Source organism: Micromonospora jinlongensis (genome assembly GCF_013410645.1).
GTDB classification, from domain to species: domain Bacteria; phylum Actinomycetota; class Actinomycetes; order Mycobacteriales; family Micromonosporaceae; genus Micromonospora; species Micromonospora zamorensis.
The window spans coordinates 803,931-859,755 of the sequence record NZ_JACCHK010000001.1 but is presented as its reverse complement, the minus strand read 5'-3'; the positions used below and the strand labels follow the sequence as shown (position 1 = coordinate 859,755).

Sequence of the window (55,825 nt, the reverse complement as noted above, 5' to 3'; positions counted from 1 at the left end):
GAGGTGTGACGGCACGACCCGCTGCCGGGTAGTGGTGACGGTGATGCCCCACACCATGGCATGGATGCTGAACAGGACCAGGACGATGGCGGCCGTCCAGGGTGTCGTCGTGATCGCCAGGGACACGTGCGTGACGATCTCGACGACCAGGCCGACACGCAGCACGGCGACGCTGCCGAACGCCCGCGTGAGTTTCGCCGCGACCACACTGCCGAACAGGCCGCCGACCGCGAAGGCGGTCAGCAGGAAGCCGAAACCGACACCGGAGACACCCAGACGTTCCCGGCAGTAGAGCACGAACACCGCGAACGCGGCCCCGAACGCGATGTTGCTCAGGCCCATGCTGACGGCGAGGACCCGTAGCAGCCGGTGGTTCCACAACCACCGCACACCAGCGGCGACCTCGGCGCGCAGCGAGGCCCGCCGACGCGGTTCATCGGAGACCGGAACCCGTCGGATGCCCGCTGTCAGCGCCGCCGAGATCGCGAACGTGAGCGCGTCGAACCCGAACGGTACGGCGGCGGAGATGACGAACAGCCACGCGCCGAGCGGTTTGGCGACGAACTGGTTGCCGATGGTGAAACTCGCGTAGAGCCGGGCGTTGGCGCTCGCCAGTCGGTCAGGGGCGACCACCGCCGGGAGCAGGGCCCCCATGGCGGTGTCCGCGAGGGTTTCTCCAGCGCCCAGGAGGAAGAGCGCCACGTAGATGACGGTGACGGTGACGGTGTCGGTTGCGACGGTGGCCGCCAACCCCGCCAGGGCCGCAGCGCGCACCAGGTTGACGACCACGACCACGCGGCGCCGGTCGAGTCGGTCGACATAGGCGCCGCTGATCAGGGCGAACAGCAGCCAGGGGAGTTGCTGCGCGAAGACGGCTCCGGCGACGAGGGCCGGGTTGTCGGTGACGGAGGCGACCAGTAGCGGGCCGGCGGCCATCGTGACGCCGTCTCCGACGTTCGACACCGCCGCCGCGGTCCACAGTCTGGTGAAGTCCGCGCCCAGACGCGCGGATGCAGGGGCACGCAAAATAGCTCCTCGAGCCAGGGAAGGAAACGGTCGTGGGACCGCTCCGCGGCGAGGAGCACCGGACCACCGGTGGGATCTCCGGTGGCGCCCGATCAGTGCCGGACGGGCCCTCGCGGCGAAGCGGAGACCGGGACCAGGTCGAGGCGCATTCCAGCTCCCAACTGTGGATCAATACGTTCCGAGCAGAGTACCCGCCCATCGACGCTTGCGTATGCCCAGCCGCCCGACGGGCAACCGAACGACGAGGCTCGCGTTTCGGCAGGTCGACACCGCCGCCGGCCGGCCGGAGCCGACCGCCTAGCGTCATGGCCGTGACCGACACCCTGCTGCCCGCGCCGAAGCCGGCCGACGCGCCACCGGAGCGCCGCGGTGGCGTCGCCGCCGTGGGCTTGGTGCTCGGTGGGGCCCTGTCGGTGCAGTTCGGCTCCGCCGTGGCCGCACTGCTCTTCCCGCGCACCGGGGTGGCCGGCGCGGTGACCCTCCGGTTGACGATCTCGGCGGTGCTGCTGCTCGTCGTGTGCCGGCCCCGGCTGCGCGGACACGACCGTTCGGCCTGGCTCGCGGCGGGCGCGTTCGGGTTGGCGCTGGCCGGCATGAACTCGCTCTTCTACCAGGCCATCGAACGCATCCCGCTGGGTCCGGCGGTGACGCTGGAGGTGCTCGGCCCGTTGGCGCTGTCGGTGTTCAGCGCCCGACGACTGGCCAGCTGGGGCTGGGCGGGGCTGGCGCTGGCCGGGGTGGCGCTGCTCGGCCAGGGCGGCTTCGACCGACTGGACCCGGTCGGCGTGGCCTTCGCGTTCGGCGCCGGGGCCATGTGGGCCGCGTACATCGTGCTGAGTGCGCGCGTCGGCAGCCGGTTCCCGGGCGCGGACGGGCTGGCCCTGGCACTGACCCTCGCCGCGCTGGTCACCCTGCCGCTGGGCATCGTCGACGGCGGCGCCGTACTGCTCGACCCGACGATCCTGGCGCTGGGCACCGCCCTCGCGGTGCTCGCCTCCGGCCTGCCCTACACGCTGGAGCTGCTGGCCCTGCGGCGGATGCCCACCGCCACCTTCGCGGTGATGATGAGCCTCGGCCCGGCCATCGCCACCCTCGCCGGATGGCTGGTGCTGCGACAGGCCCTGACCCTGCTGGAGTGCGCCGCCATCGTGCTGGTCATCGCCGCCAGCATCGGGGCGGTACGGGTCAACGCAACAGCCGCAGGGCGCCCGGCACGGCGCTGATCGTCACCGGCAGGGTCAGCGAGCGCTCCCCGTCGGCGTACGTGGTGATGCCCTCGGCGCTCAACTCCACGGTGCGGGCGCGGAAGCTGCGCACCAGCGGGTGACTGACGTGGCTGCCCTGGTAGATGCGCGGCTTCACCCGGACCAGGGTCCGCCGGTTGACCCGGCCCGCCACCACCACGTCGAGCAGCCCGTCGGTCGGGTCGGCGTCGGGGCAGATCCGCATCCCGCCGCCGTACGTCGGGCAGTTGCCCACCGCCACCAGCACCGCGTCCAGCTCGTGCGGCACCCCGTCGAGGCGCAACGTGTAGCGGCGGGGCCGCAGCCGGGCCAGCTCGACCAGGATCGCCAGGTCGTAGCGGCGGGGGCCGCGCGGCCAGCGCATCCGGTTGGCCCGCTCGTTGACGATCGCGTCGAACCCGGCCGCGAGGACCGCCCCGTACCAGCGTTCGACACCGTCGCTGTCGGTCATCCGGGCCAGGTCGACGGCGCGGCTGCGGCCGTCGCGCAGTGCTGACGCGATCACGTCCGCCGCAGCGAGCGGGTCGGCCGGGAAACCGGTGTCCAGGGCGAAATCGTTGCCGGTGCCGGCCGGGATCGGGCCGAACGGCACATCCGTGCCGGCGACCGCCTGCAACGCCCGGTGCACGGTTCCGTCCCCGCCGATCGCCACCAGCGCGCCCGCACCGTCGGCGACCGCAGCACGGCACGCCGCCTCCGCCTCGGCCGGACTGGACGCTTGCAGCAACCGGACCGGTCGGCCCGCGGCGGCCAGACCGTCCAGCAGCCGAGGCAGCAGGGCCCGGTAGCGTCCCCGCCCGGCGGTCGGGTTCGTGAGTACAGCCACCGGGCCGCCGGCGAGCGGGGCGCGGCCGACCGGTCCACCGGCGACCGGGCCGGGCAGGTGATCGTCTGCGGTCACGGGCAGCACCGTACCGGTCCGACACCCGCCGTTCACCAGGGGCGGGCGACGTCACGGTCAGTCCCGCCGTGGGCGCTGCCGGTGAAGCAGCGACGCCGTCCCCGGAAGACGGGGACGGCGTCGGTGGACCGGGCGGCGCGGAGCCGTCAGGTCATGTCGTCGTAGCGGCGTTCGATCGGCGCCGGCCTGGCGATCGGCTCGGGTACGCCGATCGGCGCGGCCGAGTCGACCCGCTGCCCGGCCACGACCGGGTCCGCGTCGAACTCCAACGGCGACACCTCGTCGTCGTCGATGCCGGCGTAGACCTCCTTGCCACGCCCCCGCCGCTTGTCGTTGAGGAACGCGATCCCCACCGCGCCGAAGTAGAGCGCGGACAGACAGATCGCCAGGGCCGTCATCCCGAACGGGTCCGGGGTGGGGGTGACCACGGCGGAGAAGGCGAAGAACACGAAGATCGCCACCCGCCACCAGCTGAGCAGCCGCTTCGCGCTGGTGATGCCCACGAAGTTCAGCATGAGCACCAGCAGCGGGAACTCGAACGCCACACCGAACAGCAAGATCAGGTTGGTGACGAAGGAGATGTACTTGGTGATCTCCAGCGTTGTGCTGATCTCGCTGTCCGAGATGCTGAGCAGGAACTCAAGGCCCTTGGCCGTGACGAAGTACGCCAGCACCGCGCCGGCCGCGAACAGCGGCGCGGCCAGGGCGGTGAAGAAGTACGCGTAGCGCCGCTCGTGCCGGTGCAGGCCGGGCGCGATGAACGCCCAGAGCTGGTAGAGCCAGACCGGCGCGGCCACGATCAACCCGACCCAGAGCGCGACCTTCAGGTTGAGCAGGAACAGGTCGGCCGGGCCGAGCTGCACGAACTCGCACTTGCCGTCGACGAACCGGGCCTGCGGCAGGTCACAGTAGGGCTGTTGGAGCAGGTGCAGCACCGGCTTGGCCAGCCAGATACCCAGGCCGAAGCCGATCAGGATCGCCAGCGAGGCGCGGAACAGACGGTTGCGCAGTTCGCGGACGTGCTCGATGAGCGTCATCGACCCGTCGGCGGCCCGCTCAAAGGTGCTCGGGCCGCGCTTGCGCAGTGCGAAGGCCACGGTGGTGGGGCCTTTCGGTCAGTTGTCGCGGACGCGGTGCACCGGGTCGACGACCGGCTGCTGCGTCGGCCCCTGCTGGTAGGGCGCCTGCTGCGGCTGCCCGGTGTACGGCGCCTGCTGCCCGGCGTGCGGCGGCAGCGGCTGGTAGCCGGACTGCGCGTCGGCCTTCTCGGCGAGGTCGCGGTCGTCGTCCTGCAGGCTCTTGGTCTCGGCCTTGATGATCCGCAGCGACCGACCCAGCGAACGGGCAGCGTCGGGGAGCCGCTTCGCACCGAAGAGCAGGATCAGCACAACCACGAGAACAGCGATGTGCCACGGCTTGAGGGCACCCATGAGAAGCTCCAGTCGGTCTGTGTCCGAGGGGTGGTACGCAGCCCATCGTACGTGCGGATCGGCCGCCCGCCACCCGCCGGGTGGTGATGGTCTGGCCCGGAGGGTGAAGTCTTGACCAACCCGGGATGATCCGTCAACAACCCGAACGACCGGTTGGTCAGCCGCGCTTGGCCTTGATCAGCGCGATCCGCTGAGACGTGGTGTCGAGTTGGCGTTGCACACCCTCGGCGCGCTGCTGCAACGACTCGGCCGTCTCCCGCAACGCCTCGGCCTCGGCGGCCCGCCGCTGCAACGCCACGGCGGCGCGGCGCAGCCCAGGCAGCCGGGTCAGCACCGGGCGCACGGCCAACGCGAGCGCCACGAGGGGAAGCAGCACCACCGCAAGCACGATCCAGATCAGCACGGCGGTCAGCCTACTGGGTGCGCCCGGCCACCGCCGGGTCGCCCGACGGCGCGGTCTCCGGGTCGACCTCGGGCTGCCGGGGCGCGGCGGTCGGGGTGGGCACGGCGTACGCGTCCAGGGCGGCGGCCGCCGTCGCCCGCACCTGCTCGGCCAACTCGACCGGGGCGACCACCGTGGCGTCCGGGCCGAGGCCCAGCACGAACCGGCGGGCCCACCCCAGATCGGTGACCCGTAGCGACACGAGCCACTGGTCGCCGTCGCCGGCCTCGACGCGCTCACACGGGTAGTACTCGGTGATCCACCGCTCGCTGCGGCCGATACGCAGCGTGATCAGCGGCAGGTCGGGCGAGGGGCGGAAGACACCCTCGGTGAGGTCGTGCGGGACGGCCTGCGGCGGCACGGTGGCCGGCTCGGCCAGCTCGGTGATCGCGTCGATCCGGTCGGCCCGGAACAGGCGGACCGCCTCCGCGCGCCGACACCACGCCTCCACGTACGCGCGGCCGCCGACCATCAGCATCCGCAGCGGGTCGATGACGCGGTCGGTGGTCTCGTCCCGGGCAGCGGTGTAGTAGGTGATCCGCAGCGCCTTCCCGCCCTCCACGGCGGCGCGCAGCGCCTCGACCCGCCGGGTGTCGCCCGGCAGTCGGACCGCCACCGGCGCGCCCACCAGGTCCCCCGCGTCCTCGATCTTCGCCAGGGCCCGTTCGACGGCCTCCCGGTTGGCCACCCCGGGCGTCTCGGCGAGCATTCGCAACGCCACGACCAACGCGAGGGCCTCGTCCGGGGTGAGCCGCAGCGGCCGGTCGATGCCGGCGTCATAGGTGATGGTCACCCGATCACCGTCGAACGCCATGTCGATCAGGTCACCCGGGCCGTAACCGGGCAGCCCGCACACCCAGAGCAGCTCCAGGTCCTCCCGGAGCTGCCGCTCGGTGACGCCGAGGTCACCTGCCGCCTCGGCGATCTCGATGCCCGGACGGGCCAGCAGGTAGGGCACCAGGTTGAGCAGCCGGGCCAGCCGGTCGGCGGACGCGCGGGAGCCGCCCCGGGCGGCCGGGCGGGTCACCGGGCACCCCCGCTGACGGCCAGCTCGTCGTGTCGGACGGCGATCTCCTTGAGTCGTTGGATGACGGCCTCGCGGACCTCAGGCGGGTCGAGCACCCGCACGTCCGGGCCGTAGCCGACGAGGTGGCCGGCCAGCCCGTCCGGGTCCGCGTACGGCAGGACCAGCCGGTCACCGTCCGGCCCGGCGGTCACCTCCACCGCCCAACGGCGCAGCCCGGCGGCACGGCCCGGGGCGGCCAGGACGGTGGCCCGGCCGGTGCGCTCCACCGGACCCGACCAACGGGCCACATGGCTGATCAGGTCGACGTTGGCCGGGGGCTCATACGCGCCGGGCGCGCCGGTCACCCGGACCGTGCCGACGACGCGGGACAGCCGGAAGCAGCGGGTCGCCGCCCGGTCCAGGTCGTGGCCGACCACATACCACCGGCCGCGCCAGCAGACCACGCCCCACGGTTGCAGCCGACGCCGGCTCGGCGCGTCCCGGTCGGGCACCCGGTAGTCGAACCCGACCTCGCGGCGGTCCCGGGCGGCGGCGGTCAGCGGCGCGAACGCCGGGTCGACAGTGACCATCGGCTCCAGGCCGAGAGTGGCCTGCGGGTCGACGTCCACGCCGGCGGCACGCAGCTTGGCCAGCCCGGACGACGCGGCGGCGGCCAACCCGGCGTGCTGCCACAGCCGTGCGGCGATGCCGACAGCGGCGGCCTCGTCCGGCTCCAGGAGGATGTCGGGCAGCGCGTATTCGCGGTGGGCGATCCGGTAGCCGGGCTCGGCGTCGAAGGCGCTCGCCGTGCCGGTCTCCAGTGGCACACCCAGCTCACGCAGCTCAGCCTTGTCGCGCTCGAACTTGCGCTGGAACGCTTCGTGGTCGCGCGCGTCATCGGGATCATGCTCGTAACCGGGCACGGTCGCGGCGATCTGCGCGGCGGTCAGGAACCGTCGCGTGGACAGCAGGCAGATCACCAGGTTGACCAGGCGTTCGGTGCGGGTCCGCGACACGCGGTAGACGCTAGCAGTCGACACGCCCACGACGTGCACCCGCGCGGGCGTGCCGCACATCTGTTCGGATCGGGCGCACTTCCGGCGCGCTCCCCAGCGCGGCGACGGCCGCGGTCTTAGGGTTGCCCTCATGTCGCAGGGGGAGGCCAGGCCGGCGAGCGAGAGCGTCGGCACGGTGATCGTCGCGGGTGCCGCCAACCTCGCCATCGCGATCGCCAAGCTGATCGCCGGGGTGATCTCCGGCTCGGCCGCCATGCTGTCCGAGGCGGCGCACTCGGTCGCCGACACCACCACCGAGGTGCTGCTCTACCAGGCGCTGCGCCGCGGTGCCCGGCCGGCGGACCAGCGGCGCCCCTTCGGGTACGGCAAGGAGAACTACGTCTGGGCGTTCTTCGCGGCGATGTTCACCTTCGTCGCCGGCGCCGGCTTCGCCGTCACCCACGGCGTCACCACGATCCTGGTGCACGAGCACAGCGGCGACTACCTGGTCTCGTACATCGTTCTGGCGGTGTCGTTCGTCATCGAGTCGATCTCCCTGGCCCGGGCCCTGCGGCAGGTCCGCAGCGAGTCCCGGCGCTGGCGGACCACTCCCCGACGCTTCCTGCGACTGACCGCCGACACCACCGTCAAGGCGGTCTTCCTGGAGGACAGCGCGGCCCTGATCGGTCTGCTGCTGGCCGGTGCCGGCGTCGGCCTGTCCCACGCCACCGGCGACGAGGTGTGGGACGGCGTCGCGTCGATCCTGATCGGGCTCCTGCTGCTGACGGTCGCCGGGATCCTCGCCGCCAACAACCTGTCGCTGCTGGTCGGTCGGGCCGTCCCGGAGCGGGTGCGTCACGAGATCGAGCAGGAGTTGACCGGGCTACCCGAGGTGGAGCGGATCGACACCCTGATGACCATGCAGCTCGGCCCGGACGACATCCTGGTCGCTGCCAAGGTCGACTTCAGCGACGAGGCCACCGGCGCGGCCATCGAGGCCACCGCCGACGAGGCCGAGCGACGGCTCACCGAGCGGTACCCGGAAATCCGTTACGTGTTCCTCGACCCCACCCGCTCGTTGCCCGGAGCCACCGGCCGGGCCCGGCACACCCAGGCCGCGCCGGACCCGCGGTCCGACGACAGGCCCGACCGCCCCTGAACGAGCCGCACGGCAGCACCCGGGCGCGGGCCGCCGGGCCCGCGCGGCTAGCGTGCCCGTCATGGTGCGATGGCGTACGGGGACGGTGGCGACGCTGCGACGGCAGTGGACCGGGGCGGTGGAACTGGACGTCGACCTGACCGACGGCACGCGCATGCGGGCGCTGGCCTACCCCGAACTGGTCGGCACGCCGGAGCCCGGCGACCGGGTGCTGCTCAACGCCGGCGCGCTGCTGATGGGGTTGGGCACCGGCGGGTACGCCCTGGTGGTGGCCCTGCCGGACCGGCTGCCGCCGGACCCGCCGGAGGTCGGCGACACCCGCGACGCCGGTCACCTGGTCAAGGCCCGCTACACGCCGTTGCAGCCGATCCTGCTCGGCGTGGACGAGGAGGCGTCCCCGCACCGCGACGTGCTGGCCGACGCGGACGACCTGGGCGGTCTGCCGGTGGTCACCGCCGACCTGCACTCGGCGCTGCCGGCGATCCTGGCCGGCATCCGGGCCGACGCACCGCGGGCGCGGGTGGCGTACCTGCTCACCGACGGTGGGGCGCTGCCCGCCTGGTTCTCCCGTACCCTCGCCGGGCTGCGGACCGAACTGGCCGGCACGATCACCGTCGGGCAGGCCTTCGGCGGTGACCTGGAGGCCACCACCCTGCACGGCGGCCTGCTCGCCGCCCGGTACGTGCTGGGCGCCGACGTGGCCATCGTGGCCCAGGGGCCTGGCAATCTGGGCACCGGCACCCGATGGGGGTTCTCCGGCGTCGCCGTCGGTGAGGCGGTCAACGCGATCGCCACGCTCGGCGGACGGCCGGTCGGCTCGTTGCGCATCTCCGACGCCGACCCCCGCCCCCGACACCGGGGCGTGTCGCATCACAGCCTCACCGCGTACGGCCGGGTGGCTCTCGCCCCGGCGGAGCTGGTGGTGCCCGACGACCTGGACCCGGACCTCGCCGCCGAGGTGGACGCGTCGCTGGCGCCTCTGACGGCCCGGCACCGGATCGTCCGGGTGCCCACCACCGGTCTCGACGCCGCGCTGCGCGCCAGCGCCGTGCCCCTGTCCACCATGGGCCGTGGCCTCGACGCCGACCACGCGTACTTCCTGGCCGCAGCCGCCGCCGGCCGCCACGCGGTAACCCTGCTGCCCTGACGGGTCTCGGGCGACGGGAGGACGTCGCTCAGGCGAGGAAGATCAGCGCGAGCCAGCCGCCCACGATGAGCACCAGCGCCAGGGCCAGCACCCACGTCGGGACGGTGTATTCACCGCGCCGGTTTCGGTCGACCTCGGCGCGGATCTTCTCGCGTCGGCGTTCGACCCAGTTCTGCCGCTCGGTGCCGCGCTCGGAGCGGTCGGAAGGTCCAGAAGTCGTCATGGCGCGCTCAGCTTAACCGCTCAGCGCGGCGGGCTGACCGGCCCCGTCGGCGCAGCGCACCGCCGGGGCCGGCAATCGGTCACATGCTGGCGATCAGCCGCTCCACCCGCTCGTCGTACGCCCGGAACGGGTCCTTGCAGAGGACGGTGCGCTGCGCCTGGTCGTTGAGCTTCAGGTGCACCCAGTCGACGGTGAAGTCCCGCCGCTTCTCCTGGGCGTGCCGGATGAACTCGCCGCGCAGCCGGGCCCGCGTGGTCTGCGGCGGGGTTTCCTTCGCCTCGAAGATCTCCGGGTCGGTGGTCACCCGGTCGACCTCGCCGCGGCGCTCCAGCAGCCCGTAGAGGCCCCGACCGCGACGCACGTCGTGGTAGGCCAGGTCCATCTGCGCCACCCGGGGGTGCGACAGCGGCAGGTCGTGCTTGCGCTGGTAGCGCTCGATCAGCCGCAGTTTGCTGACCCAGTCGATCTCCCGGGAGACCGGCTCCAGGTCGCCGGTCTCCACCGCGTTGAGCACCCGGCCCCACAGTTCGACGACCCGCTTGGCGGCCTGGTCGCCGCCGCGCCGCTCGACGAACTCGGTGGCCTTGGCCAGGTATTCCTGCTGGATGTCCAGGGCGCTGACCTCCTTGCCGTTGGCCAGCCGCACCTTGCGCCGGCCGGTGATGTCGTGCGACACCTCCCGGATCGCCCGGATCGGGTTCTCCAGGGACAGGTCGCGCATCACCACCCCGGCCTCGATCATCCGCAGCACGATGTCGGCGGTGCCGACCTTGAGCAGCGTGGTGACCTCGTTCATGTTGGAATCACCGACGATCACGTGCAGCCGCCGGTAGCGCTCGGCGTCGGCGTGCGGCTCGTCGCGGGTGTTGATGATCGGACGGCTGCGGGTGGTCGCCGAGGAGACGCCCTCCCAGATGTGCTCGGCCCGCTGCGACAGGCAGTAGACCGCGCCGCGCGGGGTCTGCAGAACCTTGCCGGCCCCGCAGATCAACTGCCGGGTGACCAGGAACGGGATGAGTACGTCGGCGAGCCGGCCGAACTCGCCGTGCCGGGACACCAGGTAGTTCTCGTGGCAGCCGTACGAGTTGCCGGCCGAGTCGGTGTTGTTCTTGAACAGGTAGATCTCACCCGCGATGCCCTCGTCGTGCAGTCGCTTCTCCGCGTCGACCAGCAGGCCCTCCAGGATCCGCTCGCCAGCCCGGTCGTGGGCGACAAGATCGGTCACCGAGTCGCACTCCGGAGTCGCGTACTCCGGATGCGACCCGACGTCCAGGTAGAGCCGGGCCCCATTGCGCAGGAAGACGTTGCTCGACCGACCCCAGGACACCACGCGGCGGAACAGATACCGCGCGACCTCGTCCGGGGACAGCCGCCGCTGCCCGCGATAGGTGCAGGTGACGCCGTACTCGGTCTCGAGGCCGAAGATTCGCCGCTCCATGGTGTGACATTAGCCGCCCGGAGGCCCCGTTCGTCACTGTCACACCACAGGTCGCACTCCGGGCGTGGTCACATACCGGTTGAGTGCGACATTCCGTCCGGCCCGAGGCTCGCCACGAAGCGCTGGCAGGTGTCGTACGCCGGCAGCAGGCCCCGCTCGCGGGCCTCGGCGAGGGTCGGCGCCGCGTCGTCGCGGGCGGACAGCAGTGGGACGTCGGCGGGCCACTCGATGCCCAGCTCCTCGTCCAGCGGGTGCACCGCGTGCTCACCGGTCGGGTTGTAGGTGGCTGAGCAGAGGTAGCTCAGCGTCGCGTCGTCGGTCAGGGCGCAGAAACCGTGCCCCAGCCCCTCGCTGAGGTAGACCGCCCGACGGTCGGTGTCGTCCAGCCGGACGCCCTCCCAGCGGCCGAAGGTCGGCGAACCCACCCGCAGGTCCACGATCACGTCGAGGACCGCGCCGCGCACACAGGTGACGTACTTGGCCTGCCCGGGCGGGACGTCGGCGAAGTGGATGCCGCGGACCACGCCACGCGCGGAGACCGACAGGTTGGCCTGGGCCAGCCGCATCGGGTGGCCCACCGCCTCGGCGAGCTTGTCGAAGCGGTACCACTCCATGAACATGCCGCGCGGGTCGCCGTGCTGCTGGGGGGTGATCTCCCAGGCGCCCTCGATGCTCAACTCGCGGATCTTCACCACGCCGCCCCGTGCTGGCCGTTCGGCTCGGCCAGCAGGCCGAGCAGGTAGTCGCCGTAACCACTCTTGGTCAACGGTGCGGCGAGCGCGCGCAGCTGGTCGTCGTCGATGAGGCCGGCCCGCCAGGCCACCTCCTCGATGCAACCGATCTTCAGGCCCTGCCGCTCCTCGACCACCCGCACGAACTCGGCTGCCTGCATCATCGAGGTGAACGTGCCCGTGTCCAGCCAGGCGGTGCCCCGATCCAGCACGGTCACCGACAGCTCGCCGGTCTCCCGGTACACCTCGTTGACCGCCGTGATCTCCAGCTCGCCGCGGGCGCTCGGGGTGAGCTTACGGGCGATGTCCACCACCCGGTTGTCGTAGAAGTACAGGCCGGGCACCGCGTACCGGGACTTCGGCCGGGCTGGCTTCTCCTCGATGGAGAGGACCCGGCCCGCGTCGTCGAAGTCGACCACGCCGTACTCCTGCGGGTTGGCCACCTGGTAGGCGAAGACCCGCCCGCCGACCAGGTCACCGTGCTCGGCGAGCTGCCGGCCCAGACCGACGCCGTGGAAGATGTTGTCGCCGAGGACCAGCGCCACCGACTCGTCGCCGATGAAGTCCGCACCGAGGATGAACGCCTGCGCGATGCCCTCCGGGCGTTCCTGGCTGACGTACTCCAGTCGCAGCCCGAACTGGCTGCCGTCGCCGAGCAGCCGACGGAACTGGTCCTGGTCGTCCGGCGTGGTGATCACCAGGATCTCCCGGACCCCGGACATCACCAGGGTGGAGAGCGGGTAATAGACCATCGGCTTGTCGAAGACCGGCATAAGCTGCTTCGAGACCGCCCGGGTGATCGGCCAGAGCCGGGATCCGGTGCCGCCAGCAAGTAGGATTCCACGCACCCGGAGAGCCTAGCCGCACAGATGCCGGGCGCGCCGGGGGGTCAGGCCTCACCCTCTGCGACGAACTTCGCGTACACTTCCCGACCCGTGAGGATCCTCGTCACCGGCGGAGCCGGATTCATCGGGTCGGAGTACGTTCGCCTGCTGCTGGGCAAGCCCCTCGGCAGTGCCGACGGCGTGCCGCCGCTCGAGCCGGCGGTCGTGACCGTGCTCGACAAGCTGACCTACTCGGGCAACATGGCCAACCTCGACCCCGTCCGCGACGACCCGCGGCTGCGGTTCGTCCAAGGCGACATCTGCGACCCCGTCGTGGTCGACAAGGTCGTCGCCGACCACGACGTCATCGTGCACTTCGCCGCCGAGTCACACGTCGACCGTTCCATCGAAGGCGCCGCCCCGTTCGTCACCACCAACGTGCTGGGCACCCAGACCCTGCTCGACGCCGCGCTGCGCCACCGCACCGGCCGCTTCGTGCACGTCTCCACCGACGAGGTCTACGGCTCCATCGACGAAGGCTCCTGGACCGAGACCTGGCCCCTCGCGCCGAACTCCCCCTACTCGGCGTCCAAGGCCGGCTCCGACCTGCTCGCCCTGGCCTACCACCGCACCCACGGCATGGACGTCGTCGTCACCCGCTGCTCCAACAACTACGGCCCCTACCAGTTCCCCGAGAAGGTCATCCCGCTGTTCGTCAGCAACCTGCTCGACGGCGGCACCGTCCCCCTCTACGGCGACGGCGGCAACATCCGCGACTGGCTGCACGTACACGACCACTGCCGCGGCATCGCCATGGTCCAGCAGAAGGGCCGCGCCGGCGAGGTCTACAACATCGGCGGCGGCACCGAACTGACCAACAAGGAACTCACCGGCCTGCTCCTGGACGCCTGCGGCGCCGGCTGGGACCGCGTCGTCCCGGTCACCGACCGCAAGGGCCACGACCGCCGCTACTCCCTCGACATCACCAAGATCAACCAGGAGCTCGGCTACACCCCCAGCATCACCCTCGACCAGGGCCTCGCCGACACCGTCGCCTGGTACCGCGACAACCGGGCCTGGTGGGAGCCGCTGAAGTCGGCACCGACCGCATGAGCCGCGTTCTCGTCACGGGCGCCGGCGGCATGCTCGGGCACGACCTGGTCGCCGTCCTCGCGGCCCGGCCCGACCTCAAGGTGACCGCCGCCACCCGCGCCGACCTGGACATCACCGACCCCGCCGCGGCCCGCAACGCGGTGACCGGCCACGACGTCGTGATCAACGCGGCGGCCTGGGCCAACGTCGACGGCGCCGAGACCAACGAGGCCGCGGCGACCGCCGTCAACGGCGAGGGCGTGGCCAACCTGGCCGCGGCGTGCGCCGCCGACGGAATCCGGTTGATCCAGGTCTCCACCGACTACGTCCTCGCGGGCAACGCGCACACCCCCTACCCGGAGGACGCGCCCACCGCGCCGGTCAACGCCTACGGACGCGGCAAGCTGGTCGGAGAAGAGGCCGTCGCGCGGCTGCTTCCCGACACCGGGTACGTCGTCCGCACCGCCTGGCTCTACGGCGCGCACGGCCCGAACTTCGTGGCCACCATGCTCCGGCTCGCCACCCAGCACGAACACCTCGACGTGGTCGACGACCAACACGGCCAGCCCACCTGGTCGTACGCGCTCGCCGAGCGGTTGGTCGCGCTCGCCGACGCGGCACTGGCCGGGCACGCGAAGCCGGGCATCTACCACGGCACCTGCGCCGGACAGACGACGTGGTACGGGCTGGCCCGCGCCGCGTTCGCGCTGGCCGGGCTGGATCCGGACCGGATCCGACCCACCACCAGCGACCGGTATCCGCGTCCCGCCACCCGGCCTGCGTACAGTGTGCTAGGGCACAGCCGCTGGGCGGCCGCGGGTCTGCCGCCGCTTCCCGACTGGCACAGCGCCCTGGTTGACGCGTTCCACTCCCCCGCTCCACCCGCCCCGTGGAAGGTCGCATGAAGCTCACCCTCGTCACCGGCCTGACCGGCCTGCTGCTCCTCGGCACCATCGTCGAGCTGCTGCGCCGCCGTCAGCTGCGCGAGAAGTACGGCATGCTCTGGCTCGCCGTGCTGATCATTGTGATTCCGCTGTCCCTGTTCCCCCGGCTGCTCGACAACGTCGCCGAACTCCTCGGCGTCGCCTCCGGTGTCAGCCTGGTGCTCTTCCTCGGCATCGTCTTCCTGCTGCTCGTGTGCGTGCACCTGAGCTGGGAGGTCAGCGCCCTGGAAGAAGAGACCCGCACCCTGGCCGAAGACTTCGCCCTGCTCCGCGCACAGATCGACGCGGACCGGGCAGCCCGAGACGAACTGGTGTCCACCGATGGTTAACGGCAAGCGCACCTTGATCATCATCCCGGCTCTCAACGAGTCGGGCTCCATCGCCGACGTCGTCGGCGAGGTCCGCGGTGAACTGCCCGGCGTCGACGTCCTCGTCGTCGACGACGGCTCCACCGACCGCACCGCGGCCGTCGCCGTGGCAGCCGGTGCCCGCGTCGCCAAACTGCCGTACAACCTCGGCGTCGGCGGTGCCATGCGCCTCGGCTACCGCTACGCCCGCGACAACGACTACGACGTCGCCATCCAGATCGACGCCGATGGTCAGCACGACCCGCGGTACGTCCCGAAGCTCGTCGACCTGCTCGACGACAACGACCTGGTCATCGGCGCCCGGTTCGCCGGCGAGGGCGACTACAACGTCCGCGGCCCCCGCCGCTGGGCGATGGTGATGCTCTCCGCCGTGCTGTCCAAGGTCGCCCGCACCAAACTCACCGACACCACCTCGGGCTTCCGGGCCGCCAACCGGCGGGTCATCGACATGTTCGCCACCTGGTACCCGGCCGAGTACCTCGGTGACACGGTGGAAACCCTGGTGCACACCGCCCGACGCGGATACCGCATCCAGCAGGTGCCCGTCGCCATGCGCAAGCGGATGGCCGGCACGCCCAGCCACTCCCCCGCCCGGGCGATGATCTACCTCGGTCGCGCATTCGCCGTCCTCACGCTGGCGCTCATCCGCCGGTGATCAGTCGCCTGCTACGCCTGATCCCGCCCGGCACCATCGCTGTTGGTGCCGGGCTGGGTCTTCTTGGCCTCGCCTCCTACGTCCACCTCGCCGTCGCCGGCCACAGCCTCAGCGGGGCCGACTACAACCGGCTGTCGGTGCTCTGGTCGATCGTGTTCACCCTCGGCATCGGCGTGTTCATGCCGATCGAGCAGGAGGTCGCCCGGGTCGTCGCCGCCCGGCACAGCCAGGGGCTCCCCCCCGGGCCGGTGCTGGCCCGGGGCGTCACCGTCGCCGCCGCGATGCTCGCCGTGCTGGTGCTGGCCGTCACCGCCGGCCGCCAACTCCTCGCCGACCATCTCTTCCACGGCGACGGCACCATGGTCACCGTGCTCGTCGGCGCGCTCGCCGCGATGGCCGTCGCGTACGCCACCCGCGGTGTCCTCTCCGGCCTGCAACTCTTTCCCTGGTACGGCACCCAACTCGGCATCGACGGCGGGCTGCGCATCGTCATGGTCGCCCTGCTCGGGCTGGCCGGCGTGACCTCCCCCATCTGGTACGGCGTCGTGCTCGTCGCCGCCCCGCTGGCCAGCGTCCTGCTCACCCTGCCGCCAGTGCTGCGCGCCATCGGCGGCGGCCCACCGGTCGCCTGGGCCGCCCTCCTGCGAGGCCTCGGGCTGCTCACCGCGTCCAGCCTGCTCTCCCAGGTCGTGGTGAACGTCGGCGTGATCAACCTGCAGTTGCTCGACCCCTCCGACACCGCGGCCGCCGGCGCGTTGCTCTCCGCCCTCGTGCTGGTCCGCATCCCGCTGTTCGTCTTCGGCTCGATGCAGGCCTCACTGCTGCCCGGCCTGGCCACCACCGCCACCACCGGCGACCAGGCCGGCTTCTACGGCCTGCTGCGCCGGGCGGTGGGCATCGTCACCGCGCTCGGCCTCACCGGGGCCGTCGGCGCCGTGCTGCTCGGCCCGTGGCTGGTCGGCGTGCTTTTCGACGCCCCCGGCGTCCTCGGCCACGGCGACTTCGCCTGGCTGGCCGCCGCCACGCTCGCCTACCTCTGGGCGATGGTGCTCGGCCAGGCCCTACTCGCCCTCGACCGGCACCGCGCGCAGGCCCTCGCCTGGACCGTCGGCGTCGCCGCCCTGATCATCGTGACGCTGCTCCCGGCCCCGGTGATCCTCCGGGTCGAGCTGGCCTACACCATCGGCTCCGTCATCGTGGCCGCCACCATGGCAGTGCTGCTGCGCGGCGGCGTCCGCCGACCCCCCGCCCGGCCCCTCACTGACGCCGTCACCCCCGCCGTATCCGGAGGCATCCGATGACCCGCCCACAGGTGACCGCGGTAATGCTCGCCTACGGCGCCGAGCCGTACCTGGTCGACGCCGCCCAAGCCATCCTGGCCAGCACCGACATCGACATCGACCTGGTCGTCGTCGACAACGGCTGCACCGGCGACGGCATCGACATCGTCAAGGGCTTCCCCCAGGTGCGGGTCGTCCGCCCCGAACAGAACACCGGCTACTCCGGCGGCTGCCGGGTCGGCGCCGCCGAGGCCACCGGAGACTGGCTCGCCTTCGTCAACTCCGACGCCATCGTCGCCCCGGACGCCCTCGCCAAGACCGTAGCCGTCGCCGCCGAACCGGGCGTCGGCGCCGCGATGGCCTCCATCCGGCTCGCGGACACCCCCGAGCTGATCAACACCTCCGGCAACCCGCTGCACTTCACCGGGCTGTCCTGGGCCGGCGGCAACGGCGAACCCGCCACCGCCCACGCCGTACGCACCAGCGTGCCCTCGCTCAGCGGCTGCTGCTTCGTGATCAGCCGCCAGCGGTGGCAGGAACTCGACGGCTTCGCCGCCGAATACTTCGCCTACCACGAAGACACCGAACTCAGCCTGCGGCTCTGGCAACGCGGCCTGCGGCTGGAGTACGTCCCCGACGCCGTCGTGCGCCACCACTACGAGTTCTCCCGCAACGACCTGAAGCTCTACCTGGTGGAACGCAACCGCCTGGTCACCCTGCTTACCGCGTACCAGACCCGGACGCTGGTGGTGCTCGCACCGATGCTGCTGGTCACCGAGGCCGCCATGCTCGCCGCCGCGCTGGCCGGCGGCTGGACCAAGCAGAAGACCCGCGGCTGGGGTTGGCTGTGGCGCAACCGATCCTGGGTCGGTGCCCGCCGCCGTCAACTCCAGAGCGAACGCACCGTGCCCGACGGAGTGATCGCCGAGCTGATGACCGCCCGGGTCGCCCCCTCCAACGTCGACTCGCCCCCCGGCATGGGCGTCTTCAACGCGGTCGCGGCCGGTTACTGGGCCCTCGCCCGGCCGCTGCTGCAGCGCCGCTGACCCGACCGGCACCGAAAAAGCGTCGGGGACCGCGGTGCGGTCCCCGACGCTTTGCTTACCCGATCACTTGTCGGCCTGCCCCGGCCGATCCTCCAGATCCGCGGAGCCCGCCGAGCTGGTCGGCTTCCCCGCCTCCCCGGTCGGCACGCTCGGCGTGTCCGGCAGGTCGCTCGCCGGCGGCGCCGCCTCCCCGTCCAGCAGCGCCGTCAGCGCGGCCCCGGTGATCCGCCGGAACGTCCGACCGACCCGCTGACGGTCCAGCACGGCCACCTCAAGCTGGTTCGCGGCGATCGTCCGAGCCGCCCCGCCCTCCCCACCGACGCTGCTCAGCGCCTGCACGGCGACCTGGACCGCCTCCGCGAGCGACATGTCCGGCCGATGGTGGGACTTCAGCACGCCGGTGATGGCCTCGGCCTGGCCACCCATCGCCATCCGCCCCGGCTCGTCGTTGACCGAGCCGTCATAGGTGAGCCGGTACAGCTCGTCGTCGGCGGCCGTGGCCCCGACCTCCGCCACGCAGATCTCCACCTCGAACGGCTTCGACTGCTCGGTGAAGATCGCGCCCAGGGTCTGCGCGAACGCGTTGGCCAGGGCCCGGCCGGTCACGTCCCGGCGGTCGTAGCTGAGCCCGTTCAGGTCGGCCATCCGCACGCCGGCCCGACGGAGGTTCTCGAACTCGTTGTAACGGCCGACCGCGGCAAAGCCGATCCGGTCGTAGATCTCGCTGACCTTGTGCAGGGCGCTGGAGAGGTTCTCCGCGACGAAGAGCACCCCGCCGGAGTAGCTCAGGACCACGGCGCTGCGCCCCCGGGCGATGCCCTTACGGGCCAGCTCGGAGCGGTCGCGCATGATCTGTTCGGGCGAGGCGTAGAACTGCATGGCCACGGCGGCGGTTCTCCTTACGGCGCTGTGCTGACGACTGCTGGCTGGTGGGGGTGGGCGGAGGGACTAGCCGCCCGGGTTCTCCATCCGGCCGGCGACCACGCCCTCGGCGATCGTCGCCGTCTCGGCGTCGGTGAGCCGGTAGGTGCCCTCGGCGGTCGCGGTCATCACCACCGGGTAGATCCGCCGGGTCAGGTCGGGCCCGCCCGTCGCGGTGTCGTCGTCGGCCGCGTCGTAGAGCGCCTCGACCGCGAGCCGGGTCGCGTCGGCGACGGAAATCCCGGCCCGGAACCGCTTCTTCAACGCGGACTTGGCGAACAGCGACCCAGACCCGATCGCGTCATAACCGGTCTCCTCGTACGGGCCACCCGTCACGTCGAAGCTGAAGATCCGACCGGCCCGCGCAGGGTCTGCGGCGGCCAGGTCGAAGCCGGCGAAGAGCGGCACCACGGCCAACCCCTGCATGGCTGCCCCCAGGTTGCCCCGGATCATCGAGGCCAACCGATTGGCCTTACCGTCCAACGAGAGCATCGCGCCCTCGATCTTCTCGTAGTGCTCCAGCTCCACCTGGAACAGTCGCATCAGCTCGATCCCGATGCCCGCGGTGCCCGCGATGCCGACCAGCGAATACGCGTCGGCCGGATGCACCTTCTCGATGTCGCGCTGGGCGATCAGGTTGCCCATGGTGGCCCGTCGGTCGCCCGCCATCACCACACCGTCGGCGGCCGCGATGGCCACGATGGTCGTCGCGTGCGGCGCCAGGTCGGCGGCCATGCCCGGCGGCAGCGGTCGCCGACCGGGCAGCATCTCGGGGGCCACCCGACTCAGAAACGTCGTGAAGGAGGACGTCCCCGCGTTGGTGAACACATCTGGTAGACGCCCGGATGGATCAAAGCCCGCTGCCACGTGGTTCCTCTCAGGTACGTGATCGCCCTGGCCAGCCTCATGGGACTGTCACGGAACTGGCCAAGACCACCGTTGCAGTTGAAGCAGAGTATCCCGCGCACCCATCCGGTGCGATGATCGTGGTCCAGATGTTGTGGGTCGGCACCGCCACAGATCGCGCAGACCCCGCCCTGCTCGGCCAGGAGCTCCTGAAACTCCTTCTCCCCCACGCCGTACCGCCGCCGCAGGTGGTACTCGCGGTTACCCCCGTACAGCCGCTCTTTGGTCTCTCTGGTCCTGGCGTTGTGGCAGGGCTTGCAGTAGGTGGCATAACCGGAGTTGTCCGCCCGGTTACGGGGGAAGGCATCGCACGGCTTGACCGCGTCGCAGGCCGAACAGAACTTGTGGCCCTCGGGCACGACGCGACCTTCGCGCACCTCACGGTCGAACTTCGCCTTCACCCGACGCGCATAGCTTGCCTTTGACCGCTCATTGAAGCAGGGCTTGCAGTAACTTCCCCGCCCATCCGGTCTCTTGGAACTCGCACAGAACTGATCGAGCGCCTTCCATTCGCTGCAATCTCGGCAGCGACGAAGTCCGTCACGATCATCCCCCGCCCTAGGCATGCCCGAATTAACCCTATATGCTCACTGACCTCCTTTTTGTACGTAGCCTCTCACGAACTCCTCTGCGTTTTCTTCGAGGACGGAGTCGATCTCGTCGAGGAGGTCGTCGACATCCTCGGTGATCTCGGCGTGCCGCTCCGCCACCTCGGGGTTGGCCTCGGTGGTGACGTCCTCGATTTCCTCGCCCTGACGGGACTTGCCGGACTGCGACTGGCCGCCGCTGTCATGAGTGGCCATTGCTGCCTCCTCCACGATCGTCTGCGATGAACTTACCTCGCGCGGGCGACGAAAAGCCCGCCGCGCGCCGGCTTGCGGCACACGACGGGCATCCGGACGCGTGTTCAGCCCCCGGTCAACGTCTCCAGCAGGTCCTTGGCGCTGGCGCAGCGGTCGAACAAAGCGCCGACGTGTGCGCGAGTGCCCCGCTCCGGCTCCATCATCGGGACCCGGACCAGCGACTCCCGGCCCACGTCGAAGATCACCGAGTCCCAGCTCGCGGCGACCACCTCGGAGGCGTACTGGGCCAGGCAGCGGCCACGGAAGTAGGCCCGGGTGTCCTCCGGCGGCTCGGTCATCGCGGTGCGGGTCTCGTCGTCGGTGAGCAGCGTCTTCATCGCCCCTCGGCTGACCAGGCGGTGGTAGAGCCCCTTCTCTGGCCGGACGTCGGAGTATTGAAGGTCGACCAGCTGGAGCTTGTGCGAGCCCCAACCGAGCTTCTCCCGCTCCCGGTAACCCTCCAGCAGCCGCAGCTTGGCCACCCAGTCCAACTCGTCGGCGCAGAGCATCGGATCCCGGCCCAGCCGGTCCAGGACGCTCTCCCAGCGGTCGAGCACGTCGACGGTCTGCTCGTCGGCATCGGTGCCGTACCGGTCGTCGACAAAGGACCGGACCCGCTCCAGGTAGGCCCACTGCAGGTCCAGTGCGGTGAGCCGGCGGCCGTCGCGCAGCCGCATGCGGTGCGTCAGGGTGGGGTCGTGGCTGACGGCGCGCAGCTCGCTGACCGGGTCGGCGATGCCGAGGTCGGCCCCGAGTGCCTTCTCCTCGATCATGGTGAGGATCAACGCGGTGGTGCCGACCTTGAGGTAGGTGGAGATCTCGGAGAGGTTGGCGTCGCCGATGATGACGTGCAGCCGGCGGTATTTGTCGGCGTCGGCGTGCGGCTCGTCGCGGGTGTTGATGATCGGGCGCTTGAGCGTGGTCTCCAGGCCCACCTCGACCTCGAAGAAGTCGGCACGCTGGGAGATCTGGAAGCCGCTCTGCCCGCCGTCCTGGCCGATGCCGACCCGGCCGGCGCCGCAGACGATCTGCCGGGTGACGAAGAACGGCGTCAGGTACGCCACGATGTCGGCGAACGGCGTCTGCCGGCGCATCAGATAGTTTTCGTGGGCGCCGTAGCTGGCGCCCTTGTTGTCGGTGTTGTTCTTGTAGAGGTGGATCGGCTGGGTGCCCGGGATGGTGGCGGCGCGGCGGGACGCCTCGGCCATCACCCGCTCGCCGGCCTTGTCCCAGCGCACGATGTCGCGGGGGGTGGTGACCTCCGGGGTGGAGTATTCGGGGTGGGCGTGGTCCACGTAGAGGCGTGCGCCGTTGGTGAGTATCACGTTGGCCAGGCCGAGGTCTTCGTCGGCCAGTGCCTCGGCCGGGTCGTAGGCCGCTCCGGAGTAGGTGAAGCCGCGGGCGTCGCGCAGCGGCGACTCTTCCTCGTAGTCCCAGCGGGCCCGCCCGCCCCGGTTGAGTTCCGGACGCGCCCCGTAGGCGTTGACCACCTGCGATGAGGTGACCATCGGGTTGGCTCCAGCTTGTCCCGGCACGGAGATGCCGTACTCGACCTCGGTGCCCATGATCCGACGTACCGACATGCGACCACTCGCTTCGCTCGCCCACGGAGCCGGCGTGCCCGCCGCTCACACCATCGAGACTAGTCTGCGCGATGGCGCATCGCGCGACCCTGTCGGCCGGCGCGGCGCGGCTAGCGGGGCGTAGTGGGTTTGAGCGGCACCAGGGTCAGGCCGTCGCGCAGGGTCGGGTCTGCCTTGAGCGCGCGGTCGATGGCCTGCTGGGCCTCCGGGTGGGCGACGATGAGGCGCAGCGGGCGGGGGACGCGGCGCAGGATCTCCGCGGTCCGTTCGGGTTCGTCGTAGATCCGGAAGTAGATCCCGGGTTCGGTCTGGCCGCTGGTGCCCTGCATCGCGGACAGGAAGATCGACTCCCGGTAGCCCTGGAGGCCCTGCTTGTCGACGACGAGGGTGACCGTGCCGGGGATCGCCGGGTAGTTGCGGTAGGCGATGGACGTGACCGACGCGGAGCGGGTGACGTCCCGGACATCCCGGCCGGCCCAGTCCTTCGCCCAGGTGCCGTTGCTGCCGGTGCGGTGGAAGTATCCGCCGGTCCAGCCGAGCAGGCCGGTGCCGGCGAGCACCGCCAGCGTCACCAGGGCGGCGGTGGCGACAGCGGGGAGGGCGCTGGTGATGGGGCGACGCCGCGGCTCGGAGTCGGTGCTCTGGGCGGGCACGGGCAGCAGTCGGGCGAGCGCGGCGGCGCCGATGATGAGGACGGCGATGACCAGGTGGGCGGTCTTGCCGAAGTAGTAGGCGGGTTGGGTGCCGTTGGCCAGGTTCACGGCGGCCATGCTGGCGGAGAAGAGAAGGGCTACGGCGAGGGTGACGAGGTAGCGCCGCCAGGTGGACTCGGCGAGGTTGGTGCGGACGAGGACGGCGGCGACGACGGCCGCGCCGAGCCCGAGCATGGTGTTGTAGGTCTCGACCGGCGGTGTGCCGCCGGGGGCCGCGAGCGCTTCGCTCTGGCCGGCGACGAGCAGGCCGAGCAGAGGGATCAGCGGGGCCAGCGCGGCGGTGGGCACGGCGATGGCGGCGACGGTGCCGGCGCGGGCACGGAGTCGGCGCCGGTCGGCGATGAGCCAGCAGAGCACCATGGCGCCGGTCGGGAAGAGGAAGAGGTAGTAGCTGAAGCCGATGCCGATCAGCAGCGCCCCGACCAGGATGAGTTGTTCGCGCAGCCGGTACAGGGGGCGGACGACGAGGGCGATGAGGAGCGCCGACAGGCTGAGGCCGAACGTCTCGCTGGGGTAGCCGGCGACGAGCAGGCGGGGCAGTTCGGTGCCGAGGACCAGGGCGGTGACGGCGATGATGAGGACCAGTCGGCGCAGCGGGTGCAGGGGGCCTGCGACGTGCTGGGCGGCCCAGATCAGCGCGAGCAGCAGCCCGGCGAAGGTGAGGAGGCACCAGAGCATGTAGTGGTCCATGAGGCGCGCGCCGGTGGGTGGGTCGCCGGCGCTGCGCAGGAAGCCGTCGAGCAGTGCGGTGGTGAAGTGCCAGCCCTGCGGGTAGTGGACGAGGCCGGAGAAGATGTGCTCGCGGGCGGTGTCGGGGTCGAGGAAGAGGTATCCGCCGACGCGGCCGATCACGTCGACCAGGGCGGGGTGGCGACCGTTGTCCTCGCCGACCATGGCGAGGTTGAGTCGCTGACCGAAGCTGCTGGCCCGCAGGTAGGGGGTGGCGAGGTAGCCGGCGGCGAGGGCCGCGGCGGCGAGGGAGACCAGGTCGGACCAGCTGGGGCGGGGCAGCCGGGGTGCGCGCCGGGAGAGCACGGCGGCCAGGGTCAGGACGGTGAGCGCCAGGCCGGTGACCGGCACCGGGTGCAGGCCCCATGGCCAGACGGTGAACAGCAGCCCGACGGCGCAGGTGAGGCCGGCGAGCAGGGCGAAGGCGAGGACCACCCGGTCGAGCAGGCTCCGGCCGGACCGCAGCAGGCTGGCGGTGCCGAGCAGGACCACCGGGGGGAGCAGCCACGCGGCGTGTACGGCGTTCGCGGCGAGGGGCACGAGCCAGCAGGCGAGCAGGAGGCCCAGCAGCAGGCTGGTCCTGGGACGCCTGGTGGCCGTCGGTGTGGCTACCGGCTCGTGAGCTTCGGTGCTGCTTAGCACGGCTGGCATTTCCACGGTGGCGTCGGCACGCACGAAGGTCCTCGTTCGGGTAAGTCGGCGAAGTCGCCGCAGTCTAGCCGGAACGCGGAGGACCGTAGGCCCCGCCGGTATTTGGCGTGGCGCAGCACGCGCTCGGACGCGCGCAGCGGCGGCACCGGAGGAGATCCGGTGCCGCCGCTGGACGGTCAGAGGTATTGACCGGTGTTGCTGGCGGTCTCGATGGACCGACCGGCCTCGGCGCCCTTGCCGCCGGAGACGAGCGTGCGGATGTAGACGATCCGCTCGCCCTTCTTGCCGGAGATGCGGGCCCAGTCGTCGGGGTTGGTGGTGTTGGGGAGGTCCTCGTTCTCGCGGAACTCGTCGACGCAGGCGTCGAGCAGGTGCTGCAGGCGCAGCCCCTTGCGGCCGGAGGTGAGGAACTCCTTGATGGCCATCTTCTTGCTCCGGTCGACGATGTTCTGGATCATCGCGCCGGAGTTGAAGTCCTTGAAGTAGAGGACTTCCTTGTCACCGTTGGCGTAGGTGACCTCGAGGAAGCGGTTCTCCTCGGTTTCGGAGTACATCCGCAGCACCACGGCGTCGATCATGGCCGCCACGGTGGCCTGGGCGTCGGCCCCGTGCTCGGCCAGGTCGTCCGGGTGCAGGGGCAGCCCGGAGAGGATGTACTTGGAGAAGATGTCCTTGGCCGCTTCGGCGTCCGGTCGCTCGATCTTGATTTTCACGTCGAGCCGACCGGGGCGCAGGATCGCCGGGTCGATCATGTCTTCCCGGTTGGAGGCGCCGATGACGATGACGTTCTCCAGGCCCTCCACGCCGTCGATCTCGCTGAGCAGCTGCGGGACGATGGTGTTCTCCACGTCGGAGGAGACACCGGAGCCGCGGGTCCGGAAGATCGAGTCCATCTCGTCGAAGAACACGATCACCGGCGTGCCCTCGCCGGCCTTCTCCCGTGCCCGCTGGAAAATCAGCCGGATGTGCCGCTCGGTCTCGCCGACGTACTTGTTGAGCAGCTCGGGGCCCTTGATGTTGAGGAAGAAGCTGGTGTGCTTCTCCTTGCCCTGCCGTTCGGCGATCTTCTTGGCCAGCGAGTTGGCCACCGCCTTGGCGATGAGCGTCTTGCCACAGCCGGGCGGGCCGTAGAGCAGGATGCCCTTGGGCGGGCGGAGCTGGTGCTCACGGAACAGGTCCGCGTGCAGGAAGGGAAGCTCCACCGCGTCGCGGATCTGCTCGATCTGCGACTGAAGGCCACCGATGTCGCCGTAGTCGACGTCGGGCACCTCCTCCAGGACCAGCTCCTCGACCTCGCTCTTCGGGATCCGCTCGTACGCGTAGGCCGAGCGGGGCTCGATCATGAGCGAGTCGCCGGCCCGGATCGCCGAGCCGATGAGCGTCTCGGCGAGGTGCACGATGCGCTCCTCGTCCGAGTGGGAGACCACCAGCGCCCGGTCACCCGGCCCGCCACCTGGCCCCTCCAGGATCTCCTTGAGCATCACCACCTCGCCGACCCGCTCGTAGCCGAACGCGTCGACGATGTTGAGCGCGTCGTTGAGCAGGACCTCCTGACCACGGCGCAGGTCACCCACCTCGAGGGAGGGCGAGACCGCGACCCGTAGCTTGCGGCCGCCGGTGAAGACATCCACCGTGCCATCGTCGTGCTTGGCCAGGAAGACACCGTAGCCACTCGGCGGTTGCGCGAGCCGGTCGATCTCCTCCTTGAGCGTCACGATCTGCGTGCGAGCTTCCTTGAGGGTGCTCACCAGCCGGTCGTTGTTCTCGGTCAGCCGCGCCAACTGTGCCTGGGTGGCCGCCAGCCGCTCTTCGAGCTGCCGGACGTGTCGGGGGCTTTCGGTCAACTTGCGCCGCACCAGAGCGAGTTCCTCCTGAAGGAACGCGACCTGCGTGGAGAGATCGTGGGCTTCCTTCTCCCACCGTGCGGCGCGCGAGTCCGCGTCGTCGCTGCGTGCTGCCACGTCCCACCTCCCCGGGGGGCTTGAACGTTCTGCCCTAACACTAGCCGCTATGAGGCCGATTCGGTCCCACGCAACACCCTCGTCACCGAACCTTGATCGCCAAGGGTGGCCTGACGGGCCGTTACCGGCGTTCGGGTACCGTCGAAGCGTAGGACGGGAGAACATGGGGGGTGCACCGTGGCCGAGGTCGCGACCGATCAGCTGCAGGTCTGGGTGGACCAGGATCTCTGCACGGGCGACGGGCTCTGCGTGCAGTACGCGCCAGAGGTCTTCGAGTTCGACATCGACGGTCTCGCCTACGTCAAGGGCACCGACGGTGAGCTGCGGATGGCGCCGGGCAGCCGCGTCGACGTGCCGGAGCACCTGCGACTCGAGGTGATCGACTCCGCGAAGGAATGCCCGGGCGACTGCATCCACGTGGTGCGCGGCGACGGTGTCGAGGTCGCCGGCCCGGACGCCGAGGACTGAGCGACCCACCGGCCGGGCCGCGCGGCCCGGCCGGCCCCGAAAGGGGTACGCCTCAGAGCATCGGACGACCGACGACCGAGGCGACCAGCCGCGCGAACTCCTCCAGCCGGGCGATCTGACCCGCCCCGCCGTCGTCGAGGGTCTTGCCGAAGCGCAACGCGTCGTGCCGTGGCGTGCCGGCCATCTCCTCGGTCGGCGGTGCCTCGTCCAGTGAGGTCAGCAGCAGGTAGACGTCGATGCTGTCGACCCGGATCTCGCCGCTCTCGGACCTGTTGAGCCGCCGCCGGCAGCCGACCTCGGTGACGGTCGAGACCGGCACCACCCGCAGCGACGAGGTCATCGAGCCCGGGGGGCCCTCCTCCGGCGGCACGTCCTCCCCGTGCCAGAGGATCAGGCGGCTGCCGTCGCAGACGACGACCTCCTGCCAGACGCCGTTGACCTCGTTGACGAAGCGTTCCAGGGTGAAGCCGAGCACCGACGCGCCGCGCAGCACGCCGCCGAGTGCCTCCAGGGCGACGTCCGGGTCGCGCAGGTAGGCCCGTGCCGCCGACTCCAGATCCTGGTACGGCGACCAGTCGGGAAAGACCGCGGGAAGGTCACCGCCGCCGTAGCCCGGTCGGCTCATGCCGGCCCCTCCCCCTGCTCGGCGGTGCCCACGCCCAGCTCGATGGTCACGGCCTGTCCATCTCCCCCGTACCGTCGGGCTGCGCACCGGCCGCCTGGGCGGCGGCGGCCTGTCGGGCCGCCTCCGCCTCGCGCAGGTCCTGGCGGCGCTGCGCGTACGCCTCGGTGCCCTTGCTGGGCTTGCGCCGACGCGGCGGCGCGGTCACCCCCGGGGCGAGCTTGCGCGCGGACACCAGGAACGCGGTGTGTGCGATCATCCGGTGGTCCGGGCGGACGGCGAGGCCCTCGGCGTGCCAGTCGCGCACCAGGGACTCCCAGGCGCGCGGCTCAGTCCAGCCGCCGCGCTCGCGCAGCGCCTCCACCAGCTCGGAGAGCTGCGGCGTGGTGGCGACGTAGCCGATGAACACCCCGCCGGGCACCAGCGCCCGCTCGACCATGTCGAGGGTCTCCCAGGGGGTCAGCATGTCCAGGATGATCCGGTCGAAGCCGGTCTCCTGACACTGCGCGACGTCGCCGACGTGCAGATTCCACGACGGGTGCGGCCCGTTGAAGAACGCCTCGACGTTGCGCTTGGCGATCTGGGCGAAGTCGTCGCGCAGCTCGAACGAGTGCAGCTCACCCTCGGTGCCGACGGCGCGCAGCAGGGAGCAGCTCAGCGCGCCGGAGCCGGCGCCGGCCTCGAGGACCTTCGCGCCGGGGAAGATGTCACCCATCGCGACGATCTGCGCCGAGTCCTTCGGGTAGATGACCTGCGCGCCGCGCGGCATGGACAGCACGTAGTCCGACAGGAGTGGCCGCAGGGCCAGGAACGCGGTGCCGCCACCGGCGGTGGTCACCACACTGCCGTCGGGGAGCCCGATCAGCGTGTCGTGCGCCAGGATGCCGCGGTGGGTGTGGAACTCCTTGCCCGGCTCCAGCGTCACGGTGTGCATCCGCCCCTTGGGGTCGGTCAACTGGACCCGGTCGCCGGGCCGGAACGGCCCTCGGTGCACGGGTGTCAGCGCCGGGGTGGCGGGGACGGTGGAGGGAGTTGCGGTCACGGTGTCATCTTCCGGTTGGGTTCGAGGAGCTGTGCCAGGTCCGCGATGTGCAGAATGCCGACGACATCTTCGCCTGACGTCACCACGTACTGCGCGCCCGGGTGGGTCTGTACGGCCTCCATCACCCGCTCGCCGTCCCACCCGAGGGCGAGCGTGGCAAGTGTGCCCAGGGACCGGGCCACGGCGTCCACCGCCAGCCACGGCCGGCGCTCGACGGGCACCGCCTCGGCTGCGGCCGGGTCGACCAGCCCCACCGGCCGGCCGGTGGAGTCGGTGACCAGCAGGGCGGCGCCGGGTTGAGCGGCGTCGGCGCGTCGGCGCTGCGCCTCGGCCAGGGGCGTGCCGGTGGTCACCGGCCAGACCGGGCGGGCCAGCCGGGCCAGGTCGATCAGCGGGAACCGGCGGCTGACCCGGGCGGCCCGGATCGACTGCCCGGCGCCGCGCCAGAGGGTGACGGCGACCAGCAGCATCAGCGGCAGCGCCAGCGGCGCCAGGCGGTCGGTGACGGTGAGCAGCAGGACCACGACCGTGGTGCCGACGGCGACGACGCGGCCGGCCCAGCCGGCGACCTCGGTGCCGAGGTGCCGATCCCGGGTCAGGCCCCACACCGCGGCGCGCAGCGCCCGGCCACCGTCGAGCGGCAGCCCGGGCAGGCTGTTGAACAGCGCGACGATGACGTTGCTGACCGCGAGCTGGAAGGCGAGCTGGTGGGCCACGGTCCCCTGGGGCAGGGCGAGCGTGGCGGCGACCGCGAGGACGCCGAGCACCGCGGACACCGCCGGGCCGGCCAGGGACACCAGCAGGTCGACGCGGGGCGACGGGGCGTCCCGGTCCATCTCGGTGTAGCCGCCGAGCAGTTCCAGGGTGATTCCGCGCACACCGATGCCGTACCGCCGGGCGGTGAGGGCGTGACCCAGCTCGTGCAGCAGCACCGACCCGAGCAGTGACACCACGAAGCCGAAGCCGATCAGATAGCCGCTGATCTGCGGCAGGTCCAGCTGCCGGCGGGCGAACTCGGCGTACAGCACGGCGATGAGCACCGCGAACAGGACCATGGAGACGTTGAGGTGCAGCGGCACCCCGAACACCCGGCCGACGTTCAGGCCGGGGCGCCGGTCGGGTCGGCGCGGCGGCCGGGATGTCTGCTCCATCGCCACGATGCTACGGACCGTCGCTGTGTGGGGCGGGCGGCGGTCGGTGTCACACCGGTGCCCTAACCTTTGCCGACATGACGGCGGAACCGGTCACCACTCCCCAACCTTCCACCGCGGCGCAGGCGCCGCCGACGGTGCGGGCCTCGCTGTCGCCGTCGCGTGCGGCGGATTTCAAGACCTGCCCGCTGCTCTACCGGTTCCGCAGCATCGACCGGCTGCCCGAGCGCACCACCATGGAACAGGCCCGGGGCACGCTGGTGCACGCGGTGCTGGAGCGCCTGTTCGACCTGCCCGCGCAGGGCCGCACACCGGCGGCCGCCGGCGATCTGGTGGCCCCACAGTGGGACCGGCTGGTCACCGAGCAGCCGGAGCTGGCCGGGGTGTTCGACGGCGCGGAGCCGGCCGACCCGGTGGAGTTCCTCCGTTCGGCCGCCGGGCTGCTGGAGGGCTACTTCGCCGTGGAGGACCCGACCCGGTTGGAGCCGGCCGAGCGGGAGAGCCTGATCTCGGCGGTGGTCGACGACGAGTTGCTGATCAGGGGTTACCTCGACCGGCTCGACGTCGCCCCGGACGGGGCGCTGCGGGTCGTCGACTACAAGACCGGCGGCGCTCCACGGGAGGCGTTCGAGGCGCGGGCGCTGTTCCAGCTCAAGTTCTACGCCCTGGTGCTGTGGCGCACCCGGGGGGTGGTGCCCCGGGTGCTGCGGCTGCTCTACCTGCGCGACGCCGAGGTGTTGGACTACACGCCGGACGCCGACGAGCTGGTCCGTTTCGAGCGCACGGTGGTGGCGCTGTGGCGGGCCATCGAGCAGGCCACCGCCCGGCAGGATTTCCGGCCCCGACCGAGCAAGCTGTGCGACTGGTGCAGCCACCAGGCGATCTGCCCCACCTTCGGTGGCACTCCGCCGCCGTTCCCGGTCGCGGCGGCGAGCGCCGACCCGCTGCGCGACTCCCGGTCGGTTCCGGTGGCGCCGGGCGCCGACGAGTGACGGCCGCCCCCGCGTCGCGGTGAGGTCGGTCCGGCTCCGTCGACGCTGATCGCCTCCTCGGGTCTCTGGGCGAGCCGCGCCGACCCGGCGGACCCGACCGCAGCGGTGCCGCTGCGGTCGGGACAGGGTGACCGGCCGGCCTCTACGGTGATCCGCGACGCACCCGCCGACGTACGCGAGGATGACCGGGTGCGGCAGGCCGGACAGGAGGCGAGATGACCGATCGGGCGACCCCGGGACGGCCGGTGCGGATCCTGCTCGCCGACGACCAGCCGCTGCTGCGTACCGGGTTCCGGATGGTGCTGGGCGCCGAGGGTGACCTGCACGTGGTGGCGGAGGCCGGTGACGGCGTGGAGGCGGTGGAGCTGTCCCGCCGGCTGCTGCCCGACGTCGTTCTGATGGACATCCGGATGCCCCGGATGGACGGGGTGGCCGCGACCCGGGCGATCGTCGACGCCCGACTGCCGGTGCGGGTGCTGGTGCTGACCACCTTCGACCTGGACGAGTACGTGGTGGGCGCGTTGCGCGCGGGCGCCAGCGGATTCCTGGCCAAGGACGTGCCCGCCGAGGAGTTGATCGCGGCGATCCGCACGGTCGCCGGTGGGGACGCGGTGGTGGCTCCCCGCATCCTGCGGCGACTGCTGGACCGGTTCGCCGAGCTGCTGCCCGACCCGGCGGCGACGCCGTCGGCAGCGCTCGACGCGCTCACCGACCGGGAACGCGAGGTGCTGGTGCAGGTCGCCCGGGGGCTGTCCAACGCCGAGATCGCGGCGGTGCTGTCGGTCAGCGAAACAACCATCAAGACCCACGTCGGGCATGTGCTGACCAAGCTGCGGCTGCGCGACCGGGTGCAGGCCGTCGTGCTGGCGTACGAGTCGGGGTTGGTCCGACCCAGGGCGTAGCCGCCGCCGGCCCGACTACCTCACCCGGCGTACTCGAAGATCCCACCGTGGGGGGACGGCCGCCGTTGCCTCCGTCACCTACCGTGACCGGAGACGGCCCGGCGCGGTTGACCCTCCTGTGACGTGAGGGGACACAGTCGGAGCCGGCGGGGGGTTCGCCGGTGGGAAACACGCTCGACCGGTCGTCAGGTCAGGGGCAACCCTGATCCGACATGGGGGTGCACCCGCAGCGGAATATCCGCTCCGGATCAGCCCCTGGGCGGACAGGGCGGGCGTGAGCAGCACCGATGATTGAACAGTCGCGCCGGACCATCGGGGGGCGGCGTGCATTTTCGGACAGACGGAAGAGGTAGATGACGTGACCGCGACGGTAGGCCAGCAGGCGCAGGCCGCGGCCCGGGCGAACGACGTGTGGAAGGTGTACGGCAGCGGCGAGGCTCAGGTCATCGCGCTGCGGGGGGTCAGCGCGGAGTTCGAACGTGGCCGCTTCACCGCGATCATGGGGCCGTCGGGGTCCGGCAAGTCGACGCTGATGCACTGCCTGGCCGGCCTGGACTCGGTGACCCGGGGAACGGTGCAGATCGGTGAGACGACCGTTACCGGGCTGGGTGACGCGGGTCTGACGAAGCTGCGCCGCGACAAGGTCGGGTTCATCTTCCAGCAGTTCAACCTGCTGCCCACCCTGACCGCGAAGGAGAACATCCTGCTGCCGCTGTCGATCGCCGGGCGCAAGCCGGACCCGGCCTGGTACGACACGGTGATCAACACGGTCGGTCTGCGGGACCGGCTGGACCACCGGCCGGCGCAGCTCTCCGGAGGGCAGCAGCAGCGGGTGGCGTGCGCGCGGGCCCTGGTCTCCCGCCCCGAGGTGATCTTCGCCGACGAGCCGACCGGCAACCTGGACTCGCGCTCCGGCGCGGAGGTGCTCGGCTTCCTGCGCAACTCGGTCCGCGAGCACGGCCAGACCATCGTCATGGTCACCCACGACCCGACCGCCGCCGCGTACGCCGACCGGGTGGTCTTCCTCGCCGACGGAGAGATCGTCTCGGAGCTGATCGAGCCGACCGCCGAGACGGTGCTGGACACCATGAAGAAGCTGGACACTCCGGCTGAGGTGGGCAACTGATGTTCCGGGCGACACTGAAGAGTCTGCTGGCCCGCAAGGTCCGGCTGATCCTGTCCGGGCTGGCGGTCGTGCTCGGGGTCATGTTCGTGTCCGGCGCCTTCGTGCTCACCGACACGCTGGGTCGCTCCTTCGACTCGGTCTTCGCCGACGGCTTCTCCGAAATCGACGTGAACGTCGCGGCGAAGCCGAAGGTGCAGGTCAACGAGATGGAGGGCGAGCAGAGCGCCGCTCCCCTGCCGGCCGCCCTGGTGGACCGGGTGAAGCAGGTGCCGGGCGTGGCCTCGGCGACGGGCATCGTGAACGCCGACGGCGCCCGGGTGATCGGCAGCAACGGCAAGGTGGTCAGCTCGTTCGGTCCGCCGCAGCTGGGCGAGAACTGGATCGGCGAGAGCGACCTGATGCAGCTGCGCGAGGGGCGTGCGCCGCAGGCCGAGGACGAGATCGTCATCAACAAGTCGCTGGCCACCACGGCGAAGGTGCAGGTCGGCCAGAAGGTCGGCGTGCTCACCGCGTTCGAGTCGAAGAAACGGGACTTCACCCTGGTCGGCATCGCCGGTTACAGCGGTGACCGGGACTCCATCGGCGGGGTCAACGAGGTCTTCTTCACCACGCCGGTGGCGCAGCGGCTGATGCTGGGTGAGCCGGACACGTTCAGCAGCATCACCGTGAGCGCCGCCGACGGGGTCTCCGACGAGAAGCTGCGCGACGACGTAGCCCGCACCCTGGGCGCGGACTTCGACGTGAAGACCGGCGAGCAGGTGGCCGCGGACGCATCGGCCAGCCTGAAGGAGGGCCTGTCCTTCTTCAACAAGATCCTGCTCGGCTTCGCCGCGGTGGCGCTGCTGGTGGGTACGTTCCTGATCCTCAACACCTTCTCGATCATCGTGGCCCAGCGCACCCGCGAGTTGGCGCTGATGCGCGCCATCGGGGCCAGCGGGCGGCAGATCATCGGGTCGGTGGTGCTGGAGGCCATCGCGGTCGGTCTGATCGCCTCGGTGCTCGGCCTCGCCGCCGGCATCGGGGTGGGCGCGCTGCTGGCGTTCCTGTTCGGCAAGCTGGCCGGTGGCCTGACCCTCGCCGGGATCGGTGTGCCGGCGGCTGCGGTGATCGGGTCGTTCGCCGTGGGGCTGGTCATCACGGTGGTGGCGGCGCTGCTGCCGGCGCTGCGGGCATCACGGATCCCGCCGATCGCGGCGATGCAGGACGTGGCCACGCCGGACCGGCCGTTGACCAAGATCACCGTGACCGGGTCGGTGGTCACCGGCATCGGCGCGGTACTGCTGTTCCTCGGGCTCAGCGGCAACGCCGACGGGCAGACGCTGCCCACCATCCTCGGTGGGGTGCTGTTCGCCTTCATCGGCGTGGCGCTGCTGACCCCGCTGATCAGCCGACCGGTGGTGAGCCTGCTCGGGGCGATCTTCTCCTGGTCGGTGCCGGGCAAGCTGGGCCGGCTCAACTCCGGGCGCAACCCGCGCCGTACGGCGATCACCGCCGCGGCGCTGATGGTCGGCATCGCACTGGTCACCGGCGTCACGGTGATCCTCGACTCGGCCAAGGGCAGCATCAGCGCGCTCGCCCAGGACACCATCAAGGCCGAACTGGTGATCGCCGGCGTGCAGGGTGGCCCGCGTCCGCCGAGCTTCGACCCGGGTGTGCTCGACAAGGCCAAGGCCCTGCCGGGCGTGCAACTGGTCGACGGCGAGTACGGCGACATGGCGAGGGTCGACGGCGAGAGCACCTGGGTCGCGGCGAGCAGCGACATCGCGTCGCTGCGGCAGATCTTCGGCGCGAAGGCCACCGCCGGTGACATCGACCGGCTCGGGCCGACCCAGATGCTGGCCAGCTCGGACACCGCCACGTCCCGTGGCTGGTCGGTGGGCTCGACGGTGAACGTGCAGCTGACCCGCGGTGAGGTCCGCACGTACACGGTCAGCGGCATCTACGAGTCGTCGCAGCTGACCAACCCGGTGACGTTGCCACCGGCGGCGGCGAAGGACTTCGCCATCCCGCAGCCCATCCAGGGCTTCATCCAACTGGCGCCGGGCGCGCGGGTGTCCGACGTGCAGCCGCAGGTGGAGGCGCTCCTCGCGGACAGCCCCGAGGTGTCGGTGGCCGACCGGGACGCGTTCATCGAGCAGCAGACGAGTTCGCTCGACGGCCTGCTCACGATGATCCAGATCCTGTTGGCGCTGGCCATCATCATCGCCGTGCTCGGCATCATCAACACCCTGGCGCTGTCGGTGCTGGAGCGGACCCGCGAGCTGGGTCTGCTGCGGGCGATCGGCCTGCGCCGCGGCCAGACGATGGGCATGATCACGGTGGAGGCGGTGGTGATCTCCGTGTTCGGCGCGTTGCTGGGCGTGGTGGTCGGCACCGGCCTCGGCGCCGCGGTGGTCGAGGCGCTCAAGGACGAGGGCATCACCGACCTGATCCTTCCCTGGGGGCAGATGGGAGTCTTCCTCGGCCTCGCCGCGATCATCGGGGTGGTGGCAGCGGTGCTGCCGGCCATCCGGGCGGCCCGGATCAACGTCCTGGGCGCCATCGCCCACGACTGATCGGCACCATCGATGCCCCCGGTCGCCTGGCGAGCGGGGGCATTGGCCGTTGCGGGCTGACCGATTCGACAGCGGCCGCCAGCGACCGACTGCCAGGCTGGTGGTACCGGCAGGGCGCCGGCCCGCCGGCGACCGCGGCGGTGAGCCGGGGGCCGGTGACATGACCGATCAGGACGCGTACCAGCGGGCACTCGACAACGCCGAGCGGCTCCTCGGTCAACCACTGGTGCTGCCGCTCGGCGAGGGCGAACCGCCGGTAGGGCAGGACTTCCGTCGTCTCGCCACCGTGCAGACCTTCGGCGAGGCATGGCCCCGGGAGGGCCTGGACCTGCGCAGCCGCTGCCTCGTCTCGGTGGCGGTCGCCGCCACCCTCGGCACCCACGAGCCGCTGCGCGGCCAGCTGCGCATCGCGTTGAGCTCGGGAGTGACCAAGGAGGAGATCGTCGAGGTGTTCATCCACCTGGCCGCGTACGCGGGGGCCGCGAGAGCGTTCGACAGTTACCAGGTGGTCGGGGCGGTCTTCGCCGAACGCCCGTGACCCGGGTCGACCCGTCAGCCGGTCGCCGCGGCCCGGTCGGCCAGCAACGCCGCGAGAAACTCCAGGTCCAAGCCGGTCAGGCTCTCCGTCTGGCGTACGCCGACAGCACTCGCGAGCGCCACCTCCGCCGGTACGGCCAGCACCGCCGCGCCGGATGCGAGCGCGCTGGCCACCCCGGTCGCCGAGTCCTCGATCGCCACACAACGCTCGATCGGCACACCCAGCAGCCGCGCCGCGGTCAGGTAGGGCTCCGGGTGCGGCTTGGCCGCCACCACCTCGTCACCGGCGACCACTGTGTCGAAGTTGTCCCGACCCAGGGTGTCCAGGGCGATCTCGACCAGCGCCCGAGGGCTGGAGGTGACCAGCGCGGTGGGGATCCCCGCCGCGCGGACCGCGCGCAGCAGCTCGAACGCGCCGGGCCGCCAGGGCAGGCCGGTGCGGAACAGCTCCAGGATCCGCGCGTTGATCCACGCCGCGCTGATCTCCGGATCCCGTTCGGGCTGCCCCAGGTCGTCGTGCAGAATGCGCATCGACTCGGCCATGGCGGTGCCGACGATCGACCGGCGGGCGTCCTCGGACAGCTCCCCGCCGTACTCCTGGGCGAGTTCCTGCAGCGCGACGTCCCACAGCTTCTCGCTGTCGACCAGCGTGCCGTCCATGTCGAAGAGCACGGCGGCGGGGTGATGGCTGCTCAGCGGATCCTCCAGGGTCGTGGCCGACATCGGCGATCCTGCCAGGCCGAGCCACCGCCGATGACCGCGACGGGCGCCGACGTGATCCGGGCAACCCGTTCAGCCCAGGTCGCAGGCCTCCAGTGAACGCTCGTAACCGCGGAAGAACGAGTCGGTGCGCTGCTCGGCGGTGCCGTGCGAGCCCTCCGCGAACCACGGTTGGTCGGGGTCGTCGCCGACCGCCGCCACCCCCTCGCGGAACTCGTCCAGGTCGCCTTCGGCCAGAGTCAGCGCGCCGGCCCGCACCGAGTCACCGAGGTACGCCCCGGCCATGCAGTCGGCCTGCAGCTCCTGCTGGATGGTGAAGCTGTAGTTGATGCCGAGGCGCACCTGGATGCCGTGCGCGTACTCGTGGCCGAGCAGGTAGAACACGAACGCGTCACCGACCTGACGGAACGCCGCCACCGACCAGGCGACGTCGTACGCGATGAAGTCGCCCTGCGAGCAGTAGACGGCGTTGTTGCGGGGCAACGGCTGACCGCCGCAGGACACCTCTCCCGACCGCTGGTAGGGGGTGATCCGCCGGATGGGCTGGAACCGCTGCCCGGACTCCTTGAACTGGGCTGCCCAGTAGCGTTCGGCGATCTCCTGCGCGTCGGCGACGTCCTGCTCGAACTCGGCGACGCTGGTGGTGCTGTCGGCCCGGGTGGTGCTCGGCCCCGGGGAGGCCTGCGACCGGCCCGGGGCGGGACGCTCGCCCTCCGGCTCGGCCAGCCCGCCGCCCGCGCAGGCGAGCGACACCAGCGCGGCGATCAGCAGGGCGGCCACCGGGCCTCGGGCATCGCGCCTCGACCGTGTGCCCACTGTGCCTCCCCAGACATCGGTGCTCGCGGTGGTAGTACCCCAACGATGCGACCGGAACGCCCAGCCACCGGTTTCACGCCGCCAGGACCGGTCCTCGGTGATCATGAGGTTAGCGTCACTCGGCTCGGCGTGTCGTGACGATAACTTCATGATCAACAGTTCTGGTGGGGGTGGGGTGTCCGGGGTGGGGGGTCGGGTTCGACGTTTCTGGTGAGGCGGTGCCGCGGCGGCACCGCGGAACAGGAGGGAGCACCCGTGAAGTACATGATTCTGCTCTACGGATCGCAGCAGGACTACGACGTGTTGTCGGGGCGGGCTTCCGACCGGCCGGCGATGTCGGCCGAGCAGATCGCGGCGATGCACCAGCACATGGAGACGTTCCACCAGGCGCTGGCCGAGTCCGGGGAGCTGGTCGACGCCCAGGGCTTGAGCGAGCCGGTGCACGCGCGCCGGGTGCAGGTACGCGAGGGCGCACCCGTGGTCACCGACGGGCCGTACCCGGAGACGCAGGAGGTCCTGGCGGGTTACACGATCGTGGAGTGCGCCAGCTTCGACCGGGCCACCGAGATCGCCGCCGGTCTGGTCGACCCCAACGCCCCCGGCGGGTACGTGGACGTGCGGCCGGTGCTGGAGGGCATCGAGGACCTGGCCGACTGACCGATGCCGGAGACACCCGTCGAGGACCTGCTGCGCGAGCTGGCGCCGCAGGTCCTCGGCGCGCTGGTACGTCGCTACGGGCACTTCGACACCGCCGAGGACGCGGTGCAGGAGGCGCTGATCGCGGCGGCGGGCGGTTGGCCGCGCGACGGCGTACCGGACAACCCCCGCGGCTGGCTGATCACCGTCGCGTCCCGCCGGCTGACCGACCTGCTGCGCCGGGAGCAGGCCCGGAGGCGGCGGGAGGACACGGTGGCGCGGTGGGTGCTGCCGGAGCACTGGCGCGCTCCGGCGGCTGACCAACCGACGGCCGACGCGGACGACACACTCATCCTGCTCTTCCTGTGCTGCCACCCGGCGCTGTCGCCGGCGTCGCAGATCGCGCTCACACTGCGTGCGGTGGGCGGGCTGAGCACCGCCGAGGTGGCGCGTGCGTTCCTGGTGCCGGAGGCGACGATGACCCGGCGGATCAGCCGGGGAAAGCAACGGATCCGCGACACTGGACTGCGGTTCGCGCCGCCGACAGACCCGGAGCGCGCGGACCGGCTCGCCGCCGTGCTGCACGTGCTCTACCTGATCTTCACCGAGGGTTACGCGCGCACGGCCGGCCCCGGGTTGCTGCGCGCCGACCTGACCGCCGAGGCGATCCGACTGACCCGCCTGGTGCACCGACTGCTGCCCGACGATCCCGAGGTCACCGGGCTGCTCGCGTTGATGCTGCTCACCGACGCCCGCGCGCCGGCCCGGCTCGGGCCGCACGGCGAGTTGGTGCCGATGGCCGAGCAGGACCGGCGCCGGTGGCGGGCCGACCAGATCGCCGAGGGGGTCGAGCTGATCACCGGGGCACTGCCGCGCGGGGTCGTCGGGCCGTACCAGCTCCAGGCGGCCATCGCGGCCGTGCACGACGAGGCACCCGGTGCGGCGGAGACCGACTGGCCGCAGATCACCGCCCTGTACGAGGTGCTGCTCGGCATGTCCGACAACCCGGTGGTGGCGCTCAACCACGCGGTGGCGGTGGCGATGAGCCGCGGTCCGTCGGCCGGTCTGGCGCTGCTCGCCGACCTGGCCGACGACCCGCGCCTGGCCGACGACCCTCGGCTGCCGGCCGCCCGCGCCCACCTGTGGGAGCTGGTGGGTGAGCGGGTCGCCGCGCGGGAGGCGTACCGGATGGCGGCGTCCCGGTCGACGAACCTGGCGCAGCAGCGCTACCTGAACGCCCGCGCGGACCGCCTCGCGGGCGGCGGCGTGTGACGGTCAGGGGCTCGCGGCCAGGAAGACGAAGGCGGCCATCAACACCAGGTGTACGCCACCCTGCAGCACGTTTGCCCGGCCCGGCACGACGGTCAGCACCGCGGTCACGGCGGTCAGCGCGAGCAGCGCGAGCTGGGTGCCGCCGAGGCCGAGCAGCAGCGGGCCGTCCAGCCAGATCGAGGCGATCGCGATGGCCGGGATGGTCAGGCCGATGCTGGCCATCGCGGAGCCGAGCGCGAGGTTCAGGCTGGTCTGGACGCGGTCGCGGCGGGCGGCGCGGGCGGCGGCCAGGGTTTCCGGCAGCAGCACCAGCAGGGCGATGATCACGCCGACGAACGCGTGCGGCAGGTTCGCCGCCGCGACCCCAGCCTCGATGGTCGGGGAGACCGTCTTGGCGTCGCCGACCACCGCGACCAGCGCCACCAGCAGCAGGATCAGGCTGACCATCGCCGCGCGGGTCGTGGGCGGCTTGGCGTGCTCCTCCGTCTCGATGACCTTGCCCCGGCTGTCGACCGGCAGGAAGTAGTCGCGGTGCCGGCCGGTCTGCACGAGCACGAACAGCCCGTACAGGGCCAGCGACGCGACGGCGGCGAAGACGAGTTGGGCCGGGCTGAACTCCGGGCCGGGGCGGGCCGTGGTGAAGCTGGGGATGACCAGGCTCAGGGTGGCCAGGGTGATCACGGTGGCCAGCGCGCCGCCGGTGCCCTCCGGGTTGAACACGGCCACTCGGCGGCGCAGCGCCCCGAGCAGCAGGGACAGGCCGAGTATCCCGTTACAGGTGATCATGACGGCGGCGAAGACGGTGTCGCGGGCGAGCGACTGGGTCTTCTCCGGCCCGCTGATCATGAGCGTGACGATCAGGGCCACCTCGATCACGGTGACCGCGACGGCGAGCACCAGGGATCCGTACGGCTCCCCCACCCGGTGGGCGACCACCTCCGCGTGGTGCACGGCCGCGAGCACCGCGCCGCCCAGCAGCACCGCGACAACCACGATGACGGGCCCAGGCAGGCTCCGCCCCCAGGTGACCATCAATATCAGGACGGCGAGCACGGGTACGACAAACGTCCAGTCGGTCAGGCGGGAGCGAAGGAGGGCGGCCATGCCTTACAGAGTGCCAGGTCAAGTGATCATGTGCCCACATCGACGCCGTGAGATGCGGCCGTCCGTGGCCTTCACCACGCTAACCCGTAACCGATAGGTTACGCTTTCCGGGTGAACGAGGTGGCCACCGCGATCGCGGACCCGGTACGACGGCACATCCTGACCCTGCTGCGCGACGAGCCGTTGTCCGCGGGCGACATCGCCCAGCGATTCGTGATCAGTCGACCGGCGATCAGCCGCCACCTGCGGCTGCTGCGCGAGAGCGGTCTGGTGCACGACGAGATGGTCGGCCGACAGCGGATCTACCGATTCGATCCGCGCCCGCTCGCCCCGCTGGTCGACTGGCTCGCCGCGCTCGCGGCCACCGACCGGTGGGAGCGGCACCTCGACGCGTTGGAGACCGAGGTCTATCGCACCCGCCGAGAGCGCCGCGGCCGCGGCCCGGCGGAGCACCGAAGGGAGCACACGGCATGACCCGTACACCCGCCGGACGCCTGTTTCGCACCGCCACCGGCCACGATCTCGTCCTGACCCGGACGTTCCGCGCCCCGGCGACGGACGTCTGGGCCAGCCTGACCGAGTCGGAGCGCACGGCCCGCTGGTTCGGCCCCTGGAAGGGCGACGCCGCGCCCGGACGGACCATCCAGGTCCAGATGGCGTACGAGGAGCAGCAGCCCTGGTGTGACGTGCGCATCGACGCGTGCGAGCCAGAGCGACGCCTCGCCGTGTCGATGATCGACAGCTACGGGACCTGGCTGCTGGAGATGGCGCTGACCGAGACCGACGGCACCACCGAGCTGCGGTTCGTCCAGCACCTCACCAGCGTGGAGGGCATCGCCGAGGTCGGCGCCGGCTGGGAGTACTACCTGGACATGCTGTTCGCCTCCCGGGACGGCTCACCCCTCCCCCGGTTCGACGACTACCACCCCGCGATGCAGCCCTACTACCAGGCGCTGGCCGCCGAGGCGTCCTAGCCGTCGATCTCCTGGCGCAGCTTGCCGAACTCGGCGGTCAACGCCGGCAGCGGGAAGTGCGCGTTCAGGCCACTGGGGTTGGGCAGCACCCAGAGCCGGGCCGGGCCCAGCCGGTCCGGCTGCGGACCCAGCGCGGCCCGGGGCCGGACGAAGGCGATCCGGTACGCGGTCACGCCGAGAATGGCCACCCACCGGGGCCGGTACCGCTGCGCCTTCACCGCCAGCCCCGTCACGCCGGCCACCAGCTCCGCCGACGTCAGTTCGTCGGCGCGGGCGGTGGCCCGGTTGCTCAGGCTGGTGATGCCCAGACCGTGGCGCAGCAACTCGTCGTGTTCCCACGGGCGCAGCTCCCGGTCGGTGAAGCCGCCGCCGTGCAGGGCCGGCCAGAATCGGCTGCCCTTGCGGGCGAAGGGCAACCCGACCGCGGCCGAGTAGAGGCCCGGGTTGAAGCCACAGAACAGCACCCGCAGGCCGGGGCCGATCACGTCCGCCAGGCCCCGGCCGGCCGCCGCCGCCACCTCCTGCGGGGTCGGCCGCCGAAACGGCCCCGCCTGCTCCGCGCCCATCTGACCGATCCTGCCGTACGCCGGGGTGTCGGACCCGGCGCACGCCGACGATCACGCCTTGACACCCTCAACGCATGCAGTCAACCGACCACCTCGCCGCCAGCCGCTACGCCCGGATGCGCTGGAACACTCCGCTGTCGCAGGAGCACGCGGCGTTGCTGCTGCAACGACTCGACGTCCGCCCCGGCGCGCGCGTGCTCGACCTCGGCTGCGGCTGGGGTGAGCTGCTGCTGCGGGCGGTCGCCGCCGGAGGCGTGTCCGGCCCGGTCGCGACGAGGGGCGTCGGCGTCGACACCGACGACGCTGCCCTCGCCCGGGGGCGGCGGCTGGCCGCGGGGCGGTCCCTGAACCGACACGTCGCCTTCGTGATGGGGGAAGCGGCCGCCTGGCAGGAGCCCGCCGACCGGGTCCTCTGCATCGGCTCGGCGCACGCCTTCGGTGGCACCGACGCCGCCCTCGACGCCCTCGCCAGGGTGGTCCGGCCCGGCGGCAGGCTGCTGTTCGGCGACGCGTACTGGGAGCGTCCCCCCACGCCGACTATCGAGCAGACCTTCGGAGCGGAGGTCACGGATCTGCCGGGGCTCGTCGAGGCCGCCCGTGGGCGGGGTTGGCGGGTGCTGCACCTGAGCACCGCCGACCAACGGGAGTGGGACGACTTCGAATCCACCTGGCTGGCGGGCCGCCAGGAGTGGCTGCTCAGCTACCCGGAGGACCCCCGGGCGGCCGACGTCCGCGCGGAACTCGACGACCGCCTGCGCGAGTACGTCGACGGCTATCGCGGCGTTCTCGGACTCGCCTACCTCGTCCTCGGTCGCTGACCGGTCACCTTGCCACCGCTGGCTACGCTGCGCGTGGTGAGCGCCGGACCTCGTCTCGCCCTGCCCTGGCGGGTCCTCGTCGTGTCCGTCGGCGCCGTGCTGGTGTGGCTGCTTATCGGGGCTCTTCTCGATCGTGACTACGACCGCCCGACCCATGTGGCCAGGGCCATCCTCACGACGGTGCTCGTCGTCCCCCTGGTGGTGGCCGCCCGTCGCCTGCTCGACCGTCGCCCCTGGACCGGCCTCGGGCTGCCCTCACTGCGCACCGGCTGGCGGCGACTGCTGCTCGGCGTGGCCTGCTGGCTCATCCCCGCCGCCGTCGGGTTCGCGCTCTGCCTCGGCTTCGGTTGGGTGGAGATCCGCCCGCGCACCTCCGCGACACACGCCCTGGGCGTGGCGGCGCTGCTGGTCGTCCTCGTCTTCCTGTACGAGGCGCTACCGGAGGAGCTCGTCTTCCGCGGCTACCTCCAGCGCAACCTCGCCACCCGGTTGCCGGCCTGGCAGGCCGTCCTCGGACAGTCCGTGTTGTTCACCCTGTTCGGGTTCCTCGTCGGCGCCGCCACCTCCCTCGACAGACTGCTGCTGTTCTTCGTCTTCGCTCTGCTCCTGGGTGGCTTCCGGGTCGCCACCGGCGACATCTGGGCGGGCATCGGCTTCCACGTGGCCTTCCAGACCGTCGCCCAACTGTTCGGCGACGTGGGCGCCGTCTTCGACGTGACCGGATCGGACGTCCTGGGACTCGTCGCCATGGGTGCCCTACCGTTCGCGTTCGGCTGGACAGCCGTGCAACGGCTGCACCGCGACCACCTGAGCTGGCAGGCACGTGAACCGGAGCCGACCGGTTGACGGGCGCACGAGCGGTTATGGCGTTCGCACCACGTCACCGGCGTCGGCTCGCCCGGGTGGGTGAACGGGCGGCGCCTGCGGAGCCCGTACGCGCTGACGGGGCCATCCGGCCGGGTGCCGTGTCGGCGGGTGGGTGTGCTGGTCGCCGGTGCGGGGCCTGGGCAGCACGAGGCAGACGATGGCGAGCAGCACGGCCGCGACGATGCCGTCGAGCCAGTAGTGGTTGCCCGTTGTCACGACAACCAGCAGGGTGACGAGCGGGTGCGCCAGCCACAGCCACCGCACGCGCCCGCCGGTCACCGTGATGAGCGCGACGGCGACGGCGAGAGCCCAGCCGACGTGCAGGGAGGGCATGGCGGCGTACTGGTTGCTCAACGCGTCCGTGTCGGGTGGGCCGTAGACGGCGGGCCCGTAACGGCTGCCCGTGTCCACCATGCCGGTCAGGGCGGTCAGTCGCGGCGGTGCCAGCGGGACCAGGAAGTGCAGCGCCAGTGCCGCCGCGGTGAGCCCGGCGAGCATGCGACGCGTCCAGAGATAACGCACGGGGTGTCGTACGTACAGCCAGATCAGACAAAGGGCCGTGGCGGGGAAGTGCACGTACGCGTAGTAGCCGTTGGCCAGGTGCACCAACAGCTCGTGGGAGAGCACCGGACGTTGGAAGGCGGCCTCGTTGGGCAGGTGGAACAGGCGCTCCACCCGCCAGATCCACTCCCCGTTTCCCACAGCGGTCGGCCCCCGGTCGGCCCCCGCCACCCGAGCCGCCTTGTAGATGAGAAACAGTGCGGCGACGAGCCCCAGCTCACGTAGAGCCCGGCGCAGTGCGGCGGCTCGCCGGGCGGGTGCCGCCGGCCGCGCCGCTGGCAGCTCCGCGGTTTCCACAGACCCCTCGATTCGGTGACGTTCGCTCGTACCGGCCCTAGGGCCTGTTTCACAAGGACTGGCCGGCCTGTGGCAGGCCCTGGCTGGACAGACCGGGGCCGCCGCCGTCTTCGGACGGCGGCGGCCCCGGGTCGGACGGCCCGACGTCAGCGTCGGGGGGTCGGTCCGTCCTGCGTGGTGTCGGCGCGCACCTGGTCGAAGGCGGGAGCGCCGTCGATCGCGTCGGCGGCGACGGCCGTCGACGTGGCGGCGTCCGGCAGGTCGAGGCTGGTCCGCAGGGTGATCGGCTTGAGCAGGAGCGCGGCGATGATGCCGACGACCCCGATGGCGGCGGAGATGAGGAAGATGTGTCCGGTGGCGTCGCCGTACGCGGCCCGGACGATCTCCTGGATCTGCTCCGGCAGCGCGGTGATGTTGAGGTTGCTGCTGCCACCCGCGCTGCCGGAGGTGGGGATCCCGGCGGCGGCGAGGTCGTGGGTGATCTGGTCGCTGACCCGACGGGCGAGGACGGCGCCCAGAACGGAGACGCCGATGGTGCCGCCGAGCGACCGGAAGAACGCGACGCTGGAACTGGCCGCGCCGATGTCCTTGAGCGAGACCGTGTTCTGAACGGCGAGAACGAGGTTCTGCATGGTCATGCCGACGCCGACCCCGACGATGAACATGGCGGCGCCGACCAGGACGAGCGAGGTCTCGTGGTCGATGGTGCCGAGCAGGGCGAACCCGGCGACGAGGAGGATCGAGCCGGCGACGATGTACGGCTTGATCTTTCCGCTCTTGGTGATCAGCCGACCGGCGACGATCGAGGAGCCGAGAACGCCGGCCATCATCGGGATGGTGAGCAGGCCTGCCTCGGTCGGGCTGTAGCCACGGCCAATCTGGAAGTACTGGCCGAGGAAGACAGCACCGCCGAACATGGCCATGCCGACCGCGAGGCTGCCGAGGATAGCCAGCGCGGTGGTGTGCTGCCGCACGATGCCGAGCGGGACGACCGGCTCGGCAGCACGCGATTCGACCCAGACCGCCAGGGCGAGCAGGACGAGCGTGCCGCCCACCATGGCCGCGGTCTGCCAGGAGGCCCAGGCGAACGAGCTGTCGACGAAGGAGATCCAGATCAGCAGCAGACTGACGCCAGCGGCGATGAGACTGGCACCCAGGTAGTCGATCTTGACGTTCTCGCGCCGGACGGTCGGCAGGTGCAGGGTGGCCTGGAGCAGGATCAGCGCGATGGCTGCTACCGGCACGCCGACGAAGAAGCACCAGCGCCAGCCGAGCCAGGACGTGTCGACGATGAGGCCGCCGAGCAGCGGGCCGCCGACCGTCGCGACGGCCATGACGCCACCGAGGTAACCGTTGTAGCGGCCCCGCTCGCGCGGCGGGATCATGGCCGCGATCGCCACCTGGACGAGGGCCTGCAGGCCGCCGACCCCGATGCCCTGGAAGGCGCGGGCGGCGATGAGCTGGCCGGCGCTCTGCGAGAAGCCCGCGATGACCGAGCCCACCAGGAAGACCACGATGGCGACCTGGATGAGGGTCTTCTTGTTGAACAGGTCGGCCAGTTTGCCCCAGATCGGGGTGGTTGCCGTCGCGGTGAGCAGGGTCGCGGTGACCACCCAGGTGTACTGGGTCTGCGAGCCGTTCAGTGATCCGATGATCTTCGGTAGCGCGGTCGAGACGACCGTGCTGCTCAACATCGCGACGAAGAGCACCAGCAGCAGGCCACTGAGCGCTTCCAGTGTCCGCCGATGGGTCATCGGCTCAGCGCCGGCCGTGATGGTGGGTGCGCTCATCGCGCGGCCTCCAGGTTGTCGTTGTCGTTGTTTCCGAGGGCGACCTCGATGTCGCCGGTGAACCGGCCCAGGGCGGCACTGAGCGCCGCCACCTCGTCGGGAGTCCAGTCGGCGAGCGCTCGTGCGAGCACCTCGCCGTACCAGCGGTGGCTGTCGGCCAGGGCGGCACGGCCGGCCGGGGTGACCGCCAGGAAGGTCGCCCGCTTGTCGCTCGGGTCCGGCCGCCGCTCCACCAGGCCGTGCGCGACGAGCGCTGCGACCGAGCGGCTGACGGTCGACGCGTCCAGCCGAGTGCGGTCGGCCAGGTCGCGTGCGTGGCAGTCGCTGGAGAGCAGATCGATCTGCACGAGCATGCCGAGCATGCCCGCCGGGATCGCCGGCCGCTCGTCAGCCCGGCGCTGCTTCAGCAGTCGAACGCTTCTGACCAGGTCGTACAGGCGAAGGCCGAGTTCACGAGCGCCGCTTTCCACGTCTGCTCCCACACGAGAGTTGGTTGCCTCAAGCAAGCATTCACCGATCTTGCCCACTAGGCAAGTTTGCTCATTGAGAAGTCGCTCACCCGCACGTACCCTCGGTGCGATGGACGAGACGACCGGTCTGCGGGAGCGCAAGAAGGCGGCCACCCGCCTCGCCCTGCACGAGGCGGCCCTCCGCCTCGCCGCCGACGAGGGCATCGACGCGGTGACGGTCGAGGCGATCGCCGACGCCGCCAACGTCTCCCGGCGGACCTTCTCCAACTACTTCTCGAACAAGGAGCAGGCCCTCTTCCACGGCGACACCATGCGCCTGCACCGGCTGTTGCAGCTGATCCGCGAACAGCCCGTCGACGAGGCGCCGTGGACCGTCCTGAGCCGGGCAGCCGAGCGCCTCACCGAGGAGGTCTTCGGCGATTCTGAGCCTTCCTGGCTGACCCAGCGCCGGAAGCTACGCGGACACCCCGGTCTGGCCCCACACCAGGTGGCGGCGTACGCCGCGATCGAGCGCGAGCTGGCCGCGGAACTCGCCCACCGGCTCACCGACGACGACGTGGCACTGCGCTCCCGCCTCCTGGCCGCGACCTTCCTGGCCATCCTCCGGGTCGCCGTCCAGCACTGGATCGAGCACCCGGGCGACCCGATGGCGGAGACCGTCCGGACCGCACTCGCCGCGGCGGCTCCCGCGCCGGCCGCCCGGACACCTCCTACGTCGCGCTGATTTCCGGCGGCAGTGAGGTGGTCTGCGAGATAAGGCCCCGCAGTCGCGCCGCCCGCGACGAACTGCTGCTGGGCCGGTTGCAGCGCACCCCACAGGGTCCGCGCTGGCCGCGGTCGGGCATGCGCTCGCCGAGCACGCGGAGGTGGAGTTTGCCGCCGCGGCCACCGGCCAGACCAACATCATCGCTGCCGTCCGCTGCCGGGGCACCGAGGAGCTGTACGCGTACCTGAACGACAAGATCGGCGCTCTGGACGGCATCCGCACCGTCGAGACCGCGCTGATGCTGCGCCAGATCAAACAGCTGACACTCGCACCGGCGGCCGTGCCGGGCTGAAGGGTTCTGGTGGCCCCGTCCAGTGGGTGGTAGCCGACGGGCGCGGGCTTGACGGAGCGCAGACATCGGAGGTTTACTGCGTCAGCGATGCATGTTGATGAGCTTCGATCGTCCATGTTGGCCGGCTGAGGTCGTCGTCGCTGCCATCGTGAACACGTCGTCGCCGTCGCGCCAGCCGTCTCCTGGCGCTGTCGGCAGCGACGCGACGCTCCCCCCTCGGCGGGCGGGGAGCACCGGCACGGCAACCGCACCGCGCAGCGTCGCGCTCCCCCGCAGGACGATCCCCAGCGGCACGGCACCACCCCGCACCATCTCAGCCGAGCATCGGCGGCCCGGCTCCGTACCACCGCCATCTCGGCCCCGGCGAGCCCCCACAGCTCCGTGACGCGCGCCCGGGTCGACGCTCAGCAGAGGAGCAAGAGCATGCGTTCCCGTCCCCGTCTGTCAGCACTCGTCACCGGCCTGGCCGTGTTCCTGACCAGCCTCGTGGCCCTTCCGACGCCGGCCTCGGCGGCGCCGCTGACCAAGGTCCTGGTGTTCAGCAAGACCGCCGGCTTCCGGCACTCGTCCATCCCGAACGGCATCGCCGCGATCCAGCAGCTCGGCTCCGCCAACGGCTTCACCGTGACCTCGACCGAGGACGCCGCCCAGTTCACCACCAGCAACCTGGCCCAGTACCAGGCGGTGGTCTTCCTGTCGACGACCGGTGACGTCCTCAACGCCAGCCAGCAGACGGCCTTCGAGTCGTACATCGCCGCTGGTGGCGGGTACGTCGGCGTGCACGCCGCCGCCGACACCGAGTACAGCTGGCCGTGGTACGGCTCGCTGGTCGGGGCGTGGTTCGACTCGCACCCGGCGATCCAGACCGCGACCGTGAAGATCGAGGACCGGACCAACCCGTCGACCGCCCACCTGAGCGACACCTGGGTCCGCTCCGACGAGTGGTACAACTACCGCACCAACCCTCGCTCCAGCGCGCGGGTCCTGGCCAGCCTCGACGAGTCGTCCTACAGCGGCGGCAACATGGGCGGCGACCACCCGATCACCTGGTGCAAGGCGTACGGCGGCGGACGGGCGTGGTACACGGGTCTCGGGCACACCGAGGCGTCGTACACCGACCCCAACTTCACCCGGATGCTGCTCGGCGGTCTCCAGGTCGCCGCGGGCTCCGTCACGGCCGACTGCTCGCCGCGCACCACGACCCCGCCGCCGAGCGGCTCCACGCTGCGGGCCCGGGCCAACAACCAGTACGTCAGCGCGCTCAACGCCACCACCGCGCTGATCGCCAACCGCAGCAGCGTCGGCACCACCGAGCGGTTCGACCTGGTCAACCTCGCCAACGGCAATGTGGCGCTGCGCTCCAAGGGCAACGGGCAGTTCGTCGCCGCCGAGAACGCCGGTGCCGCCGCGCTGATCGCCAACCGGGCCACCGCGGGCGCGTGGGAGACGTTCCAGCTCGTGCGCAACTCCGATGGCACGGTGAGCCTGCGGGCCACTGTGAACAACCGTTACGTCGCGGCCGAGAACGCGGGCGCCTCCGCGCTGATCGCGAACCGGACCTCCATCGGTCAGTGGGAGAAGTTCGACCTCGTCACCGGCTGACCTGGTCCCCCGCACGTTTCCCCACGAACCCCATCTGGTCGTGGTGCGCCCCCGCGCGCCCGTCCACCGGTCGTCGAGAAAGGACGATCATGCTTTCGTACCCCCGGCGCTGGCCCCGGGCTCTCCTCGCGGCGGTCACCACCGTCGCGAGCGTGACCCTGGCTGTGGCCGCACCGTCGACCGCCCAGGCGGCGGTCATTCCCGCCTCCGACTATCAGCAGGTCAAACTCGCCACCGGCTCGGCCGAGCTGGGTGAGGCCATGTCCCTGGCCGTCCTGCCCAACCGCTCGGTGCTGCACACCGCCCGCAACGGCGTGCTGCGGGTGACCGACGTGGCCGGCAACACCAAGGTGTCCGGCACCCTGTCCGTCTACACCCATGACGAGGAGGGGTTGCAGGGCGTTGCCGTGGACCCCAACTTCGCCACCAACCGGTGGATCTACCTGTACTACTCGCCCACGCTGAGCACCCCGTCCGGGGACGCCCCGACCACCGGCTCGCAGTCTGACTGGGACCGGTGGAAGGGGCACCTGCGGCTGTCCCGGTTCACCCTCAACAGTGACGACACGCTCAACCTGGGCACCGAGAAGATCGTGCTCCAGGTCGCCAACGACCGTGGGCAGTGCTGCCACGTGGGCGGTGACCTGGACTTCGACGCCGCCGGCAACCTGTACCTGACCACCGGCGACGACACCAACCCGTTCGAGTCGTCCGGCTACGCGCCACTCGACGAACGGACGAACCGCAACCCGCAGTTCGACGCGCAGCGCTCCGCGGGCAACACCAACGACCTGCGCGGCAAGGTGCTGCGGATCAAGCCGCAGGCCGACGGCACGTACACCATCCCGTCGGGCAACCTGTTCGCCCCCGGCACGTCGGGCACCCGCCCGGAGATCTACGCGATGGGTCTGCGCAACCCGTTCCGGATGAGCGTCGACAAGGCCACCGGTGTCGTCTACCTCGGCGACTACGGCCCCGACGCCGGGTCCACGAACTCCAGCCGCGGCCCCCAGGGTCAGGTGGAGTTCAACCGCATCGCGGCGCCCGGCAACTTCGGCTGGCCGTACTGCACGGGGACCAACACCAGCACGGAAACATACAATGAATACACCTTCCCGTCCGGGCCGTCGCAGTCCAAGTACAACTGCACGGGCGGGCCGACCAACAACTCGTTCCGCAACACCGGCCTCGGCACGCTGCCCGCGGCGAAGCCGGCCTGGATCAAGTACGCCGGTGACTCCGGCTCACCGTCGGAGTTCGGCAGCGGCTCGGAGTCGCCGATGGGTGGGCCGGTCTACCGGTACGACGCCTCGCTCAACTCCAGCATCAAGTTCCCGCAGTCGCTCAACGGCCAGTTCTTCGCCGGTGAGTACGGCCGCCGTTGGATCAAGGCCATCGCGGTCAACTCCGACGGCTCGCGCGGGGAGATCTCCAACTTCCCGTGGAGCGGCACGCAGGTCATGGACATGGCCTTCGGCCCGGACGGCGCGCTCTACGTGCTGGACTACGGCACCGGCTCGAACAACCAGGCGCTCTTCCGGATCGAGTACATCGGTGGTGGCAACCGCAGCCCGATCGCTGTCGCCTCGGCGAACCCCACGTCGGGGGTCAACCCGTTGACTGTCACCTTCTCGTCGGCCGGCAGCTCCGACCCCGAGGGTGGGGCGCTGAGCTACCTGTGGACGTTCGGCGACGGCACCACGTCGACGGCGGCCAACCCGACGAAGACGTACACCACGAACGGCACGTACTCCCCCACCTTGAAGGTCACCGACCCGACCGGCCTGTCCGGCACGGCGAGCCTGGTCATCACCGTCGGCAACACGGCCCCGACGGTGACGCTGACCGCGCCCGCCGACGGGCAGTTGTTCACCTTCGGTGACACGGTGCCGTACCAGATCTCGGTGAGCGACCCGCAGGACGGCACGATCGACTGCTCCAAGGTCAGCCTGACCTACGCGCTGGGGCACGACAGTCACGCCCACCAGATCACCTCGAAGAACGGGTGCAGCGGCTCGATCACCGTGCCGACCGACGGGGAGCACGACTCGGCGGCCAACATCTACGGCGTCTTCGACGCCGCCTACACCGACAACGGTGGGCTCACCACGCACAGCATCAAGACCCTGCAGCCGAAGCACCGGCAGGGTGAGCACTTCAGCGCCCAGTCCGGCGTCCAGGCCACCGACCACACCAACGCCGAGGGTGGCCGTACCGCCGGGTTCATCGAGAACAACGACTGGATCTCGTACCAGCCGTACAACCTGTCCAACGCGACCCGGTTCACCGCCCGGGTATCCTCGGCCGGTGCCGGTGGCACCATCGAGGTCCGTGCCGGTTCCGCCACCGGCAGCCTGCTGGGCACCGTCACGGTGCCGGTGACCGGTAGCTGGGAGACCTTCACCGAGGTGTCCGGCGCGATCAGCAACCCGCCCAGCGCGTCGACCACGCTGTACCTGGTGTTCAAGGGCGGCTCGGGCAACCTGTTCGACGTCGACGCGTTCACCTTCACCACCGGCACCACCACCCCCAGCGGGGGGATCACGCTGCGGGCGCAGGTCAACAACCAGTACGTGTCGGCCGTCGGCACCAATCCGCTGATCGCCAACAAGGCCAGCGTCTCGACGACCGAGCAGTTCGACCGGGTGGACGCCGGCAACGGCAACATCGCCCTCCGGTCACGCGCCAACGGGCTGTACGTCTGCGCCGAGAACGCGGGCGCGGAGCCGTTGGTCGCCAACCGCACGACGGTCGGACCGTGGGAGACCTTCCAGATCATCACCAACTCGGACGGGACGGTCGGCCTGCGGGCACTGGCCAACAACCAGATCGTGGCCGCCGAGAACGCCGGGGCGGGGGCGTTGATCGCCAACCGCACGTCGGTCGGCTCCTGGGAGAGGTTCATCCTGACTGGCTGAGCGGCGGAGCCCGGCCTGGTCGGTGGCCGGGCCGGCCCGCTGAATCCAGAGTGGGGAGTCCGGGGCGGGCGGTGACATCCGCCCGCCCCGGTTCTTCTCGCCGCCGTCTTCGGGGTGCGGACTCAGGAGTCTGCCGGCACCCCTGCCTCGAGCTGACCGATCATCGGCGCGAGGAGGTCGTTGAGCTCCCGGGCCAGCACCGCGACGGCTCGGCGCGCGGTGACCGCTACGGAGTCGTCCGGACCGTCCGGGGCGGGCGGCAGGTCGTCGAGCGGGAGCGGTGCCTGCACCTGGAGCATCGCCCGCAGGTGCGGGCTTCGCGTCTGATCCTGCTCGGTCGGTGTGGTGAACTGGCCGAACAGCTGGGGCCAGTCTCGCCAGCCGCGGTCGCGCTGCCACTGCTTGGTCCAGGTGAGCTCGGCCGGCCAGCCGGAGACCACCGTCACGGCGCAGACCATGCTGCCGTCCCACGGGCTTCGCGTGCAGGTCGCCGACACGATCCGCCGATGCGAGCGGACGAAGCCGGGCGACAGCTCACCGGCGATCCGCCAGGCCGTCGCCGCGAACTCGACCGGGGCGATGTCACCCCAGGTCACGTCGAACTCGTCGATTCGCCGCAGCACCTCGGCCTCGTAGCGGCCCCGCCCGTCGGTGCCGTGCTCACGGTCGAACTGCTCATCCAGCCAGAAGGCGCGCGGCTCCGGCATCGTCTCCCCCGTTCGTCGCGATGGCACCCCGTCTTCGCACCCGACGCCGGTTTGTGAGGAGGTCTTTGGCACGGTGCGGAGGGTGCCGCAGTCAGGCAACCGTCACTGACCGTACACGACCTGCCCACAATGGATCGGCTGTTCGCACTCAGCGTCAGCGGTGCGACGTCGGAGCGCACCGGGCACCAGCGGCGGGATTCCGGCACTGCCCGCTCGGCGGCTGCCGTGGCGGCTTGACAAGGACCCCGATCCAGAGTGGACGATGCACCGTGCGAATTCTCGTGGTGGGTGGCAGTGGCCTGATCGGCGCTCATGTCGTGGACGTGCTGCGCGAGCGCGGCCATGCCACCACCACGGTGGCGCGCACCGCCCATCCGGAGGTCGACCACCTGCTCGATGTCGGGTCCGCCTCGATCGAGGAGCTGCGGCCGTTGCTCGCCGGTCACGACGGTGTCGTGTACGCCACCCGCACCGACGAGCAGCGGCCGTTGCCCAAGCCGATCTATCCGGAGTTTCGCCGTGACAACGTCGAACCGGTGGTACGCCTGTTCACCGCCGCCCGCCTGGAGGGCCTCACCCGCGGGGTGGTGATGGGGTCGTACTACACCTATTTCGACCGGCTGCATCCGCAGTGGCGGCTCGCCGAGCGTCACACGTACATCCGTTGCCGGCTGGAGCAGGCCCGCGAGGGGCGCGCCGCAGCCGGCCCGGATCTGCCGGTCGCCGTCCTCGAACTGCCCTTCGTCTTCGGTCGGGCCGGTGACCGGCTGCCGAACTGGTCCGGGCCGCTGGACCGGTGGGCCCGCTCCCGTACACCTCTGGTCGCGCCGACCGGCGGAAGCGCCGCGGCCTCGGCCCGCAGCGTGGCCGAGATCGCGGCCGGCGCCCTGGAGCAGGCCAGCGGCGCGGACATTCCGGTCGCCGACGAGAACCTGACCTGGGCCGACATGATCGCGCGTATCGCGGACGCGGTGGGCCGACGACGCCGGGTCGCCCGGCTGCCGGCCGGCGCAGCGAAGGCCGCGCTGCGCCTCGGCGGCGCGCTACAGGCCCTCGGCCGCAAGGAGTCGGGCGTCAACCCCAGCTACCTCGCCGATCTCCTGCTCGCCGAGCTGTTCATCGAGCCGACGACCGGCCGACCGCTGGATCCGGCGCTGCGGGAGACCTTCGCCCGAAACCCCTAGACCGGTGGTCGGGCGAGATACGCGGTCTTGACGTCGGGAGAGAACCCGCAGGCGCGGTAGAAGCCGTGCGTCGCGGGGTTACGCGAACCCGTCATCAGCATCGCCTTGTAGCAGCCCGCATCCCATGCCGCCTGGAGCGTGTCGGCCATGATCTGCCGCCCCAGACCGGTGCCTCGCCGTGATTCCTCCACGACGACGTTCTCGATGACGGCGTACGGCGACGCCGACCGGCTCAGGTTGGGGATCACGTTGAGGTACGTCGAGGCGACGACGGCCCCGTCCAGTTCGAGGACGAAGAGGTGCAGCCCTGGTGAGCCGAGGATCTGCCGGAAGACCGCCGCGCCGGAGTCATCGTCCAGCACCGGATCGTCCGGGTTCAGCTGCCGGTAGAGGCGGATGATCTGCGCCAGGTCGTCAGGCCGAGCCGCACGGAACATGCAGCGAGCGTAACCAGTGCCCCCACCGCGGCCGCTTCCACGTCGTTACCGGTCGACGCGTCTCATGCTGCGATACACCACGGTGATGATCAGGAATAGCGTGCCGACGAGCACGAGGGTGATCACGGCGTTGGCCGCCACCGGCAGGTCCTGAACCAGGGACTGCTTCACGTAGTTGCTGCCGAGGATGATGGGGACATAGATCCACCAGGGCGCCCACTTGCCGTTCTGCTGCTTGTCCCCGCTCACGGATGACCTCTTTCGACAGTGATGCCAGACCCCGCCGACCACGCGGCGACGCTGCATCCACCCTGGCCCCGAATGTCGGCCGTGCCATCGACACGGGGAACGAGAACGGCCTCATCAGTTGGTACTACGAACCAGCCCGGACGCCGTCGCTCACGCCCGCGTCTGCCGCGCGGCGATCTCGACGAACTCCCGCACCAGCGGCGACCGGTCGTCCTCGGCCCAGGCCAGACACACCTGGTTGTGGCCGAGGTCGCCGACGGGCACGTGGACGACGTCCGGCCTGGTGTAGAACGTCGCGGTCGACAGCGGCAGGATCACCACCCCGGCGTACGCGGCGACGTGTTCCAGCTTCTCCTCGACGGAGTTCAGCTCGGGTCGGGGGCGGGGGTCGGGATCCGTCGGACGGTTCGGCAGGTCCCGCCACTCGGGCACCGCGTCCGGGTCCTGGAGCAGCCGTTCCTCGACGAGCTCGGCCAGGTCGATCGACTCCTTGCCGGCCAGGCGGTGCTCGTGGGGCAGGACCACGACCCGGGGTTCGGTGAACAGGGGGCGCAGGCTGAGGCCGCGCTGGTCGACCGGAAGCCGCACGTAGCTGACGTCGGCGCGCCCCTCGCGTACCACCTCGGCCTGGTCGTTCCAGGAGGTTCGGACGACACCGACGGACAGGTCGGGGTGCAGGTCGGCGATCGCGCGAGCCTCGGCGGTGACGATGATGCCGGGCATGAACGCGATGGTGAACGTCGGTCTGCCGTGCGCGGCACGTTGCACCCGTCGGTGCAGTGCCTCGGCGGAGGCGAGCAGCGGACGAGCGTCGGTCAGGAGTTGGCGGCCGGCTTCGGTCAGCACGGTGGAGCGACGATCCCGGACGAAGAGCTCCGCGCGGAGTTCGTGCTCGAAGGCCCGGATCTGGCGTGACAGAACCGGCTGGGCGATGTGCAGCCGCGCGGCGGCCCGGCCGAAGTGCAGCTCCTCGGCGACCGCCACGAAGTAGCGCAGCTTGCGCAGATCGACGTCCATCCGATCCCCCGTCCGGTCCTGCGGCGCGACCGCATACATGATACCTGGCAGGTATCACAGCAGGTGAAAGAGGTCTTGGACGCGGACGTCGGGGTCGACGCATGGTGGGA

58 protein-coding genes (1 of these 58 running past the window's edge) are annotated in these 55,825 nt (G+C 71.1%); 26 read left to right on the top strand and 32 right to left on the bottom strand.

The genetic code is table 11. The features are described 5' to 3' along the window. On the bottom strand, positions 1 to 1,026 hold the 5' portion of the coding sequence (locus HNR22_RS03395; protein WP_179779028.1) for an MFS transporter. 183 nt of this gene lie to the left of the window's left edge; the window shows 1,026 of its 1,209 coding nt (coding positions 1-1,026); its start codon is at positions 1,024 to 1,026; its stop codon lies beyond the left edge, outside the window. Between the two features lie 305 nt (positions 1,027 to 1,331). Here HNR22_RS03395 and HNR22_RS03390 point away from each other — a divergent pair, with 305 nt between their 5' ends. Then, positions 1,332 to 2,249: an EamA family transporter gene (locus HNR22_RS03390; RefSeq protein ID WP_179779027.1), complete on the top strand. Its 918-nt coding sequence runs from the start codon at positions 1,332 to 1,334 to the stop codon at positions 2,247 to 2,249. Here the strand turns inward: HNR22_RS03390 and HNR22_RS03385 are convergent. The 6 genes from HNR22_RS03385 to HNR22_RS03360 form a co-directional block, all read right to left on the bottom strand. Continuing rightward, complete coding sequence (locus tag HNR22_RS03385) at positions 2,212 to 3,153, bottom strand: diacylglycerol kinase (RefSeq protein WP_218907058.1); 942 nt, start codon at positions 3,151 to 3,153, stop codon at positions 2,212 to 2,214. The two genes, HNR22_RS03390 and HNR22_RS03385, sit on opposite strands and share 38 nt — an antisense overlap. A 164-nt stretch (positions 3,154 to 3,317) precedes the next feature. Next, positions 3,318 to 4,268: a twin-arginine translocase subunit TatC gene (gene tatC / locus HNR22_RS03380; RefSeq protein WP_179779025.1), complete on the bottom strand. Its 951-nt coding sequence runs from the start codon at positions 4,266 to 4,268 to the stop codon at positions 3,318 to 3,320. An 18-nt stretch (positions 4,269 to 4,286) separates the two neighbouring features. Further along, complete coding sequence (gene tatA / locus HNR22_RS03375; RefSeq protein ID WP_179779024.1) at positions 4,287 to 4,601, bottom strand: Sec-independent protein translocase subunit TatA; 315 nt, start codon at positions 4,599 to 4,601, stop codon at positions 4,287 to 4,289. Positions 4,602 to 4,758: 157 nt separating this feature from the next. After that, complete coding sequence (locus HNR22_RS03370) at positions 4,759 to 5,004, bottom strand: hypothetical protein (RefSeq protein WP_179779023.1); 246 nt, start codon at positions 5,002 to 5,004, stop codon at positions 4,759 to 4,761. 10 nt (positions 5,005 to 5,014) lie between these two features. After that, positions 5,015 to 6,070, bottom strand: a complete 1,056-nt coding sequence (locus tag HNR22_RS03365; protein WP_179779022.1) for a WYL domain-containing protein — start codon at positions 6,068 to 6,070, stop codon at positions 5,015 to 5,017. After that, positions 6,067 to 7,065, bottom strand: a complete 999-nt coding sequence (locus HNR22_RS03360) for a helix-turn-helix transcriptional regulator (protein WP_179779021.1) — start codon at positions 7,063 to 7,065, stop codon at positions 6,067 to 6,069. The genes HNR22_RS03365 and HNR22_RS03360 overlap by 4 nt, the downstream gene beginning before the upstream one ends. 130 nt (positions 7,066 to 7,195) lie before the next feature. Between HNR22_RS03360 and HNR22_RS03355 the strand changes: the two genes are divergently transcribed. Together HNR22_RS03355 and HNR22_RS03350 are read left to right on the top strand one after the other, a co-directional pair. Beyond that, complete coding sequence (locus HNR22_RS03355) at positions 7,196 to 8,203, top strand: cation diffusion facilitator family transporter (protein ID WP_179779020.1); 1,008 nt, start codon at positions 7,196 to 7,198, stop codon at positions 8,201 to 8,203. Positions 8,204 to 8,264: 61 nt separating this feature from the next. Next, a complete protein-coding gene (locus HNR22_RS03350) occupies positions 8,265 to 9,350 on the top strand; it encodes a DUF3866 family protein (RefSeq protein WP_179779019.1) in 1,086 nt (361 codons plus the stop codon). Between the two features lie 28 nt (positions 9,351 to 9,378). Here HNR22_RS03350 and HNR22_RS03345 read toward each other — a convergent pair whose 3' ends face one another. The 4 genes from HNR22_RS03345 to rfbA form a co-directional block, all read right to left on the bottom strand. Beyond that, positions 9,379 to 9,573 carry a hypothetical protein gene (locus HNR22_RS03345; protein WP_088948118.1) on the bottom strand — a complete coding sequence of 65 codons (195 nt, stop codon included), beginning with the start codon at positions 9,571 to 9,573 and terminating at the stop codon, positions 9,379 to 9,381. Between the two features lie 79 nt (positions 9,574 to 9,652). Next, positions 9,653 to 11,011, bottom strand: a complete 1,359-nt coding sequence (pafA, locus tag HNR22_RS03340) for a Pup--protein ligase (protein ID WP_088948117.1) — start codon at positions 11,009 to 11,011, stop codon at positions 9,653 to 9,655. Between the two features lie 68 nt (positions 11,012 to 11,079). Next, on the bottom strand, positions 11,080 to 11,703 hold the full coding sequence (gene rfbC, locus HNR22_RS03335) for a dTDP-4-dehydrorhamnose 3,5-epimerase (RefSeq protein ID WP_179783377.1): 624 nt from the start codon (positions 11,701 to 11,703) through the stop codon (positions 11,080 to 11,082). After that, positions 11,700 to 12,590: a glucose-1-phosphate thymidylyltransferase RfbA gene (gene rfbA / locus HNR22_RS03330; protein WP_179779018.1), complete on the bottom strand. Its 891-nt coding sequence runs from the start codon at positions 12,588 to 12,590 to the stop codon at positions 11,700 to 11,702. The genes rfbC and rfbA overlap by 4 nt, the downstream gene beginning before the upstream one ends. An 87-nt stretch (positions 12,591 to 12,677) precedes the next feature. Between rfbA and rfbB the strand changes: the two genes are divergently transcribed. Genes rfbB through HNR22_RS03300 form a run of 6 tightly spaced genes read left to right on the top strand, consistent with a single transcriptional unit; the run spans position 12,678 to position 17,951 of the window. Next, positions 12,678 to 13,679, top strand: a complete 1,002-nt coding sequence (gene rfbB, locus HNR22_RS03325) for a dTDP-glucose 4,6-dehydratase (protein ID WP_179779017.1) — start codon at positions 12,678 to 12,680, stop codon at positions 13,677 to 13,679. Then, positions 13,676 to 14,563 carry a dTDP-4-dehydrorhamnose reductase gene (gene rfbD, locus HNR22_RS03320; RefSeq protein ID WP_179779016.1) on the top strand — a complete coding sequence of 296 codons (888 nt, stop codon included), beginning with the start codon at positions 13,676 to 13,678 and terminating at the stop codon, positions 14,561 to 14,563. Before rfbB ends, rfbD begins: the two co-directional genes overlap by 4 nt. Further along, the gene (locus tag HNR22_RS03315; protein WP_139584287.1) at positions 14,560 to 14,931 is read left to right on the top strand and encodes a DUF2304 domain-containing protein; all 372 of its coding nucleotides are present in this window, start codon (positions 14,560 to 14,562) and stop codon (positions 14,929 to 14,931) included. The genes rfbD and HNR22_RS03315 overlap by 4 nt, the downstream gene beginning before the upstream one ends. Further along, positions 14,924 to 15,625, top strand: a complete 702-nt coding sequence (locus HNR22_RS03310; protein ID WP_179779015.1) for a glycosyltransferase family 2 protein — start codon at positions 14,924 to 14,926, stop codon at positions 15,623 to 15,625. Before HNR22_RS03315 ends, HNR22_RS03310 begins: the two co-directional genes overlap by 8 nt. Further along, positions 15,622 to 16,926, top strand: coding sequence for a lipopolysaccharide biosynthesis protein (locus HNR22_RS03305; RefSeq protein ID WP_343059660.1), 1,305 nt, complete (start codon positions 15,622 to 15,624; stop codon positions 16,924 to 16,926). Before HNR22_RS03310 ends, HNR22_RS03305 begins: the two co-directional genes overlap by 4 nt. Then, positions 16,923 to 17,951, top strand: a complete 1,029-nt coding sequence (locus tag HNR22_RS03300; protein WP_179779014.1) for a glycosyltransferase family 2 protein — start codon at positions 16,923 to 16,925, stop codon at positions 17,949 to 17,951. The genes HNR22_RS03305 and HNR22_RS03300 overlap by 4 nt, the downstream gene beginning before the upstream one ends. Before the next feature lie 63 nt (positions 17,952 to 18,014). On the opposite strand, the gene prcA is transcribed toward HNR22_RS03300, so the two are convergent. The 7 genes from prcA to arc form a co-directional block, all read right to left on the bottom strand. Further along, positions 18,015 to 18,836, bottom strand: a complete 822-nt coding sequence (prcA, locus tag HNR22_RS03295) for a proteasome subunit alpha (protein ID WP_179779013.1) — start codon at positions 18,834 to 18,836, stop codon at positions 18,015 to 18,017. Between the two features lie 63 nt (positions 18,837 to 18,899). Next, positions 18,900 to 19,739, bottom strand: coding sequence for a proteasome subunit beta (gene prcB, locus HNR22_RS03290; protein ID WP_030491075.1), 840 nt, complete (start codon positions 19,737 to 19,739; stop codon positions 18,900 to 18,902). Continuing rightward, the gene (locus HNR22_RS03285) at positions 19,658 to 20,179 is read right to left on the bottom strand and encodes an endonuclease VII domain-containing protein (RefSeq protein ID WP_343059659.1); all 522 of its coding nucleotides are present in this window, start codon (positions 20,177 to 20,179) and stop codon (positions 19,658 to 19,660) included. Before HNR22_RS03285 ends, prcB begins: the two co-directional genes overlap by 82 nt. A 186-nt stretch (positions 20,180 to 20,365) precedes the next feature. Further along, positions 20,366 to 20,581, bottom strand: a complete 216-nt coding sequence (locus HNR22_RS03280) for a ubiquitin-like protein Pup (RefSeq protein WP_030332902.1) — start codon at positions 20,579 to 20,581, stop codon at positions 20,366 to 20,368. Positions 20,582 to 20,685: 104 nt separating this feature from the next. Beyond that, entirely contained in the window at positions 20,686 to 22,203 is a 1,518-nt protein-coding gene (gene dop / locus HNR22_RS03275; RefSeq protein WP_343059658.1) for a depupylase/deamidase Dop, read from the bottom strand. A gap of 110 nt (positions 22,204 to 22,313) precedes the next feature. Continuing rightward, positions 22,314 to 24,296: a hypothetical protein gene (locus HNR22_RS03270; protein WP_179779011.1), complete on the bottom strand. Its 1,983-nt coding sequence runs from the start codon at positions 24,294 to 24,296 to the stop codon at positions 22,314 to 22,316. Between the two features lie 176 nt (positions 24,297 to 24,472). Continuing rightward, positions 24,473 to 26,257, bottom strand: a complete 1,785-nt coding sequence (arc, locus tag HNR22_RS03265) for a proteasome ATPase (RefSeq protein WP_099853355.1) — start codon at positions 26,255 to 26,257, stop codon at positions 24,473 to 24,475. A 177-nt stretch (positions 26,258 to 26,434) separates the two neighbouring features. Here arc and HNR22_RS03260 point away from each other — a divergent pair, with 177 nt between their 5' ends. Then, positions 26,435 to 26,725, top strand: a complete 291-nt coding sequence (locus HNR22_RS03260; RefSeq protein ID WP_088948108.1) for a ferredoxin — start codon at positions 26,435 to 26,437, stop codon at positions 26,723 to 26,725. Positions 26,726 to 26,777: 52 nt separating this feature from the next. Here HNR22_RS03260 and HNR22_RS03255 read toward each other — a convergent pair whose 3' ends face one another. From HNR22_RS03255 to HNR22_RS03245, 3 genes are read right to left on the bottom strand one after another with little or no spacing between them, the layout of a single operon-like run. After that, positions 26,778 to 27,350, bottom strand: a complete 573-nt coding sequence (locus tag HNR22_RS03255) for a hypothetical protein (protein WP_179779010.1) — start codon at positions 27,348 to 27,350, stop codon at positions 26,778 to 26,780. 46 nt (positions 27,351 to 27,396) lie between these two features. Next, entirely contained in the window at positions 27,397 to 28,389 is a 993-nt protein-coding gene (locus tag HNR22_RS03250) for a tRNA (adenine-N1)-methyltransferase (protein ID WP_179779009.1), read from the bottom strand. Then, entirely contained in the window at positions 28,386 to 29,540 is a 1,155-nt protein-coding gene (locus HNR22_RS03245; protein ID WP_179779008.1) for a site-2 protease family protein, read from the bottom strand. Before HNR22_RS03245 ends, HNR22_RS03250 begins: the two co-directional genes overlap by 4 nt. A 77-nt stretch (positions 29,541 to 29,617) precedes the next feature. Between HNR22_RS03245 and HNR22_RS03240 the strand changes: the two genes are divergently transcribed. The 5 genes from HNR22_RS03240 to HNR22_RS03220 all read left to right on the top strand — a co-directional run bounded on the left by HNR22_RS03240 (position 29,618) and on the right by HNR22_RS03220 (position 35,653). Further along, positions 29,618 to 30,532 carry a RecB family exonuclease gene (locus HNR22_RS03240; RefSeq protein WP_179779007.1) on the top strand — a complete coding sequence of 305 codons (915 nt, stop codon included), beginning with the start codon at positions 29,618 to 29,620 and terminating at the stop codon, positions 30,530 to 30,532. A gap of 215 nt (positions 30,533 to 30,747) precedes the next feature. Then, positions 30,748 to 31,434 (top strand): response regulator, encoded by a 687-nt coding sequence (locus HNR22_RS03235; protein WP_179779006.1) that lies wholly within the window; start codon positions 30,748 to 30,750, stop codon positions 31,432 to 31,434. 358 nt (positions 31,435 to 31,792) lie between these two features. Continuing rightward, the gene (locus tag HNR22_RS03230) at positions 31,793 to 32,560 is read left to right on the top strand and encodes an ABC transporter ATP-binding protein (protein WP_088948102.1); all 768 of its coding nucleotides are present in this window, start codon (positions 31,793 to 31,795) and stop codon (positions 32,558 to 32,560) included. After that, positions 32,560 to 35,115, top strand: coding sequence for an ABC transporter permease (locus HNR22_RS03225; protein WP_179779005.1), 2,556 nt, complete (start codon positions 32,560 to 32,562; stop codon positions 35,113 to 35,115). Before HNR22_RS03230 ends, HNR22_RS03225 begins: the two co-directional genes overlap by 1 nt. A 160-nt stretch (positions 35,116 to 35,275) precedes the next feature. After that, complete coding sequence (locus HNR22_RS03220; RefSeq protein WP_179779004.1) at positions 35,276 to 35,653, top strand: carboxymuconolactone decarboxylase family protein; 378 nt, start codon at positions 35,276 to 35,278, stop codon at positions 35,651 to 35,653. Between the two features lie 14 nt (positions 35,654 to 35,667). Here HNR22_RS03220 and HNR22_RS03215 read toward each other — a convergent pair whose 3' ends face one another. Then, complete coding sequence (locus HNR22_RS03215) at positions 35,668 to 36,324, bottom strand: HAD-IA family hydrolase (RefSeq protein ID WP_179783376.1); 657 nt, start codon at positions 36,322 to 36,324, stop codon at positions 35,668 to 35,670. Between the two features lie 120 nt (positions 36,325 to 36,444). Continuing rightward, positions 36,445 to 37,188, bottom strand: a complete 744-nt coding sequence (locus tag HNR22_RS03210) for a neutral zinc metallopeptidase (RefSeq protein ID WP_179779003.1) — start codon at positions 37,186 to 37,188, stop codon at positions 36,445 to 36,447. A 264-nt stretch (positions 37,189 to 37,452) separates the two neighbouring features. On the opposite strand from HNR22_RS03210, the gene HNR22_RS03205 reads away from it, so the two are divergent. Together HNR22_RS03205 and HNR22_RS03200 are read left to right on the top strand one after the other, a co-directional pair. Continuing rightward, positions 37,453 to 37,845, top strand: a complete 393-nt coding sequence (locus tag HNR22_RS03205; protein WP_218907034.1) for a YciI family protein — start codon at positions 37,453 to 37,455, stop codon at positions 37,843 to 37,845. Between the two features lie 3 nt (positions 37,846 to 37,848). After that, positions 37,849 to 39,096: an RNA polymerase sigma factor gene (locus tag HNR22_RS03200; RefSeq protein WP_179779001.1), complete on the top strand. Its 1,248-nt coding sequence runs from the start codon at positions 37,849 to 37,851 to the stop codon at positions 39,094 to 39,096. A gap of 3 nt (positions 39,097 to 39,099) precedes the next feature. On the opposite strand, the gene HNR22_RS03195 is transcribed toward HNR22_RS03200, so the two are convergent. Further along, positions 39,100 to 40,200 (bottom strand): calcium:cation antiporter, encoded by a 1,101-nt coding sequence (locus tag HNR22_RS03195; RefSeq protein ID WP_179779000.1) that lies wholly within the window; start codon positions 40,198 to 40,200, stop codon positions 39,100 to 39,102. 111 nt (positions 40,201 to 40,311) lie between these two features. On the opposite strand from HNR22_RS03195, the gene HNR22_RS03190 reads away from it, so the two are divergent. Continuing rightward, positions 40,312 to 40,674, top strand: a complete 363-nt coding sequence (locus HNR22_RS03190) for a metalloregulator ArsR/SmtB family transcription factor (protein WP_179778999.1) — start codon at positions 40,312 to 40,314, stop codon at positions 40,672 to 40,674. Next, complete coding sequence (locus tag HNR22_RS03185) at positions 40,671 to 41,174, top strand: SRPBCC family protein (protein WP_179778998.1); 504 nt, start codon at positions 40,671 to 40,673, stop codon at positions 41,172 to 41,174. Before HNR22_RS03190 ends, HNR22_RS03185 begins: the two co-directional genes overlap by 4 nt. Here HNR22_RS03185 and mug read toward each other — a convergent pair. Beyond that, complete coding sequence (gene mug / locus HNR22_RS03180) at positions 41,171 to 41,740, bottom strand: G/U mismatch-specific DNA glycosylase (protein WP_179778997.1); 570 nt, start codon at positions 41,738 to 41,740, stop codon at positions 41,171 to 41,173. The two genes, HNR22_RS03185 and mug, sit on opposite strands and share 4 nt — an antisense overlap. A gap of 74 nt (positions 41,741 to 41,814) precedes the next feature. On the opposite strand from mug, the gene HNR22_RS03175 reads away from it, so the two are divergent. Together HNR22_RS03175 and HNR22_RS03170 are read left to right on the top strand one after the other, a co-directional pair. Beyond that, complete coding sequence (locus tag HNR22_RS03175; RefSeq protein ID WP_179778996.1) at positions 41,815 to 42,558, top strand: SAM-dependent methyltransferase; 744 nt, start codon at positions 41,815 to 41,817, stop codon at positions 42,556 to 42,558. A 36-nt stretch (positions 42,559 to 42,594) separates the two neighbouring features. Then, the gene (locus tag HNR22_RS03170; protein WP_179778995.1) at positions 42,595 to 43,404 is read left to right on the top strand and encodes a CPBP family glutamic-type intramembrane protease; all 810 of its coding nucleotides are present in this window, start codon (positions 42,595 to 42,597) and stop codon (positions 43,402 to 43,404) included. A gap of 15 nt (positions 43,405 to 43,419) precedes the next feature. Here HNR22_RS03170 and HNR22_RS03165 read toward each other — a convergent pair whose 3' ends face one another. The 3 genes from HNR22_RS03165 to HNR22_RS03155 all read right to left on the bottom strand — a co-directional run bounded on the left by HNR22_RS03165 (position 43,420) and on the right by HNR22_RS03155 (position 46,543). Then, complete coding sequence (locus HNR22_RS03165) at positions 43,420 to 44,283, bottom strand: phosphatase PAP2 family protein (protein ID WP_179778994.1); 864 nt, start codon at positions 44,281 to 44,283, stop codon at positions 43,420 to 43,422. A 146-nt stretch (positions 44,284 to 44,429) separates the two neighbouring features. Next, positions 44,430 to 46,073, bottom strand: a complete 1,644-nt coding sequence (locus HNR22_RS03160; RefSeq protein ID WP_179778993.1) for an MDR family MFS transporter — start codon at positions 46,071 to 46,073, stop codon at positions 44,430 to 44,432. Continuing rightward, positions 46,070 to 46,543: a MarR family transcriptional regulator gene (locus tag HNR22_RS03155; RefSeq protein ID WP_218906149.1), complete on the bottom strand. Its 474-nt coding sequence runs from the start codon at positions 46,541 to 46,543 to the stop codon at positions 46,070 to 46,072. Before HNR22_RS03155 ends, HNR22_RS03160 begins: the two co-directional genes overlap by 4 nt. A 109-nt stretch (positions 46,544 to 46,652) precedes the next feature. Between HNR22_RS03155 and HNR22_RS03150 the strand changes: the two genes are divergently transcribed. The 4 genes from HNR22_RS03150 to HNR22_RS03135 all read left to right on the top strand — a co-directional run bounded on the left by HNR22_RS03150 (position 46,653) and on the right by HNR22_RS03135 (position 52,121). Further along, entirely contained in the window at positions 46,653 to 47,267 is a 615-nt protein-coding gene (locus tag HNR22_RS03150; RefSeq protein ID WP_179778991.1) for a TetR/AcrR family transcriptional regulator, read from the top strand. A 22-nt stretch (positions 47,268 to 47,289) separates the two neighbouring features. Beyond that, the gene (locus HNR22_RS03145; protein ID WP_218907029.1) at positions 47,290 to 47,601 is read left to right on the top strand and encodes an Lrp/AsnC ligand binding domain-containing protein; all 312 of its coding nucleotides are present in this window, start codon (positions 47,290 to 47,292) and stop codon (positions 47,599 to 47,601) included. Between the two features lie 423 nt (positions 47,602 to 48,024). Next, a complete protein-coding gene (locus tag HNR22_RS03140; protein ID WP_179778990.1) occupies positions 48,025 to 49,203 on the top strand; it encodes a ThuA domain-containing protein in 1,179 nt (392 codons plus the stop codon). A gap of 89 nt (positions 49,204 to 49,292) precedes the next feature. Further along, complete coding sequence (locus tag HNR22_RS03135; RefSeq protein WP_179778989.1) at positions 49,293 to 52,121, top strand: PQQ-dependent sugar dehydrogenase; 2,829 nt, start codon at positions 49,293 to 49,295, stop codon at positions 52,119 to 52,121. 122 nt (positions 52,122 to 52,243) lie between these two features. Here HNR22_RS03135 and HNR22_RS03130 read toward each other — a convergent pair whose 3' ends face one another. Then, a complete protein-coding gene (locus HNR22_RS03130) occupies positions 52,244 to 52,828 on the bottom strand; it encodes a hypothetical protein (RefSeq protein ID WP_179778988.1) in 585 nt (194 codons plus the stop codon). Positions 52,829 to 53,097: 269 nt separating this feature from the next. On the opposite strand from HNR22_RS03130, the gene HNR22_RS03125 reads away from it, so the two are divergent. Further along, positions 53,098 to 54,012 carry an NAD-dependent epimerase/dehydratase family protein gene (locus HNR22_RS03125; RefSeq protein WP_179778987.1) on the top strand — a complete coding sequence of 305 codons (915 nt, stop codon included), beginning with the start codon at positions 53,098 to 53,100 and terminating at the stop codon, positions 54,010 to 54,012. Here the strand turns inward: HNR22_RS03125 and HNR22_RS03120 are convergent. From HNR22_RS03120 to HNR22_RS03110, 3 genes are all read right to left on the bottom strand, one after another. Then, entirely contained in the window at positions 54,009 to 54,449 is a 441-nt protein-coding gene (locus tag HNR22_RS03120) for a GNAT family N-acetyltransferase (protein WP_179778986.1), read from the bottom strand. The genes HNR22_RS03125 and HNR22_RS03120 overlap by 4 nt on opposite strands. A 45-nt stretch (positions 54,450 to 54,494) precedes the next feature. Next, positions 54,495 to 54,698: a hypothetical protein gene (locus HNR22_RS03115; protein WP_179778985.1), complete on the bottom strand. Its 204-nt coding sequence runs from the start codon at positions 54,696 to 54,698 to the stop codon at positions 54,495 to 54,497. Positions 54,699 to 54,848: 150 nt separating this feature from the next. Further along, positions 54,849 to 55,715, bottom strand: coding sequence for a LysR family transcriptional regulator (locus HNR22_RS03110; protein ID WP_179778984.1), 867 nt, complete (start codon positions 55,713 to 55,715; stop codon positions 54,849 to 54,851). Positions 55,716 to 55,825: the final 110 nt, after the last annotated feature.

Excerpts from the sequence above, each read along its gene's own strand:
- HNR22_RS03200 (WP_179779001.1), top strand. The coding sequence starts at position 37,849 with ATGCCGGAGACACCCGTCGAGGACCTGCTGCGCGAGCTGGCGCCGCAG.
- HNR22_RS03235 (WP_179779006.1), top strand. The coding sequence starts at position 30,748 with ATGACCGATCGGGCGACCCCGGGACGGCCGGTGCGGATCCTGCTCGCC.
- HNR22_RS03110 (WP_179778984.1), bottom strand. The coding sequence starts at position 55,715 with ATGGACGTCGATCTGCGCAAGCTGCGCTACTTCGTGGCGGTCGCCGAG.
- HNR22_RS03150 (WP_179778991.1), top strand. The coding sequence starts at position 46,653 with ATGGACGAGACGACCGGTCTGCGGGAGCGCAAGAAGGCGGCCACCCGC.
- HNR22_RS03280 (WP_030332902.1), bottom strand. The coding sequence starts at position 20,581 with ATGGCCACTCATGACAGCGGCGGCCAGTCGCAGTCCGGCAAGTCCCGT.
- tatA (WP_179779024.1), bottom strand. The coding sequence starts at position 4,601 with ATGGGTGCCCTCAAGCCGTGGCACATCGCTGTTCTCGTGGTTGTGCTG.
- HNR22_RS03130 (WP_179778988.1), bottom strand. The coding sequence starts at position 52,828 with ATGCCGGAGCCGCGCGCCTTCTGGCTGGATGAGCAGTTCGACCGTGAG.
- HNR22_RS03185 (WP_179778998.1), top strand. The coding sequence starts at position 40,671 with ATGACCCGTACACCCGCCGGACGCCTGTTTCGCACCGCCACCGGCCAC.
- HNR22_RS03310 (WP_179779015.1), top strand. The coding sequence starts at position 14,924 with ATGGTTAACGGCAAGCGCACCTTGATCATCATCCCGGCTCTCAACGAG.
- HNR22_RS03350 (WP_179779019.1), top strand. The coding sequence starts at position 8,265 with ATGGTGCGATGGCGTACGGGGACGGTGGCGACGCTGCGACGGCAGTGG.
- mug (WP_179778997.1), bottom strand. The coding sequence starts at position 41,740 with ATGGGCGCGGAGCAGGCGGGGCCGTTTCGGCGGCCGACCCCGCAGGAG.
- HNR22_RS03135 (WP_179778989.1), top strand. The coding sequence starts at position 49,293 with ATGCTTTCGTACCCCCGGCGCTGGCCCCGGGCTCTCCTCGCGGCGGTC.
- pafA (WP_088948117.1), bottom strand. The coding sequence starts at position 11,011 with ATGGAGCGGCGAATCTTCGGCCTCGAGACCGAGTACGGCGTCACCTGC.
- HNR22_RS03140 (WP_179778990.1), top strand. The coding sequence starts at position 48,025 with ATGCGTTCCCGTCCCCGTCTGTCAGCACTCGTCACCGGCCTGGCCGTG.
- HNR22_RS03225 (WP_179779005.1), top strand. The coding sequence starts at position 32,560 with ATGTTCCGGGCGACACTGAAGAGTCTGCTGGCCCGCAAGGTCCGGCTG.
- HNR22_RS03120 (WP_179778986.1), bottom strand. The coding sequence starts at position 54,449 with ATGTTCCGTGCGGCTCGGCCTGACGACCTGGCGCAGATCATCCGCCTC.
- HNR22_RS03175 (WP_179778996.1), top strand. The coding sequence starts at position 41,815 with ATGCAGTCAACCGACCACCTCGCCGCCAGCCGCTACGCCCGGATGCGC.
- HNR22_RS03245 (WP_179779008.1), bottom strand. The coding sequence starts at position 29,540 with ATGGAGCAGACATCCCGGCCGCCGCGCCGACCCGACCGGCGCCCCGGC.
- HNR22_RS03300 (WP_179779014.1), top strand. The coding sequence starts at position 16,923 with ATGACCCGCCCACAGGTGACCGCGGTAATGCTCGCCTACGGCGCCGAG.
- HNR22_RS03315 (WP_139584287.1), top strand. The coding sequence starts at position 14,560 with ATGAAGCTCACCCTCGTCACCGGCCTGACCGGCCTGCTGCTCCTCGGC.
- HNR22_RS03345 (WP_088948118.1), bottom strand. The coding sequence starts at position 9,573 with ATGACGACTTCTGGACCTTCCGACCGCTCCGAGCGCGGCACCGAGCGG.
- HNR22_RS03160 (WP_179778993.1), bottom strand. The coding sequence starts at position 46,073 with ATGAGCGCACCCACCATCACGGCCGGCGCTGAGCCGATGACCCATCGG.
- HNR22_RS03255 (WP_179779010.1), bottom strand. The coding sequence starts at position 27,350 with ATGAGCCGACCGGGCTACGGCGGCGGTGACCTTCCCGCGGTCTTTCCC.
- HNR22_RS03390 (WP_179779027.1), top strand. The coding sequence starts at position 1,332 with ATGGCCGTGACCGACACCCTGCTGCCCGCGCCGAAGCCGGCCGACGCG.
- HNR22_RS03355 (WP_179779020.1), top strand. The coding sequence starts at position 7,196 with ATGTCGCAGGGGGAGGCCAGGCCGGCGAGCGAGAGCGTCGGCACGGTG.
- HNR22_RS03240 (WP_179779007.1), top strand. The coding sequence starts at position 29,618 with ATGACGGCGGAACCGGTCACCACTCCCCAACCTTCCACCGCGGCGCAG.
- dop (WP_343059658.1), bottom strand. The coding sequence starts at position 22,203 with ATGTCGGTACGTCGGATCATGGGCACCGAGGTCGAGTACGGCATCTCC.
- HNR22_RS03205 (WP_218907034.1), top strand. The coding sequence starts at position 37,453 with ATGATTCTGCTCTACGGATCGCAGCAGGACTACGACGTGTTGTCGGGG.
- HNR22_RS03270 (WP_179779011.1), bottom strand. The coding sequence starts at position 24,296 with ATGCCAGCCGTGCTAAGCAGCACCGAAGCTCACGAGCCGGTAGCCACA.
- rfbD (WP_179779016.1), top strand. The coding sequence starts at position 13,676 with ATGAGCCGCGTTCTCGTCACGGGCGCCGGCGGCATGCTCGGGCACGAC.
- HNR22_RS03220 (WP_179779004.1), top strand. The coding sequence starts at position 35,276 with ATGACCGATCAGGACGCGTACCAGCGGGCACTCGACAACGCCGAGCGG.
- HNR22_RS03195 (WP_179779000.1), bottom strand. The coding sequence starts at position 40,200 with ATGGCCGCCCTCCTTCGCTCCCGCCTGACCGACTGGACGTTTGTCGTA.